Annotated in this window: 42 protein-coding genes (1 of these 42 running past the window's edge); 30 read left to right on the top strand and 12 right to left on the bottom strand. The window is 46.5% G+C overall.

The window, feature by feature from the left end; translation table 11 throughout:
- The 3 genes in view from bglX (NBH07_RS08605) to NBH07_RS08595 are tightly spaced (at most 18 nt apart) and all read left to right on the top strand, a layout consistent with a single transcriptional unit that may run on beyond the window.
- Nucleotides 1-1,649, top strand: the 3' portion of a protein-coding gene (gene bglX / locus NBH07_RS08605) for a beta-glucosidase BglX (protein WP_156682751.1). The gene continues 601 nt to the left of window position 1, outside the view; only the last 1,649 of its 2,250 coding nucleotides appear in the window; the start codon falls outside the window, past its left edge; it ends in the stop codon at nt 1,647-1,649.
- 14 nt (nt 1,650-1,663) lie between these two features.
- On the top strand, nt 1,664-3,940 hold the full coding sequence (gene bglX / locus NBH07_RS08600) for a beta-glucosidase BglX (RefSeq protein ID WP_121956118.1): 2,277 nt from the start codon (nt 1,664-1,666) through the stop codon (nt 3,938-3,940).
- 18 nt (nt 3,941-3,958) lie between these two features.
- A complete protein-coding gene (locus NBH07_RS08595; protein WP_156682750.1) occupies nt 3,959-5,755 on the top strand; it encodes a family 43 glycosylhydrolase in 1,797 nt (598 codons plus the stop codon).
- Between the two features lie 75 nt (nt 5,756-5,830).
- Here NBH07_RS08595 and NBH07_RS08590 read toward each other — a convergent pair whose 3' ends face one another.
- Nucleotides 5,831-6,106 (bottom strand): DUF2442 domain-containing protein, encoded by a 276-nt coding sequence (locus NBH07_RS08590; protein WP_005860279.1) that lies wholly within the window; start codon nt 6,104-6,106, stop codon nt 5,831-5,833.
- A 179-nt stretch (nt 6,107-6,285) separates the two neighbouring features.
- Between NBH07_RS08590 and NBH07_RS08585 the strand changes: the two genes are divergently transcribed.
- From NBH07_RS08585 to NBH07_RS08575, 3 genes are all read left to right on the top strand, one after another.
- Complete coding sequence (locus tag NBH07_RS08585) at nt 6,286-7,083, top strand: carboxylesterase family protein (protein ID WP_009016761.1); 798 nt, start codon at nt 6,286-6,288, stop codon at nt 7,081-7,083.
- Between the two features lie 293 nt (nt 7,084-7,376).
- Nucleotides 7,377-7,832 (top strand): hypothetical protein, encoded by a 456-nt coding sequence (locus tag NBH07_RS08580; RefSeq protein ID WP_008773145.1) that lies wholly within the window; start codon nt 7,377-7,379, stop codon nt 7,830-7,832.
- Nucleotides 7,833-8,529: 697 nt separating this feature from the next.
- The gene (locus NBH07_RS08575) at nt 8,530-9,432 is read left to right on the top strand and encodes a YitT family protein (protein ID WP_005860273.1); all 903 of its coding nucleotides are present in this window, start codon (nt 8,530-8,532) and stop codon (nt 9,430-9,432) included.
- A gap of 39 nt (nt 9,433-9,471) precedes the next feature.
- On the opposite strand, the gene NBH07_RS08570 is transcribed toward NBH07_RS08575, so the two are convergent.
- From NBH07_RS08570 to NBH07_RS08560, 3 genes are all read right to left on the bottom strand, one after another.
- Nucleotides 9,472-12,294 (bottom strand): M16 family metallopeptidase, encoded by a 2,823-nt coding sequence (locus NBH07_RS08570; protein ID WP_044545417.1) that lies wholly within the window; start codon nt 12,292-12,294, stop codon nt 9,472-9,474.
- 132 nt (nt 12,295-12,426) lie between these two features.
- Nucleotides 12,427-12,651, bottom strand: coding sequence for a (4Fe-4S)-binding protein (locus NBH07_RS08565; protein WP_008773142.1), 225 nt, complete (start codon nt 12,649-12,651; stop codon nt 12,427-12,429).
- A gap of 18 nt (nt 12,652-12,669) precedes the next feature.
- Complete coding sequence (locus tag NBH07_RS08560; protein ID WP_121956108.1) at nt 12,670-12,969, bottom strand: GNAT family N-acetyltransferase; 300 nt, start codon at nt 12,967-12,969, stop codon at nt 12,670-12,672.
- A 195-nt stretch (nt 12,970-13,164) separates the two neighbouring features.
- Between NBH07_RS08560 and NBH07_RS08555 the strand changes: the two genes are divergently transcribed.
- The 8 genes from NBH07_RS08555 (at nt 13,165) to NBH07_RS08520 (ending at nt 22,288) form a co-directional block, all read left to right on the top strand.
- Nucleotides 13,165-16,422 carry a DUF2723 domain-containing protein gene (locus NBH07_RS08555; protein WP_156682749.1) on the top strand — a complete coding sequence of 1,086 codons (3,258 nt, stop codon included), beginning with the start codon at nt 13,165-13,167 and terminating at the stop codon, nt 16,420-16,422.
- 6 nt (nt 16,423-16,428) lie between these two features.
- Nucleotides 16,429-17,040: a polysaccharide deacetylase family protein gene (locus NBH07_RS08550; RefSeq protein WP_005860262.1), complete on the top strand. Its 612-nt coding sequence runs from the start codon at nt 16,429-16,431 to the stop codon at nt 17,038-17,040.
- Complete coding sequence (gene queG / locus NBH07_RS08545; protein ID WP_005860261.1) at nt 17,040-17,957, top strand: tRNA epoxyqueuosine(34) reductase QueG; 918 nt, start codon at nt 17,040-17,042, stop codon at nt 17,955-17,957. Before NBH07_RS08550 ends, queG begins: the two co-directional genes overlap by 1 nt.
- 6 nt (nt 17,958-17,963) lie before the next feature.
- Nucleotides 17,964-19,253 (top strand): S28 family serine protease, encoded by a 1,290-nt coding sequence (locus tag NBH07_RS08540; RefSeq protein ID WP_009016756.1) that lies wholly within the window; start codon nt 17,964-17,966, stop codon nt 19,251-19,253.
- A gap of 158 nt (nt 19,254-19,411) precedes the next feature.
- Nucleotides 19,412-20,296, top strand: coding sequence for a metal ABC transporter solute-binding protein, Zn/Mn family (locus NBH07_RS08535; protein ID WP_039848527.1), 885 nt, complete (start codon nt 19,412-19,414; stop codon nt 20,294-20,296).
- Nucleotides 20,280-21,041 carry a metal ABC transporter ATP-binding protein gene (locus tag NBH07_RS08530; protein ID WP_005860255.1) on the top strand — a complete coding sequence of 254 codons (762 nt, stop codon included), beginning with the start codon at nt 20,280-20,282 and terminating at the stop codon, nt 21,039-21,041. The genes NBH07_RS08535 and NBH07_RS08530 overlap by 17 nt, the downstream gene beginning before the upstream one ends.
- A gap of 27 nt (nt 21,042-21,068) precedes the next feature.
- A complete protein-coding gene (locus tag NBH07_RS08525; RefSeq protein ID WP_005860253.1) occupies nt 21,069-21,275 on the top strand; it encodes a hypothetical protein in 207 nt (68 codons plus the stop codon).
- A gap of 5 nt (nt 21,276-21,280) precedes the next feature.
- On the top strand, nt 21,281-22,288 hold the full coding sequence (locus NBH07_RS08520) for an NAD-dependent epimerase/dehydratase family protein (protein ID WP_008778983.1): 1,008 nt from the start codon (nt 21,281-21,283) through the stop codon (nt 22,286-22,288).
- A gap of 3 nt (nt 22,289-22,291) precedes the next feature.
- Here the strand turns inward: NBH07_RS08520 and NBH07_RS08515 are convergent, their stop codons facing one another.
- From NBH07_RS08515 to NBH07_RS08495, 5 genes are all read right to left on the bottom strand, one after another.
- Nucleotides 22,292-23,092, bottom strand: coding sequence for a head GIN domain-containing protein (locus NBH07_RS08515; RefSeq protein ID WP_009016754.1), 801 nt, complete (start codon nt 23,090-23,092; stop codon nt 22,292-22,294).
- Between the two features lie 20 nt (nt 23,093-23,112).
- A complete protein-coding gene (locus tag NBH07_RS08510) occupies nt 23,113-23,889 on the bottom strand; it encodes a head GIN domain-containing protein (protein WP_009016753.1) in 777 nt (258 codons plus the stop codon).
- The gene (locus NBH07_RS08505) at nt 23,886-24,674 is read right to left on the bottom strand and encodes a head GIN domain-containing protein (RefSeq protein ID WP_009016752.1); all 789 of its coding nucleotides are present in this window, start codon (nt 24,672-24,674) and stop codon (nt 23,886-23,888) included. The genes NBH07_RS08510 and NBH07_RS08505 overlap by 4 nt, the downstream gene beginning before the upstream one ends.
- A gap of 151 nt (nt 24,675-24,825) precedes the next feature.
- Nucleotides 24,826-25,650: a head GIN domain-containing protein gene (locus tag NBH07_RS08500; RefSeq protein ID WP_005863610.1), complete on the bottom strand. Its 825-nt coding sequence runs from the start codon at nt 25,648-25,650 to the stop codon at nt 24,826-24,828.
- 20 nt (nt 25,651-25,670) lie between these two features.
- Nucleotides 25,671-26,480 carry a head GIN domain-containing protein gene (locus tag NBH07_RS08495; RefSeq protein WP_009016751.1) on the bottom strand — a complete coding sequence of 270 codons (810 nt, stop codon included), beginning with the start codon at nt 26,478-26,480 and terminating at the stop codon, nt 25,671-25,673.
- Between the two features lie 112 nt (nt 26,481-26,592).
- Between NBH07_RS08495 and NBH07_RS08490 the strand changes: the two genes are divergently transcribed.
- The 10 genes from NBH07_RS08490 to NBH07_RS08445 all read left to right on the top strand — a co-directional run bounded on the left by NBH07_RS08490 (nt 26,593) and on the right by NBH07_RS08445 (nt 38,616).
- Nucleotides 26,593-27,072: a pyridoxamine 5'-phosphate oxidase family protein gene (locus tag NBH07_RS08490; protein ID WP_009016750.1), complete on the top strand. Its 480-nt coding sequence runs from the start codon at nt 26,593-26,595 to the stop codon at nt 27,070-27,072.
- A 13-nt stretch (nt 27,073-27,085) separates the two neighbouring features.
- Nucleotides 27,086-28,294 carry a C45 family peptidase gene (locus NBH07_RS08485; protein ID WP_039848526.1) on the top strand — a complete coding sequence of 403 codons (1,209 nt, stop codon included), beginning with the start codon at nt 27,086-27,088 and terminating at the stop codon, nt 28,292-28,294.
- A 354-nt stretch (nt 28,295-28,648) separates the two neighbouring features.
- Complete coding sequence (locus NBH07_RS08480; RefSeq protein ID WP_005860235.1) at nt 28,649-29,785, top strand: 6-bladed beta-propeller; 1,137 nt, start codon at nt 28,649-28,651, stop codon at nt 29,783-29,785.
- Nucleotides 29,782-30,777 (top strand): hypothetical protein, encoded by a 996-nt coding sequence (locus NBH07_RS08475; protein ID WP_005860233.1) that lies wholly within the window; start codon nt 29,782-29,784, stop codon nt 30,775-30,777. Before NBH07_RS08480 ends, NBH07_RS08475 begins: the two co-directional genes overlap by 4 nt.
- Before the next feature lie 176 nt (nt 30,778-30,953).
- Complete coding sequence (locus tag NBH07_RS08470) at nt 30,954-31,853, top strand: serine O-acetyltransferase (RefSeq protein ID WP_005860231.1); 900 nt, start codon at nt 30,954-30,956, stop codon at nt 31,851-31,853.
- A gap of 130 nt (nt 31,854-31,983) precedes the next feature.
- Nucleotides 31,984-33,534, top strand: a complete 1,551-nt coding sequence (locus tag NBH07_RS08465; RefSeq protein ID WP_005863595.1) for a THUMP domain-containing class I SAM-dependent RNA methyltransferase — start codon at nt 31,984-31,986, stop codon at nt 33,532-33,534.
- Nucleotides 33,515-35,716, top strand: coding sequence for a S9 family peptidase (locus tag NBH07_RS08460; RefSeq protein ID WP_009016747.1), 2,202 nt, complete (start codon nt 33,515-33,517; stop codon nt 35,714-35,716). The genes NBH07_RS08465 and NBH07_RS08460 overlap by 20 nt, the downstream gene beginning before the upstream one ends.
- A 35-nt stretch (nt 35,717-35,751) precedes the next feature.
- Nucleotides 35,752-37,023, top strand: coding sequence for a phosphoribosylamine--glycine ligase (gene purD / locus NBH07_RS08455; protein WP_005863591.1), 1,272 nt, complete (start codon nt 35,752-35,754; stop codon nt 37,021-37,023).
- Nucleotides 37,024-37,165: 142 nt separating this feature from the next.
- Entirely contained in the window at nt 37,166-38,182 is a 1,017-nt protein-coding gene (locus NBH07_RS08450) for a hypothetical protein (RefSeq protein ID WP_034526389.1), read from the top strand.
- Entirely contained in the window at nt 38,167-38,616 is a 450-nt protein-coding gene (locus NBH07_RS08445) for a YqaA family protein (protein WP_005863579.1), read from the top strand. The genes NBH07_RS08450 and NBH07_RS08445 overlap by 16 nt, the downstream gene beginning before the upstream one ends.
- 96 nt (nt 38,617-38,712) lie before the next feature.
- On the opposite strand, the gene NBH07_RS08440 is transcribed toward NBH07_RS08445, so the two are convergent.
- Genes NBH07_RS08440 through ribF form a run of 3 tightly spaced genes read right to left on the bottom strand, consistent with a single transcriptional unit; the run spans nt 38,713 to nt 41,968 of the window.
- Nucleotides 38,713-39,987: a lipopolysaccharide biosynthesis protein gene (locus tag NBH07_RS08440; RefSeq protein ID WP_005863577.1), complete on the bottom strand. Its 1,275-nt coding sequence runs from the start codon at nt 39,985-39,987 to the stop codon at nt 38,713-38,715.
- Between the two features lie 3 nt (nt 39,988-39,990).
- Nucleotides 39,991-41,046 (bottom strand): M20 family metallo-hydrolase, encoded by a 1,056-nt coding sequence (locus NBH07_RS08435; protein ID WP_005860216.1) that lies wholly within the window; start codon nt 41,044-41,046, stop codon nt 39,991-39,993.
- Between the two features lies 1 nt (nt 41,047).
- The gene (gene ribF / locus NBH07_RS08430) at nt 41,048-41,968 is read right to left on the bottom strand and encodes a riboflavin biosynthesis protein RibF (RefSeq protein ID WP_008778992.1); all 921 of its coding nucleotides are present in this window, start codon (nt 41,966-41,968) and stop codon (nt 41,048-41,050) included.
- 203 nt (nt 41,969-42,171) lie between these two features.
- On the opposite strand from ribF, the gene NBH07_RS08425 reads away from it, so the two are divergent.
- From NBH07_RS08425 to NBH07_RS08400, 6 genes are all read left to right on the top strand, one after another.
- Nucleotides 42,172-46,266, top strand: a complete 4,095-nt coding sequence (locus tag NBH07_RS08425) for a hybrid sensor histidine kinase/response regulator transcription factor (protein WP_009016746.1) — start codon at nt 42,172-42,174, stop codon at nt 46,264-46,266.
- Nucleotides 46,267-46,496: 230 nt separating this feature from the next.
- Nucleotides 46,497-49,355: a TIM-barrel domain-containing protein gene (locus NBH07_RS08420; RefSeq protein WP_009016745.1), complete on the top strand. Its 2,859-nt coding sequence runs from the start codon at nt 46,497-46,499 to the stop codon at nt 49,353-49,355.
- Between the two features lie 27 nt (nt 49,356-49,382).
- Complete coding sequence (locus tag NBH07_RS08415) at nt 49,383-51,911, top strand: glycoside hydrolase family 2 TIM barrel-domain containing protein (protein WP_009275419.1); 2,529 nt, start codon at nt 49,383-49,385, stop codon at nt 51,909-51,911.
- A gap of 22 nt (nt 51,912-51,933) precedes the next feature.
- Nucleotides 51,934-54,132: a glycoside hydrolase family 3 C-terminal domain-containing protein gene (locus tag NBH07_RS08410; RefSeq protein WP_009016743.1), complete on the top strand. Its 2,199-nt coding sequence runs from the start codon at nt 51,934-51,936 to the stop codon at nt 54,130-54,132.
- Between the two features lie 212 nt (nt 54,133-54,344).
- Nucleotides 54,345-55,295: a Dyp-type peroxidase gene (locus tag NBH07_RS08405; protein WP_009016742.1), complete on the top strand. Its 951-nt coding sequence runs from the start codon at nt 54,345-54,347 to the stop codon at nt 55,293-55,295.
- Between the two features lie 1,054 nt (nt 55,296-56,349).
- The gene (locus NBH07_RS08400; protein WP_009016741.1) at nt 56,350-57,255 is read left to right on the top strand and encodes a transcriptional regulator; all 906 of its coding nucleotides are present in this window, start codon (nt 56,350-56,352) and stop codon (nt 57,253-57,255) included.
- The last annotated feature ends 416 nt before the right edge of the window (nt 57,256-57,671 follow it).

Here is a 57,671-nt window from a genome sequence, read left to right as displayed (position 1 = left end):
TAAAGCACTTTGCCTTGTATGGCGCTTCCGAGGCCGGTCGTGATTATAATACGGTGGATATGAGCCGTATCAAGATGTTTAATGAGTATTTCCCGCCTTATAAAGCGGCTGTAGAGGCTGGTTGTGCCACGGCCATGTCTTCCTTTAATTTGGTGGAGGCGATTCCGGCTACGGGTAACCGCTGGTTATTGACCGATTTACTTCGTGATCAATGGGGATTCAATGGGTTTGTCGTTTCCGATTATAATTCGATCGGCGAGATGACCAATCATGGTTTGGGTGATACGCAGACCGTATCGGCCTTGGCTTTGCATGCCGGCTTGGATATGGATATGATGACAAATGGTTATATCACGACCTTGAAGAAGTCGTTGGAAGAGGGCCGTGTGTCTCAAGCGGATATCGATCAGGCTTGCCGCCGTGTATTGGAGGCGAAATATAAATTAGGCTTGTTCGAGGACCCTTATCGCTACTTGGATGCGGATCGTGCGAAAAAGAATACGTTCACGGATGAGCATATGAATACGGCTCGCCATATCGCCGGCAAATCCATTGTCTTGTTGAAGAATGACAAGGGTTTGTTGCCTTTGCGAAAGACAGGGACGATCGCCGTGGTAGGCCCGTTGGCGGATAAGAAGGTTGAGTTGTTCGGGACATGGTGTGGTATCGATACGGCGAAGTCAGCTTCCGTAGTGCAGGCCGTGAAGGAAATGGTTGGCAATAAGGCCCGTGTGATCTTCGCCAAGGGATGTAATTTGACGAACGAGCCGATGTTGGCGAAAGCCAGTGGCTTGAAGGTTGATCCGGTGGAGAATACCCGTTTGGTGAAGGAAGCGGTTGAGCAAGTGAAAGATGCGGATCGTATCATCGCCGTAATGGGTGAGCCGAATAACTGGTCCGGAGAGGCTTGCAGCCGTGCGGATATTAGTTTGCCGGAGAGCCAGAAAGAGCTGTTGAGAGCTTTGTTGGAGACCGGTAAACCGGTGGTGTTGGTCTTGGCGAACGGCCGTCCGTTGACCTTGGAGTGGGAGGATAGCCAATTCTCCGCGATCGTTGAGGCTTGGCATGGAGGTTCCGCCGCAGCTCGCGGATTGGTGGACGTATTGTTCGGCGACGTGAATCCTTCCGGTAAATTGACGACTACATTTCCTCGTAGCGTAGGCCAGATTCCTTTGTATTACAATGCTAAGAAAACAGGCCGCCCAATGAATCCGGATGATCATTTCACTTCTAAATATCTGGATATCACGAACGATCCTTTGTATCCGTTTGGCTATGGCTTGAGTTATACGACTTTCTCTTACGGTGATCTTCAGCTGGATAAGACGAGTGTGCAAGGAGAGAACGGTGTATTGACCGCCAGCGTACAGGTGACGAATACAGGCAAGCTAGAGGGCGAGGAAGTCGTACAGTTATATATCGGCGATCCGGCTGCCAGCATCTCCCGTCCGATGAAAGAGTTGAAGAACTTCCAGAAGATATCCTTGAAACCGGGTGAGAGCCGAAAAGTCTCTTTTACGATTACGCCGGAAGACTTGAAATTTTATAACAGCGCATTGGAATACATCTGGGAACCGGGCTTATTCAATATCTACGTAGGTACGAACTCCCGAGACGTGAAATCAGCGCAGGTGACTTGGAACAAATAATACATATACGAATAATGAAAAGGTTAACGACTTTTATCGCTGGTGCGGCCGTTGCCGCTACCTTGGGTGGATGCCAGCAGCCCGCTGTAAGCGGCTGGAAAAGCTTCAGCGGCGACAAAAATATTGAACGCCGTGTAGATTCTGTGCTCTCTTTGATGACCTTGGAGGAAAAGGTGGGGCAGATGGCCCAATACTCCTGTAACTGGGATGTGACCGGCCCGGTTATGACGGGGGATTATGAGACTTTGCTGAAACAAGGTCTTGTAGGAAGCTTGTTTAATGTATATACGGTAGATGGCGTACGTAAAATGCAAGAGATGGCTCTGTCCGAGAGCCGTTTGAAGATACCCGTATTGTTTGGTTATGATGTCGTGCACGGCTATCGTACGATTTTCCCGATGCCGTTGGCGGAATCCTGCTCTTGGGATTTGGAGCGGATGCGTAAAAGTGCGGCGATCGCGGCGGATGAGGCGAGCGCTTCCGGTATCGCTTGGACGTTCGCCCCGATGGTGGATATCTCCCGGGATGCCCGTTGGGGACGTGTAATGGAAGGTGCCGGTGAGGACCCGTATTTGGGAAGTCTGATTGCGAAGGCCCGTGTCGAGGGTTTCCAAGGAGGAAACGATTGGCGTTCGTTGGCCGACGTAAATACGGTCTTGGCTTGTTGTAAGCACTTTGCCGCTTATGGGGCCGCTGAGGCCGGACGTGATTATAATACGTCCGAGTTGTCGCAAAATACATTGATGAATTATTATATGCCGTCTTATTTAGCGGCTAAGGAAGCGGGAGTCGCTACGTTCATGGCCTCCTTCAATGAGATCAACGGAGTGCCCAGCACGGGTAATAAATGGTTGATGACCGATCTGTTACGTAAGGACTGGGGCTTCAATGGTTTCGTGGTTACCGATTATACCGGTATCAATGAGATGGTAGCCCATAGTATCGTGCGAAATGATAAGGAGGCGGGAGAACTGGCCGCGAACGCCGGTATCGATATGGATATGACAGGTGGCATCTACAGCCAATATCTTGTACAATCCGTGAAAGAGGGCAAGGTCTCGGAAGAGAATATCGACCGTGCCGTGGCGAGCATCTTGGAGATGAAGTTCCTCTTGGGCTTGTTCGATGATCCATATCGTTACTTGGACAATGAGCGTGAGAAGAATACGATCATGAAGCCGGAGTTCTTGCAAGAGGCTCGTGAGACTTCCGCTCGCTCGATCGTCCTTTTGAAGAATGATAATAACTTCTTCCCGATCTCGAAGGATAAGAATATTACGGTAGCCTTGATTGGCCCGATGGTAAAAGATAAGATCAACCAGAATGGCGAGTGGGCTGGCCGGGGTGAGCGTGAGGAGAGTATCTCTTTGTTCGAGGGTCTGACCGAGAAATATGCCGGTACGAACGTGAAGTTCATTTATGCCGAGGGATGTGATCTCTTGACTGATGATTCATCTAAATTCGCTGAGGCGATCGCTACGGCTCGCCGTGCGGATATCGTATTGGCGGCTATGGGCGAGGATTTCAACTGGAGTGGCGAGGCGGCTTGCCGTACGGACTTGAAATTGCCGGGCGCTCAACAAGCCTTGTTGAAAGAATTGAAAAAGACGGGTAAACCTCTTGGTTTGATCTTGGTGAACGGACGTCCTTTGGATCTTTCTTGGGAGGATCAGCATGTCGACGGTATCTTGGAGGCTTGGTATCTGGGTACGATGGCAGGTCATGGTATGGCCGATGTGATCAGTGGCGATTATAATCCGTCCGCTCGCCTGACGATGTCTTTCCCTCGTACGGTAGGTCAATTGCCTCTGTATTACAACCAGAAACCGACAGGCCGCCCGGTTCCTCCGGAAGCTCCGGATACGGATTATAAATCCAGATATATGGATGTGCCTAACACACCGTTGTACCCGTTCGGTTATGGCTTGAGCTATACGACTTTCGCCGTGAACTCTATGAAGCTGGATCAGAACTCTTTCACGAAAGGGGGCAAGATCACGGTAACGGCTGAGGTAGAGAATACGGGTAAGGTGGATGGCGAGACGGTCGTCCAGATGTATATCCGCGACTTGGCGGGTAGCGTGACCCGTCCGGTTAAAGAGCTAAAAGGTTTCGAGAAGGTGGCTTTGAAAGCGGGCGAGAAGAAGCAAGTCTCTTTCACGATTGACGAAGCTTTGCTGGCTTTCTATGGTATCGATATGCAGAAGAAAGCCGAGCCGGGTGATTTCACGGTTTGGGTAGGCTTGAATTCTGCCGACGAGACGAATCAGTCTTCTTTCTCTCTGCGGTAAAAATTAATACATATCAACATGAAACTATTATCAAAATATATCTTTTCGGCTTTGTTCTTGGCTGCTTCCGGAGGTTCCGCCACCGCTCAATCCATGCGGGCGAATACGTATTGTAATCCGCTTAATGTGGATTATACGTATATGATTTATAACTCATCGAACAATCTGTCTTACCGTTCGGGTGCGGACCCCGCTGTCGTAGAATTCCGGGGCGAGTATTATATGTTCGTAACCCGTTCGCATGGCTACTGGCATTCGAAAGATTTGTTGAACTGGGATTTTATCACTCCCGGTAAAAACTGGTATCCTCAGGGTTCCAACGCTCCCGCCGCTCATAATTATAAGGATTCCGTGCTTTATGTGATGGGTGATCCGTCCGGCTCCATGAGCGTTCTTTATACCGATGATCCGAAATCCGGTAATTGGAACGCTACTCCTGCTATACTCCACGACCTACAAGACCCGGATTTATTCATCGATGATGACGGACAAGCTTATTTATTTTGGGGCTCTTCCAATGTTTATCCGCTTCGGGGCAAGAAACTGAATAAGGATGACCGTTTCTTGATCGAGGGCGAGACGGTCGAGCTTTTCGGCTTGGATATGCCGAAGCACGGCTGGGAACGTTTTGGCGAGAACCATACCGATACGGTATTGGGGGGCTATATGGAAGGTGCTTGGCTGACCAAGCACGACGACGGTAAATATTATATGCAGTATGCCGCCCCCGGTACGGAATTCAACGTATATGCCGATGGTGTTTATGTGGCGGACTCCCCATTAGGTCCGTATAAGTACCAATCGCATAACCCGGTAAGCTATAAGCCCGGTGGTTTCATGAATGGTGCCGGACACGGAAGTACCTTGGTGGGGCCGGGTGGCAACTATTGGCATTTCGCCTCTATGTCTCTCTCGGCTACGGTGAATTGGGAGCGTCGCCTCTGCATGTATCCTACTTTCTTCGATAAGGAGGGCATTATGTATTGTGATAATAACTTCGGTGATTATCCGCATTACGCTCCCGCCGAGCCGGGAAAGAAAGGAGAGTTTACGGGGTGGATGTTGCTTTCTTATAAAAAGCCGGTGAAAGCTTCCTCGTATGCGGAGGGTTCCGCTCCCGCCGCGCAAGGATTCACGGAATCGAACCGTCCCAAGACTTCCGCCAATTTCCTTCCGGCCAACTTGACGGATGAGGAATGTAAGACATTCTGGATGGCTCGCACGAATGGAGATACCGAATGGGTAGAGATCGATCTGGAGGCTCCCGCTATGGTATATGCCGTGCAAGTGAATTATCACGATCATCAATCGAATATGTATGGACGTATTCCCGGTTTACGCCACCGTTATGCGGTGGAAGGCTCTTTGGACGGGCAGGATTGGGTAACGTTGGTGGATCGCCGGAATAATTATAAGGATGTCCCGAATGACTACGTACAAGTGGATAATCCGGCTCGTGTCCGTTATGTCCGTTATAAGAATATAGAGGTCCCGACGCCTCATCTGGCGATCTCGGACTTGCGTGTGTTCGGTATCGGTGAGGGCAAGAAACCTGCGACGGTGAAGAACTTCAAGGTCGTTCGCCAAGCGGATCGCCGTGACGCTATGATCACTTGGGACGCTGTCAAAAACAGCCAAGGCTACAACATCCGTTGGGGCATCGCTCCCGATAAACTATACAACTCATGGCTCCTATACGGAAAGAATGAATTACTTTTAAAGAGTCTGTCCACCGACCAGCCTTATTATTTCACCATCGAGGCATTCAACGAGAACGGTGTATCAGAAGCGACAAAAATACAGGAAGCCCAATAATCTTCCGGTATCATTTTCAAATGTATTTTGTAGAGATAGGACAATCTGTCTCTACAAAATACATACAATATTCGATTATTTACTTACTAACGGGTATTTATCTGGATTTGCTATGATAGACAAGCTCAAATCTACATCTAAAGCATCCCAACGAATCCGCTCACGTCCTAATAGTTGGACATTAAACACGTCATCTACGGCAGCACGTTTGAACCATGGGAATTTGTCGTAAGGTAAATAATATTCCCGATCCTTTACCCACAATATTAAGCCATTGCGGGAAATATGTGTTACCTCAGCTCTATTATTTGCCGAAGTGGTTGTTCCATTTGTCTTTGATAACTCGCTCATGTTCAATTATTGTTTGAATTAATCAAATCCATTTATTAGTATAGCCTTTGGACTCATATCCTATATCCTTTTATTGCAAAAGTAATTTTAATCTTGATATTATACAACGCCTTAACAGACTATTTAATTATATTTGCGGAAGTTATCGATCTAAGTAGATAGTATTTACATTTGAATATATGATTATGAAAACACTTAGAAGTATTTTTTTTCTGTCTCTTTGCCTTCTTCTCTCCGTTGCTGGATATGCTGGTGATAAGGCTAGTTTTTTGAAAAAGCAGTTTACGGCTCGTGATGGTTATCAATTGAATTATCGGGTTCTGTATCCCCGAGATTATAATCCGGCGCAGAAATACCCGGTAATCCTGTTCCTGCACGGAGCGGGCGAACGAGGGTCGGATAATGAGGCCCAATTAATACATGGTGGCGATATGTTCGCTTCTTTCGAGAATCAAACCAAATATCCGGCTATCATTATAGCGCCTCAATGCCCGGCCGAGAAGACTTGGTCTGAATATAAGGGATTGAACGCCGGAAAAGAAGGAAAGCGTTTCTATCCGTTGAATGCTCCGGCCACACAATCGATGGCCGCCGTCAAGGAATTATTGGATAGTTATATAGCGGAAGGTAAGGTCGATACGAAACGCATTTACGTAACCGGCCTATCAATGGGAGGTATGGGCACGTTCGATATCGTGATGCGTTACCCGAACCTGTTTGCCGCTGCCACCCCGATCTGTGGTGGAGCAAATTTGCAACGTTTGGCAAACTTTAAGGGCAAGACGGCTTTCAGTATTTATCATGGCGGCTCCGATAGCGTAGTCGATGTACAATTCTCCCGTGACGCTAATGAAGCATTGAAGAAAGCAGGAGCTGATGTCCGTTATAAGGAATTTCCCGGTGTAGACCATAACAGTTGGGATAACGCTTTCGCCGAACCGGATTATCTGGCTTGGATGTTCCAGCATAGCTTGTAAAAACAGAGGTATCATCTCCGGATTTTTTACTTACTAGACATTATTTATCCTTTATAGGTTGTATATCCGGAAAAAGAAGTATATTTGCTGTGATCAACATTTTAAAACCAGAAAGCAGAGTAGAATACCTGCTTCTATTCGGTTGCAGGCATTTTTTTGCCTGTAACCGATCCGATATGACGGTTCCGTACCCCCGTGGAGTGCATTAATGTGCCTCCAGCTTTCTGGTAAAGTGTTGATCAACGGGTCAGGCGGGACCGTTCTTTTTTCCGCCTGCTTAATGCTAATATATTATGGAAGTGGAAAACATTTATCCCGTAACTGAACCTGTCGGTTCAGAACAAGACGCTCCGGTTTCGAACATGGAAATGTTGAGTGATGTATTTTTTAAGGAAGAGGCACGACGCTTGAAAGAAGCTTTCTGTTTTGAGAGAGATGCGGATGATTTCGATTATCTGAACCATCAGTTGCAAAGCGTGAAAAATCTATTGGTAGGTCTAAAACTGCCGTGGATACAAATAGCACCAATTTTGTACAGATGTATGGCCGTTTATCTGCAGCGTCCTGATCAACATGTAAGTAATATGAAAGTTCGCTACCTGTCAACGCAATTGATGGATGGGGTTTTGCTTTTATCCCAGAACGGACGGCTCATCAATGACTTGCTCATGTTTTTCGACCGCCAGCTTAAGGATATTCAACGCTTGCGGGAAGAGAAGTGTGAGGAAATGGAGAATGTGAGATTGTAAGTCTATATTTGCAGCTCATACATACTTGGTTGTAGAGACGGGGCACGCCCCGTCTCTACAATTGGATGAAAAGGCTTATGCGTGTTCCGGTTAGAATATCAATGTGACAATTTGTAAACTGAAGTCCTTGAGAATCGATTATTTCGGGCCAAAGTACGTCTCGTCTCCTAAAAACGAAAGAAAAAAACAGCAATCGTCTATCCGCTAGTGACTTGTTGAAAAACGGCCTTTTATTCTAGCGAAATTAATTCATCCTATCTCATATCTTATGCCTTATGGCCCAGTCGTTAGGGGGCAACAATGCCCATTATAAGGTAGTCATATCGCCCATTATGACCATATGTGTAGCCTATCGTGACTATATGTGTGGGTTTACGCCTGTACAGGCGTGGGTGAACGGGACTATATGTGTAATCTAACGAGGGTATTCTTATCGAAAAACGGGTCTTTTTGTGTGGAAAAGGCGTATAAATGCCTGCTTTCTCCTTCATGTTCTCGTTTATAGAGCTTTTCTAAATAAAGGTGATGTTATATAAAAGGGGTTATTACTGATAAATAGTTAACATTCCTTGGCTTTTGCTTACGTCTCTGTAAATAGGGGAAAGTGAACCATTATATTTCCGGCTAAATATAAGGTGAAGCATTTCCTATCAATAACTTTCATTACCTTTGCGCCCGCTAAAAATAAACAAATGAGATGAAATCTACTTTATCAATTTCTTCCTTATCCAGACAAGTCCTGCTTCGGGAGACACGGGACTATTTAATGATCGCTCTTGGGATGATCCTTTACGGTATCGGATGGACCGTTTTCCTTTTGCCGAATGACATTACGACAGGTGGAGTGCCGGGTATCGCTTCCATTGTTTTCTGGGCTACGGGATTTCCCGTTCAGTACACTTACTTCCTCATTAATGCCGTCTTGCTGATGCTTGCCTTGAAAATATTAGGTTTTAAGTTCAGTATCAAGACGATCTTCGCCGTGTTTACGCTTACTTTTTTCTTGTCCCTTATCCAGGAGCTGACAGCCGGGATGCATTTATTACAAGATCAACCGTTTATGGCATGTGTGCTGGGAGCCTCTTTCTGCGGAAGTGGTATCGGTATCGCTTTCTCCTCGAACGGTAGTACGGGTGGAACGGATATTATTGCCGCTATCATCAATAAATACCGGGATATAACGCTGGGACGGGTCATGATGATCTGCGATATGATTATTATCACCTCCAGTTATTTCGTGCTAAAGGATTGGGAGAAAGTGGTATATGGTTTCGTAACGTTATATGTTTGTAGTTTCGTGCTGGATCAGATCGTGAACAGTGCCCGCCAGTCCGTGCAATTCTTTATCATCTCGAAGAAGTATCAAGAGATTGGTAAGGAGATTAATGCGTTGCACCGAGGGGTTACGGTGATCGATGCTACCGGGTTATATACGGGGCAAGAACAGAAGATGATGTTCGTGCTTGCTAAAAAACGGCAATCCACTACGATTTTCCGTATCATTAATGATATTGATCCGACCGCTTTTGTATCCCAAAGCGCCGTAATCGGGGTTTATGGGGAAGGATTCGATCATTTTAAACTAAAGAAATCAAAGTAGAGACGGGGCGTGCCCCGTCTCATCCCCTCAAAATAGTAACTAGGGTTGCATGATAACTTCTACCCGGTTACCCTGTCCCAAAAGCTTTTGGGCGAATGCCTTTATCTTCTCGGGAGTCAGCGCCTTAACAATCGACTCATAATCCGTATCGGTATCAAATCCTTTATAATAATAATCATCCAATACGTTCAACCAATAGCTGTTCTCCTGCAAGACTTCCGCATGACGTTTCAGCAGGTTATCCTGTGTTTTCTTGAAATCTTCTTGACGAGGGCCTACCTCGGAAAGCCGTTTCAACTCATTGCGGACAATCGTGTTCATCTGCTCCCACTTGGCCGGGTCCGTATCGAAGAATATCTGTAATGTCGTTCTTCCTTCCGGGAAAGGTGAGATTCTAGCGGATACACCGACACCATACGTTCCTCCTTCTTTCTCGCGTACCTTCTCGTAATATACCAAGTCCATAACTTGTTTCAATGCGGTAGCGGTGATGATATTCTCCAGATTGTACTCCATCTGCCCGGTATAGAGGTTGGCTACCGTTACTTTCGGGATTTCCATGGAGCGGTTGAATCGATTCATATAGTCTCCCTTACGCGTCGATGGAACCTCCGCCGGATTTCCCTTCTCAATTTTTCCTTGAGATGGCAATGTCGCTAAATACTGCTCTATATACGGACGGATACTATCAATCTGGATATTACCTACAAACGTGAATACGAAACCGGAAGCATCCGAGAAGCGTTCCTTGCGCATCTCCATGATACGAGGATAACTGATATGTTCGAAATCTTGTGGACGAAGACGTGACGCACGAGGATTATCTCCGTAAACCGCTTTAGACAAAGAGTCGCTGAAAGCGACCATCGGATTTAACTCCATATTCTGCAATTGCGCTTTTGTCCGTGTCTCGAAAGATGCGTAGGCCTCCTCGTCCATGCGGGGAGCCGTGAAGCTAAGGTAAATTAACTCGAATAAGGTTCGCAAATCGGAAGGAGCGGCCATTCCGTTCACGTTCTCACTATCTTGACTGAGCGATAGGGCGCAAGATACCTTCTTTCCGGCCAGACGCTTACTTAGATCCGTGGCGGAGAAATTGCCCAATCCACCTATCTCGATCACGTCATTGAAAACTTTTAAGTTATCAATATCCTTCGTGCCAAATAAGGTACTTCCTCCCGGGCTGGTAGCGGTCATGATGATCTCGTCCTTCTTGAATTCGGTAGGCTTTAATACCACCTTGATACCATTGCTTAAGGTAAATACTGTCGCTCCGAAGGGCTGGCCGGTCTTTGTCTCCGTGATCTGGCCCGGGGTCGGCAAGGTCGGGACTAAAGGCTCGTTGGAGACAGTTTCCTTATAAGGCTCTACCGGCATCTGTCGTGCTTTGAGGAATGTACGGAGCAGGTTCTCCTCGGTCGGATATTTTATACCTTCTTTATCCGGTCCGGTTAACCCGATCACGATATTATCCTCTCCGATCATATCTTGGATATATTGGTTGACTTGCTCTACCGGGATATTCTGGGCGATCTGGTTCAATAGCGTGTATTCCATCTCAATGCCCGGGATATAACCGCCGTTGGTGAAATGATTCACATATTCACGAACATAAGCGTCGTTTTTTTGGTTATTCCGCTCGTTGTAAGCGGACTCGTATTGTTTCAACACGTTGATGCGTGCCCGCTCATACTCGGATGGCGTAAAGCCATATTGTTTTACCCGTTGGGTCTCTTTGACAAGCGTGGTCAGTGTGGAATCGATCTCGCCTTCCTTGGCAAGAGCGGCTACGGTCCATGCTCCCTTGCTTTTCGCGATCATGAAATTATCATCGTCGTAGGCTTGGGCATAGATAAACGGAGGATTCGCTTGATGTAAGATATCATCGAAACGCTCGTCCATGATCGACGCGCATATTTGCTGGATATAGTCCTTTACCAATCCGGCAATCGTACGATTCAAGTCGTTAGGTAATTTATCGTGTTTATAGAAGATATAAAGGATCGTATTGGATGCCTCCTTGTCTTTGGCGATCGAGATCAGAGGTAGATCATTGTCGGGAACCGATACTTGTTCCCGTTTTGCCGGGTTGACCGGGGCAGGGACATCGGCGAACATCTTTTTGATCGTTGCCTCCACTTGATCTACATTTACGTCTCCCACGATGATAATCGCTTGCAAGTCCGGACGATACCATTTTTTGTAGTAAGCCCGCAACTCGTCCGGCTTGAAGTTCTCGATCACGTCGATCGAACCGATCGGCATCCGGTTCGCGTAACGGCTTCCCGGGTACATCTTGGGTAGTTGCTGCTCCCATAGACGAGTCTGGGCATCCTGTCGGGTACGCCATTCTTCACGGATGACCCCACGTTCTTTCTGGATAGCCGAGTCGGTCAAGGCTAGGAACCCGGACCAATCGTGAAGGATCAATAAGCAAGAATCAACCACGCCGCTTTTGTTGACAGGGGCGTTGGTAATCATGTAGACGGTCTCATCAAAGGAGGTATAGGCGTTGAAGTTTTCCCCGCTGCGCATACCTACACTCTCGATATATTCGTCCATCCCGTTATTCGGGAAGTTCCTACTGCCGTCGAATGCCATATGTTCCAAGAAGTGAGCCAAACCTCGTTGATTCTCTTCCTCTAATATGGAGCCTACGTTTTGGGCGATGTAAAAGTCTGCCCGGTCTTTGGGCTGATCGTTGTGACGGATGTAGTAGGTCAATCCGTTACTCAATTTCCCGTATCGAACCTTTGGGTCGATCGGAAGCGGTTCGGGTTCCTGCATCTCTTGTGCCATCACTTGTGTGAAAGCGACGAAACAAAGCAGGATTGCCGTTAAGATAGAATGTCTTTTTATCATATTTGTTTCATTGATAGTGAATCTAGATCACAAAACTAGCAAAAAATCATAGAAAGAGGTCCTTATGGCGAAAAAAGGAGTATCCGATACGGAATACTCCTTTCTATCAAGATGAGACAGGCGGGGGGGGCCTCATTTCACCTCTTTATTCATTCGGTATGTCAACGCGCCAGACGGACATTGATTGATTTGGGCAATTAATTCTGCGGTTGTCGCATTCTCTATCTGTATCCAGGGCCTCTCCTTCGGCTTATAGACACAGGGAAGAGTCTTTACACAGATACCGGCATGTTGACATAACTCCGGTTGCCAGATAATGGTGAGTTCACCATTCGTATATTCGATCTTCTTGCCCATATAATTTTGTTATAAATATTAAATATGTATACCACTCATTACGATGCGTTTCCAATCCGGATGCTTCTGGATATATCCAGCTACGAACGGACATAACGGAACGAGACGTAAGTCTTTCTTCTCGATATCCAAGAGCACTTTCTCCACCAATTGGCTACCAATTCCTTTACCTCCAAGCTCCATGGGAACCTCAGTGTGGGTGAGATAAATTACCCCATCCTTATTTTTTATATACTCTATTCTGGGAACGTATCGCTCTATATGAAATTCATATTGGTGGCGTTCTTCATTATCAATTAGTTCATAATTTTCTTTCATCTCCCTATAATTTTAATACTCAACTATTCTATTAACACTTGAGTGATAAGGTTTGTTTAATATAATTCTAATCTATTCTATATAATTTATAGGGGAATGGAACGTTAGGTATTAAACGTAAATGATTACCTTTGCGGCCGACTGCCCGTGTGGGTATGCAAGTAGAAACAATTAATTATCACACTTATACAAAGTATGGGAAAGTACAAACTAATCAACAACGTGTTGGGGTGGGTCGTTTTTTTGATCGCTTCTACCGTTTATCTGATGACAATGGAACCCACCGCCAGTTTCTGGGATTGTGGTGAGTTTATCTCTTCGGCATACAAATTGGAAGTAGGCCATCCGCCCGGAGCTCCTTTCTTCATGTTAACAGCCAATTTATTTACGCAGTTCGCCTCGGACCCTTCCAAGGTGGCGGTAATGGTCAATACGATGTCCGCCCTCTTTAGCGGCCTGACGATCTTATTCCTTTTCTGGAGTATTACTCATTTGGCTCGTAAGATTATCGTGGAAGACGATAAAACGATGTCTCTGGGACAGATGATTACGATCATGGGTTGCGGTTTGGTAGGTTCTTTGGCTTATACGTTTAGCGATACATTCTGGTTTAGCGCCGTGGAGGGCGAGGTATATGCTTATTCTTCCTTGTTTACCGCCTTGGTATTCTGGTTGATCTTGAAATGGGAAGAAGCCGCCGATCGTCCGCATGCCGATCGTTGGATCGTGCTGATCGCTTATTTGATGGGTCTGAGTATCGGTGTCCATTTGCTGAACTTATTGTGTATCCCGGCTATCGTGTTGGTATATTATTATAAGAAATTCCCGAATCCTACGATGAAGGGTACGCTGATCGCTTTATTGGTGTCGTTCGCTATCGTGGGCTTGATGATGTATGGTGTCGTACAAGGCTTGGTTGAGGTTTGCGGTTATTTCGAGCTGTTGTTTGTCAATACGTTCGGTATGCCGTATAACTCGGGTGTATATGCGTTCGTGATTATCTTGGCGGCTTCCTTGATCTGGGCGATCTGGGAGACGATGCAAGACGAGATCCATCCGGTGCGGATGAAGATATCCTTTATCCTCTCGATCGTATTGTTGGGTATTCCGTTTATCGGTAGCGGTTACGTGATCGCCGTGATCCTTACGGCGGCCTTGACGGCTTATTTGTTCATGAGCAAGAAGGTAAATATCAAGATGCTGAATACGATCTTGGTCTGCTTGATGGTAATCGTAGTGGGTTATTCATCCTATGCCTTGACATTGATCCGTGCGACAGCCGATACGCCTATGAACCAAAACGCTCCGCAAGATATCTTTACCTTGCGTACTTATTTGGCTCGCGAGCAATACGGTAAGACTCCGTTGATCTACGGCCAGACCTATGTCTCTGAGGTGAAGCGTGAGAACCAAGGCGGTACTTGCGTACCTGTATCGAAAGAGGGTGAGCCGACTTGGAGCCGTGTCATTAAGAAAGATAAAAACGAGAAGGATCATTATTATATCTCTCGTTACGATACGGAATACGAATACGTGGATGAGTTGAGTATGCTTTTCCCCCGTATGTATAGTAGCGACGGACGTCATGTGGCTGCTTATAAGGAGTGGGCACAAGTGAAAGGTACACCGGTGAAGTTCAACCGTTGCGGTGAGATGGTGACGGTGATGAAACCTACATTTGCCGAGAATTTGCGTTATTTCTTCGCTTATCAGCTGAATTTCATGTACTGGCGTTATTTCATGTGGAACTTCTCCGGACGGCAGAACGATATACAAGGTAACGGTGAGGTCTCGAATGGTAACTGGATAACCGGTATTCCGTTTATTGATGAGGCTTTAGTGGGCCCGCAAGAGGATATGCCGTTCGATATTATCAACAATAAGGGGCATAACGTATATTATATGTTACCGCTTCTATTGGGTATCTTGGGGCTTCTATTCCAAGCTTATGCCGGAAAGAAGGGCATTCAGGGATTCTGGATCACGTTCTTCTTGTTCTTTATGACGGGTATCGCGATCGTGCTTTACTTGAACCAGACGCCGTATCAACCTCGTGAGCGAGACTATGCGTATGCCGGATCATTCTATGCGTTCTGTATATGGATCGGTTTCGGTGTGGCGGCCTTGGCGAAAGGATTGCAGAAGTATGGCAAGTTATCTCCGGTGATAGCGGGTTCTGTCGCTACGGTACTGTGCTTGTTGGTTCCTATCCAGATGGGTGCGCAGAACTGGGACGACCATGATCGCTCGAACCGTTATGTTTGCCGTGATTTTGGTGCGAACTATTTGGAATCTTGCGAGCCGAACGCTGTCATATTTACGAATGGTGATAATGACACGTTCCCGTTGTGGTACGCACAGGAGGTGGAAGGTATCCGTACGGATGTACGTGTATGTAATACGAGCTATTTGCAAACCGACTGGTATATCAACCAAATGAAGAAGCAAGCATACGAATCCGATCCGCTTCCAATCTCTTGGCAACCGGAGGATTATGTGCAAGGTACTCGTGATGCCGCTTATGTATTCCCGATGACGGATAAGTCGATCGATCTGAAGACCGCTCTTGATTTCGTTCGTAGCAACGATCCGAAGTTTAAGAAGATCCCGGGTATCAATCAAGAATTAGATTATATTCCTGCGCAGACATTGACGATGGGGGTAGATTCCGCCGCGGTTATGGCTGCCGGCGTGATCGATACCGCTAACTTGCCGTATTTGCAGAAAGAGATGAAGATTGACTTGAAAGGCAAGGATGTCTTGGGTAAGCAAGAGTTGATTATCTTGGATATGTTGCAGACGAATGACTGGAACCGTCCGATCTATTACGCGATTACCGTAAGCCCGGATCAGTTCGTGAAATTGGATCCGTACTTCCAGCAGACCGGTATGGCTTATCAGATCGTTCCGATGGAGACGCAGGGAACTGTTCGTTCGATCAATACGGAGAAGATGTATGACAACGTGATGAATAAGTTCAAATGGGGTGGTGTCAATACGCCGGGTGTGTACTTGGATGAGAATGTAATGCGGATGTGCAAGAGCTATCGTATCGCATTGTTCAGCAAGCTGGCTGCCGCTTTGGTTGCGGAAGGTAAGAAAGAGAAGGCACTGAACGTATTGGATAAGGCGATGGAAGTATTGCCTCCCGAGAATGTTCCGTTGGATTATAGCGCTCTTTCTTTAGGTGAGCTGTATTACGAGTTGGGCCAGAAGGAGAAGGCGGAGATGGTTTATAAAGGTATAGCGGACAATGCGTTGCGCAGTATAAACTGGTATTTCCGTTTGCGTCCGGGGCAATTATCATCTGTCGAGAGTGATTTAGGTCATAACTTGGCGGTTCTCCAAGAGGTATTGCGTGTGAGCAAACAATACAATCCGGAGTTCGCTAAGCCTTATCAAGAGGAATTTGATAATTACCGTATGGCGTACGGATCAGTGGCAAAAGACTAACAAAGTATGTTTATAGAACAACCGCCTTGGTTTTACAGGGCACTGTTCCCGGGGGTAACTTGGCGAATACCGGCAGAGAAGAAGTGTGTGTATCTCACCTTCGACGACGGCCCGATTCCCGAGGTTACCCCTTGGGTTTTAGATATATTGGATACGTATGGGATCAAGGCTACCTTTTTTATGGTAGGGGATAATGTACGTAAGCATCCCGAGGTCTTCCAGATGGTGATAGATCGTGGGCACCGTGTCGGTAACCATACGTTCAATCATATCCAAGGCATCAAGTTCTGGACGAAGAATTATTTGGCGAATGTGGAGAAGGCGGCCGAATATATTCCCAGCAATTTATTTCGGCCTCCTCATGGGCATATGCGTTTTCCGCAGGTAGTATGGCTTCGCCGCCATTATCATATCGTGATGTGGGATGTGGTCACCCGCGATTATAGCCCGCATATGACTCCGAATGGTGTCTTCAACGTGGTAAAGAACTATACCCGTAATGGTTCCGTTATCGTCTTCCACGATTCCTTGAAAGCCGAGCGTAATATGCGTGAGGCAATGCCCCGGGCTGTCGAATGGCTCTTAAAGGAAGGCTACGAGTTTAAAGTTTTTGAATAATGGGTATCTCCCAGTTTATAAAAGATAAAGCTATGGAATTAGGCTTCTCCGCTTGCGGTATCGCTGAAGTAGCGAAGGCCGGGAGCGAGGAGGCTTATTTTGACCAATGGATCGCGGAAGGCTACCATGCTGGAATGAAATACATGGAGAATCATCGGGAAATCCGTCTCAATCCGGATGGCTTGGTGGAAGGTGCCAAATCAGTTATCTCAGTAGCCTTGAATTATTATCCGAAAGTTCTCCGGAATCCGGCGGAACCTTATATCTCGTATTATGCGTACGGAGAAGATTATCACGGGGTCGTAAAGGATAAACTTCGCCAATTATGGAAAGCGATAACCGAGCATCATCCCTCCAACAATGAGGCCCGTGTATTCACGGACTCCGCCCCTCTGTTAGAGCGTTATTGGGCTTGGAAAGCCGGTTTGGGATGGATCGGAAAGAATACGAATCTAATCATCCCGGGCAAAGGCTCTTTCTTTTTCCTTGGGGAGATCGTGACAACTTTGGTAGTCGATACCTATGATTCCCCCAAAAAGAATCACTGCGGTTCCTGCATCCGCTGTTTGGACGCTTGTCCTACCGGAGCCTTGGAAGGGCCGAAACGTTTGAATGCCCGTAAATGTATCTCTTATCTTACGATTGAGCATCGTGGAGAAATCCCTGTTGAGCAAGCCGTCCTTTTAGGTAACCGTATCTATGGATGCGACACCTGCCAAGCCGTTTGTCCTTGGAACCGCTTCGCTATGCCTACGGCAGTAGCAGCCTTTCATCCCACCCCTTCTTTGCTCTCCCTTAAAAAAGACGACCTCAAGGCATTGAGCCGTGAGGATTATAATCGTATCTTTGCGCATTCGGCGGTGAAACGCGCCAAATATGAGGGATTATTACGAACAATACAATATCTAAAAGACTAAATTACCATGAGAAGAACATTTAACTTCTTGCTTCTTTTCTTCCTGTCGGTGATGACGGTAATGGCCGCTCCCGGAGATTTACAAGAGAAGCTTGCCGCTCTAAAAGGAATTAGTGGCATTGAAAAACTTCAATCCGATTATTATCCGGAGAAATATGTAGTACGTATTACTCAGCAGGTCGATCCGAAAGACCCCGCCGCCGGAACATTTACGCAACGGGTTATCGTAGGCCATGTAGGTTATGATCGTCCTACCATTATCGTGACCGAAGGATATGGAGCGGCTTATGCGCTCAATCCGAAATATCAAGAAGAACTATCTAAACTATTGAATGCGAACTTAGTATTCGTGGAGTACCGTTATTTCTTGGAGTCGACGCCGGAACCTAAAAACTGGGATTATCTGACCGCCGAGAACTCTGCGTACGATTTACATAACGTCCGCAATACATTCAAGCAGATCTATCCGGGAAAATGGATCAGTACCGGTATCAGTAAGGGGGGGCAGACTACAATGCTTTACCGTGCCTTTTTCCCGGACGACGTGGATTTCTCCGTTCCTTATGTCGGTCCGTTATGTAAAGGTGTAGAGGATGGCCGCCACGAACCTTTCTTACGTAAGGTAGGTACGAAAGCGGAACGCGAGAGGATACAGGATTTTCAATTGGAAGTCTTGAAGCGTAAGTCCGATATGCTTCCTTTATTGGAGAGCTATTGTAAGAATAAAAACCTGACATTCCGTATCCCGATGCCCGAGGTATTGGATTATTGCGTACTGGAATATTCATTCGCTCTTTGGCAGTGGGGAACTTCGGTAAGTACGATCCCTTCCAAGTCTGCCGACGATCAGGCGCTCTTCGATCATTTGATGGAAATCAGCGGTCCTGATTATTTCGCCGAGAACCAGCCGAATATCTCTTTCTTCGTACAAGCTGCCCGTGAGCTCGGTTATTATGGCTATGACGTAAAACCTTTCAAGAAATACCTTACGATCGATAGCGCCCATGGATACCTAAACCGTATCATGCTTCCCGAGGAACTGGTCGGTAAAGTAGACTTCCGTCCGGCTCTGTACCACAAGATCTATAACTTCTTGAAAGACAACGATCCGAAAATGATCTTCATCTATGGCGAGATCGACCCGTGGAGCGCGGCCATGGTTCCCGCTTTCAAAGGCAAGAAGAACGAGCAAATCTATATCCAGCCCCGAGGCAGCCATCGTGCCCGTATCGGCAATATGCCGGAGGATATGAAGGAGCGGATCCTTACACAGATGAATAAATGGCTGGCCGAGTAAAAATAGAGTAGCCTATTTTTTCCCTATAAAATCCCCGTATTATTACTTATCGGTTGTAATACGGGGATTTTGTCAGACTGCTTCCTGATAACTTTGAATCGTCTCCTTGCTGCCTTATTACCCGATATTCGTTACCTTTGCGAAAATATATATGTGGTATGAAAGAATTTAAGGTATTGATATCAGCTCTTTTCGTCTTGATACTTATGGCCTGCGGCGATAAGCGGGCAGATGAGAGGATCGTTTCCGTGACGATTGAGCCGCAACGGTATTTTGCGGAGAAGATAGCCGGAGATAAATTTAAGATTAATTGTGTGGTTCCGGCAGGGCAAAGTCCGGAGACGTATGATCCTACACCGCAGCAAATGGTGCAGGTGGGTAAAAGCCAAGGCTATTTAAGGATCGGATCGATCGGGTTCGAACAGGCTTGGATGGATAATATCCGGAATAATAATCCGGGACTCAAGGTTTTTGACCTGTCCGAAGGAATTGATTTACTTAAAAGCCCCGAGGAAGAAGAGGAACATGATCACCACCACCATCATCATCCCGGAGGCGTCGATCCGCATACGTGGAGCTCTATCTCTGGAGCGAAGGTGATCGCCAAGAACACTTTGGATGCCTTTGTGTCTTTGGACCCGGAGAATAAGGAATATTACCAAGCGAATTATGAACAACTGACGAAAGAAATCGGAGAGACGGAAAAGACCGTTTCCGGTTTGTTACATTCTCTTGACAATAAGACATTTATTATTTACCATCCGGCCCTGACCTATTTGGCTAACGAATATGACTTGACCCAGCTTTGCATCGAGATGGACGGAAAAGAACCGTCTCCCGCACAATTAAAGGAACTGGTCGAGACCGCACGGGAACATAATGCGAAAGTCGTGTTTATCCAGCGGGAGTTTGACCAGAAGAACGCCGAGTTGATCGCTAAAGAAACAGGTTGCCGTCTGATCCCGATCAATCCGCTGGATTACGATTGGAGTAAGGAAATGATTCATATCGCAAAATCGTTAGCCGATGGACAAGCTGATTGAGTTGAGAGAGGTTACCGCCGGATACGGTAATAAGATCGCCTTACGTAACGTAACGCTGGATGTGTGGAAAAATGATTTCTTGGGAATTATCGGACCGAATGGCGGCGGGAAAACGACGCTTTTAAAGGTGATACTAGGTCTATTGCCTCCTATTTCCGGAACGATTCGTTTTTACGATGAAAATGTAGAGGTTCCTTCCTTGAAGATCGGTTATCTACCCCAAATGAGCCAGATCGATAAGAAGTTTCCGATCTCGGTACGGGAAGTGATCTCTTCCGGTTTATCCGCGGAGAAACCTTTGTTCCGTCCATTCAATAGATCCCAGAGAGAGCGTGTAGACGAGGTGATCGTACAGATGGGATTGGAGGAGTTGGCGGGCAGGGCCATCGGTGAGCTTTCCGGCGGCCAGTTGCAGCGGGTCTTATTGGGGCGTTCTATTGTCTCCCGTCCGCAGGTATTGATCTTGGATGAGCCTAATTCGTATGTGGATAAACGATTCGAGTCTCGTTTTTATCAGCTCTTGGAAGATATCAATAAAGAGAGCGCTATCATCTTGGTTTCCCATGATATCGGTACGGTTTTGACGATGGTGAAAAATATCGCTTGCGTAAACGAGACTTTGCATTATCACCCGGGAGCGAATGTCTCTGAGGAATGGTTGGGCGAGAAATACGCTTGTCCGATCGAGTTGGTGGGGCATGGTGACTTGCCGCACCGAGTCTTGAAGAAACACCAACACGAATAATTCTTTTTCACGAATAACTCTATTTTTATGATACCACAAATCATTTGCTGGATAAGCTTGCCGGAGATCGGTTATATCGTAGGTATTGCCGTAATCCTGTTCGGATGTAAGGCCGTATCGCAAAACCCTTTCATCAGTAAGAAACAAAAGATTCTTTGGATGCTGACGATCCTGTTCTTGAATTGGATCGGGTTGTTGTGGTATTATTATACATTTTATATGAAAGAAAAATGAAGTATATGAAGATATTGATAACCGGAGCGAGTGGTTTTATCGGCGGTTTCTTGGTAGAGGAGGCGCTTCGCCGTGGCTATGAGACGTGGGCGGGTATCCGTGCGGGTAGCAGTAAAGCGCATCTGCAAGATAAGCGGATTCATTTCATCGACTTGAAATATGGCGATCAGGAAGCGCTTACGGCTCAACTCTCAGACTTTGCCCGTGAGCATGGGGCATGGGATTATGTGATCCATAACGCCGGGTTGACGAAGACATTGGATAAGCGAAACTTTTTCCGTGTGAACGCCGAGAATACGCATCGATTTATCGAGGCTTTAGCCGCCGCCGGCTGCAAACCGAAGAAATTCCTCTTGATGAGCAGCCTAAGCAGCTATGGGCGAGGCGACGAGAAGACTTTCCGCCCGATACGCTTGGACGATCCGCAGCGGCCGGACACGGCTTATGGCCAAAGTAAGCTAGAGGCGGAGAACTACATCCGTAAACAAACCTATTTTCCTTACGTGATCTTGCGGCCTACAGGAGTATACGGGCCGGGTGAGAAGGATTATTTCATGGAAATACAAAGCGTAAAGTCGGGACTCGATTTCGCCGTAGGCGCTATTCCCCAGCGAATCACGTTTATCTATGTAAAAGATTTAGCGACCGTGGCCTTCCTTTCCCTTGAGAAAGAGGAGATAGAGAACCGGCATTATTTTGTAGCCGACGGAGATGTCTACACGGATGAGTCTTTTGCCCGTATGATACAAGATATCTTAGGAAAGAAGCGGGTATTGCATGCCCGTATACCGCTGGGATTGGTGCGTATCGCTTGCCACTGTTCAGAATGGATCGGTAAGTTGTTGAAGAAAAGTATGACGCTAAATAGTGATAAATACATCATCTTGAAGCAGCGTAACTGGATTTGCGATGTCACGCCTCTTCAAGATGATTTAGGTTTTATCCCGGCCTATCCTTTACGTAAAGGCTTGGAAGAAAGTATCGAATGGTATAAAAAGGAGGGGTGGTTGTAAGAATCACTCCACCTTCTCGATCTTACCGGAGCCCATTACCTTTTTTTGGATATCTTGGGGATCTCCTTTGTATTTTACGGAACCGCTACCGGCTATCTCTGCCTTGATTTTGTTTACGACAAAGGCTTCTATGTCTCCACTACCGGCAATCTTGCACTCAAGCTCATCCATGGTACAATCGAAAGCACGTACTGTACCGCTACCGGCGATCGAGAATTCAGCTATGCCTACGGTTCCCCCTAGAACGATCGTGTTAGACCCGGCCATATCCCCGTTTAATTCCTCACAATACACTTTATGGCCAACGAAATCTCCGCTACCGGCGATCTCTATCTTTAGGTTTGTAAAAGAGGCCGTGTCGTGGAATTGGATAATCCCGCTACCGGCTAATCCTGCCTCGAACTCCTCGGCTTGTAGAGGGGAATTTATATTTACATGGGTACTGCCTGCCGCCGCTAGTTTCTTTAGATTGCGGGAGTTGGCCGTAACCATGAACTCGGTCGGACGGAAATTCGTATGTTTCCTGAATTCTTTTTTCGGACGGATCTTAAGCTTATGGTTCTCTACATTAAACTCATATTTCTCGAAGATATTCCGGTCTGTCTTTATTTCCAAACCTTCAGGAGCGTCGGATTGCGTGTAATTCACGACCATGCCTCCTCCCTCTAACTCAAGACAGTCATACTCGGAAACCGGGATGTTTTCCGTGGTGATATTGCCGTCTCCTTTTATGGTTTGTGTAGGGATACAGCTGCTTACTAGAAATAAGCCACATATAAGGAATAAAAGTGATATCTTTTTCATCTAATTGATTTTTGGGATGATTAATCTGCTTGTTTGATTTTTCCGACACCGGAGGCGGATTTCTGCGTATGCTCCGGATTGCCTTTATATTTAACGCTTCCCACACCAGAAGTGCTAGCGTCTAATTTCTGGGTAGCGTTCACTTCCATTCCTCCTACACCTGAAACTTCGCATTCCAGATCCTCAACGGGGCAATCGAACGCATATACGTGCCCTACACCCGATACGGAGTATTTGCCTTTCTTGATGTTTCCATTCAAGTAAATATTGCCGACTCCGGATATAGCTACCTTGAAAGTATCACAAGATAAATCAGCTAATTTCACGTCGCCTACGCCACTGATATAAAAAGACGTATTTGTCAGTTGTAGCGGTTGATCGGCGATAAAGTCGATGCTGCCACTGATCCCCGCTTCCTTCAGGTTCTTGGAACTTGTGTTCAATACCAGATGGGTCGGACAGATCTTCTTGCCGGATTTAGCCTTGATGATTAATTTGTGATCCTTATTCTCTATATCCAATAAGTCAAACAAATTCTCGTCCATGCTGATCTCCAACGAGGAGGCGCCATCTGTTTGGGTGTAATTACATATCGCACGGTTCTTCTTGTTGAACGGATTGATGCTTTTCGCCGATTCGATATTGGACCCTAGATGTATTTCCTCGAAATCATCTACTTGAATGGTGCGGGTAACAATATTCTTGTTCCCATTGATACCTTTTCGAGCATTCTTACTGATACAACCTGTCGTAGAAAAGATCACCAGCAGACATAGGTATATAATTCTTGTTTTCATTCTTTTACTTCTTCTACGGTACCTTTACCGATTATTCTCTGTTGAACTGCTGTCGGGCCTTTATAACGGATATTTCCTTTACCGACTACGTTGGCCTTTAAATTATCGGTAGCATGTACTTCCGCTAAGCCATTGCCTGTTACTTTGCAACTTAGCTGAGGAACCGCTAACCCAAAAGCGTGTATATCACCACTGCTGACGATACTGTAGTCTCCTTCTTTCGCATTACCTTTCTTGATCGTTATAGAGCCAGAGCCATCGATATCACATTCGATCTTGTCGGCTTCCAGATGATTGACAACCATATTTGCGTTACCGGATACATTCAAATCCAGTTTACCGACCGTAACTGTCTCTTTCAGTTGCACCAAGCTATTGGCGTTCGCCTTAATAACGGTCTCGTCTCCGGTAAGCGGACTGTTTACCATGAAGTTGGCATTTCCGGAAACTTTTGCGGCGGCAAGCCATTTAGAATTCGTCTTTACGATAAACTTCGTGAAATGATCTACCTTCGCTCCTTTGAAAGCGATGGTTAAGACACGATCCTTCACCTCGATATTGACATAGGGATGAAGATTCTGGTCTACGGTAACCTCCACGGTGGAAGGATCATCGGATTGCTCGTAATTGAAATCAATTACGCCATCCACCTTAATCTCGTTATAATCGGCGACAGAAATCTTTTTCGAGGTCAATTTACCATCGCCTTTTACATGATCTGCGGCCCAACCGGTAGTGACCCATCCTAGGAAAAATACCATTAATAAGATAGCCTTTGTTTTCATAAGTATCGTTTTTTATGATTCTACTTTTTAATTTAGACTCTATAAATAAAGAGTTGGTTACAAAAATAGCAAGAAAAAGCTACCGGATATCACATCTAGTAGCTTTTTTAAATTTGATAATGTGTGTATTAAAAAAAATGTGTGTGTTCGATCAATTTGCGCCTTGAATGGATCCAGAGCCGGACTTTGATTTATTCACGTTCGCCGGGCCTTTATAGCGGATGTCTCCACTGCCCGAAACCGATAGGTTCATGTTATCTTTGGCATAAACACGGGCATCTCCGCTACCGCTTACCGAGCAACTCAAATCATTGACAGATAAGTCGTATGCTTTTATATCTCCACTGCCCGATACGGAATAGCGGGCCTCGTCCGCCTTACCTTTCAAGGTGATGTCTCCGGAGCCTGAAACCTTGCTGGTAAGATTCTTGCAGTCCAAATCTTCAAAAACCAGATCGCCGGAGCCGGATACCGAGAACTCACCTAATCGTAATTTCACGTTATGTGGGAACTTTACGTCGCTGGAGCCGGAAATCTTGATTTCCAGTTGATCCTCGGAAAAAGCGTTCTGCGCCTCAAAATCCATCGGGCCGGAAGTCTTTAAGTATTTCAGAGTCTTCGAGCTTCCTTCGATTACATACTGGGTCGGTTTGATACGGGTCCCGTCTTGTATGCGGATAGCTAACCGTCCGTTATTGGATTTGATCGAGAGGAGTGGGAATAGATTCTCGTCGATCGTAATTTTCAAGGAAGCGCTTCGTCCATGCGTATATTTGAATACCGGGAATTTCTTGTTGCTTCTATTTCCCCAAAAATTATTGCCGGAATATTCGATATTTCCACCCAGTTCGATCTCGCTATAGTTATCTACCGATATCTCTTTCGTAATAATATTCCCATTACCTTCTACTTTACTAGCCTCTGCCATGAAGGCACAAAAGATGAGGGCTATTACCGCTACTAATTTTGTTTTCATCGTTCGTATGTATTAAATGTTTATTTGACTTTGTTGATCGAGCCGGAACCCATGATAGACTTACTGATCTCCGGATCTCCTTTGTAATGAATCTCACCACTACCTACGATATTGGCATCCAAGATTTGCGTGGCATATACGCTGATCTCGCCGCTGCTGGCGATATTACACTCTGCTTTACGTGCTTGGCAGTCAAAGGCTTTAATCTCACCACTTCCCGCTACATTGAATGAGGCACGATCTACGGTTCCTATTACCTCGATTTCCCCGCTGCTGGCGAGGCTGCAAGATAGGTTGTCCAGCTGTATATCCTTGGCGATGATATTTCCGCTACCGGCCATGTTACATTCAAGCTTGTAACCTTTTACGGGGCCTCTCAACTCAACGTTTCCACTACCGGCCATATTGATCTCCATCCGGTTTACTTTCGTCGGTTTGCTGATAATGAAACTGCCGGAACCTACCGTATTCAACTCTTTTAGTTCCTTGGAGTTGGATTTTATCTTGTAGACGGTCGGCCTCAAGTCGTAGGAGTTATTATTAAAACCTTTCTTGATAGATTTCGGATAGATCTTTAACGTACCGCCTTCTACTTCGGTCACGAGGTAATCAAATAAGTTCTCATCGATCGTTACGGATAGATAAGGCGCTTTATCCGACTGTTCATACTCGAAATCAGCGGAGCCAACGAACGTGATCTCGTCGTAATCGCTAATCTTTATCTCCCGGGTTTCCGGGTTCCCATTTCCATCGATACGTTTGTCGGCTGCGAATCCGCAAACCGCGATCATCTGTATGCAGAATATAAAAAGTGATACTCTCGTCTTCATCGTCTTTAATTTTTTAGGTTCTTTTCTTAATAGACGAGTGCGGGTTATAAAGGGTTGCAGAAACAGATGATTTTTTTAATTTTGCATCAAGTTAGATTTAAACATAAGGAATATGAAGACACTTATACACACGGACAAGGAACAGATCGAATCGATTATCCGCCAGAGCGATGTTTGCTTCGTTGGCATGGCGGATACAGATGGAACGCCTTATGTATTGCCGATGAATTTCGGTTATAAGGATGGCGTGATTTATTTACACTCGGCGCAGGATGGACGAAGCATCTCTATATTGGAACGTAATCTGAAAGTCTGTATTACGTTTAGTATTGACCATGCCTTGGTTTTCCAGCATCCGGAGGTAGCTTGTAGCTACCGTATGCGTTCGAAGAGCGTGATCGCTTGGGGAAAGGTCGCTTACGAAGAGGATTTCGACAAGAAGGTGGAAGCCTTGGATATTATCATGAAGCAATATTCCGATAAGACTTTCCGTTATAGCGATCCGGCGGTCCGTAACGTGAAGATTTGGACGGTAGATATAGACGAGGTCAGCTGTAAGGAATTTGGCGCTCCTCATAAGAAATCTTATTAAATCAATAAATGATATGAAAAAACTACTTCTTTTATTTGTTCTATGTCTTTGTTTTCCGGTGGTTGACAAGGCTTGTACCTCCATTATAATCACTGGAAAGGCTACTCCCGATGGCCGTCCGTTGATGTGGAAACACCGGGATACCGGCGCTCCGTATAACCATATCGGTTATTTTGACGAAGGTGGTTATCGTTTTCTGGGGCTGGTAAATAGCGATGATCCGGAGGGAGCCGTGTGGACCGGAAGCAATGAGACGGGCTTCTCTATCATGAATACGGCTTCTTATAACTTGAAAGACGATGATATAAAGGAGATGGATCAAGAGGGAAACTTGATGCGAAAAGCCTTGAGAGTCTGTAAGACGGTGCAGGATTTCGAGCATTTCTTGGATACCTTGCCTCGCCCGATGCGTGTGGAGGCTAATTTCGGAGTGATCGATGCTTATGGTGGTGCGGCTTATTATGAGGCGAATAATGAGCGATATTATAAGAAAGACGCGAATGATCCGAATCTGGCGCCGGAAGGTTACTTGATTTATACGAATTTCTCTTTCGAGGGGCGTACGGATGAAGGCAAAGGATATGTACGTTATGAGAATGCGAAAAAGATCTTTAAGGAAATGCGGAACGAAGGATTTACTCCTCAGCGTATCTTTCAGCAGGCTTCCCGCTCTTTTTATAATAGCTTGCTGGATATCGATTTGATGGACAAGGGACAAAGTCCGAACAATCGTACAGGCTGGTTTGTGGAGCAGGATTTCATCCCCCGTCTAGAAAGTACGGCTTCTATCGTAATCCAAGGCGTAAAATCCGGTATGAATCCGGAATTGACAACGATGTGGACTGCCTTGGGATATCCTCCTACCTCTGTCGCTATTCCTCTTTGGGTGAAAATGGGAAAGGAGCAAAGTGCTTTAGTTACTTACGACGCATCCTATAAAACAGCCCTATTAGATTGGTATTCCGTTCAATTACAGAAGAATGTCTACTCCATACATCGTGGCAACGGCCAAAAGTATTTGCATTGGCAACTGTTATGGAATGATGACCAATCTGGTTATATCCAACAGCTTCGTGCGGTAGAGAACCGGATTTTCGATTTATTCGACGCTCATAAGGCGGAGTGGGAACAAAATGGATTGGATACAAAGGAAATACAACGGCTGTATAAGGAAGTCGATAAGCTCGTAAATAAAGCCTTCTTGGGGCTTCAAAAATCATAACCATAAGGTGTTTTGTTGATAGTGAAAAATACAGTAAGTATTTAAAATATACGTATTGATAATATCTTTATAATCAGACTGATAAAAAGTTGATAATGTTTCCGGAAAAACACGTACGAGAATTTGTGAAAACACGTACGTGTTTTGGGAAACAGATAATGAGGTTTTAAATGCATTTGGAAAAATGTACAATAACTATGTGGAAAATAAGCACTGTATCCCTAAGAGATATACTTCATAGGCCAAGGAAGTAGTACTTCTCGTGAATTCCGATTGTGCGCTTAGGAAAACTTGTGCAGTTGGCGTATTTCAAAAAGTTACGTATATTAGTGGTCTGAATCTAATATGAAAAACATGAGAAAACTATATTATTTAGTGATGATAAGTCTGGCTTCCATTTTGATCGCATGCGAGAATCGATCGGAAGAGTGGGACGTGGTGGATTTCGGAAACGATTGTACGGTTGGCTTGCAGGAACATTTGGAATGCAGATTCATTCCTTTGGAGACGAAGGATAGCGTGCTGTTAAAAGATCTCTACCGGGTTTGCTGGGTGGACGATCGTATTTTTGTATTCGATAGAAGTGATGAGATAAATGCGCTTTTTGTATTCAGTGATCAAGGAAATTTTATTACTCGTGTAGGCTTGCGGGGACAAGGGCCGGAAGAGTATCTTTATCTAACTCACTTTTTCGTGGATGAGAAAGAGCGAATCTTGACATTGGTGGATTTTGGTGGGACGGCCTTATTGCGTTATGATCTGGATACCTATCAATATATATCCACGCAAGATGTAGCTGATTATTTTGTGGACTGCGCCCCTTTGGATAAGGAGAATTGGATTTGGTATTATCCTTTGGGATTTGCGACACCGCAAAGGGAAAACTTCTATCTGAAAGCCACGGACAGGAAAGGAGAGCAAGACGCATTGTTGGGACCGGCTTATTTCACGTCCGGCCATACGATCAATGGGAGCAAGACGTTGCATGCCTTTGCTGGGGATTGGTATGCGCATTTCCCCTTTACCCCCGAAGTGTGGAAAGTGAAGGACGGGATGTTGGAGCCTGCTTATAAAGTTCGCTTCGGAGATAAAAGTATGCCTCCTATCGAGTATGTCAAGGAGAAAGGGAGAGGCGGGAGAGATTTCTCTGGCGATCTGTTTCGCTCCGGCTATGTAAATTCTTTTGGGCTGCTGGAGACCGAACAGATCCTGCATGCGACCTATATGTGCGATAAGGTAACTTACTTCGGATTTTATGACAAGGATAGGAAAGAGGCATTCTCGTATGCGTTCCCCAACTTCATAAGGGCTACGGGGTTGACAGGCTTTTACGGTATTTGCGGAGTGTATAAAGATTATTTTATCGGGAAGATCAGTTCGACGGTGCTGTTGCGTAATCAGATACATTATGAGGATTTGAGACGGATAGCGGAGAATCGTACACAGGACGATAATCCGATCTTATGTTTATTTAAAATAGAAAGGTCATGAGAGTATTGTATGGGATTATTGTATTCTTCGCTTTGTTTCTTCTCGCTTGTTCCGATGCGGAAAGAGAAGAAAAACGGCTGGAGGGAAATTTGTTAATGAAAGGGGATTCTGGTGTATGCTATGATGGGATTGGTCTTACCGAGTCTTATTTGGTGTTGTTGGCTCGTGGGTGTGATACGATCATTCAAGTATTCGACAAAGATGATTTGTCGCACCTGCATGCGTTTGCGTTGAAAGGATATGGTGCCACTTATTTCTCTAATCCGGAGTTTATGAAGTCAAATACAAAAGAACCCGCCGGAAAGGATGAGTTCTGGATCGTGGATAACCAACTTACATTTAATAAGATGCAGGTGCTGGCGGATTCTTTGCGTTTTGATCGGAAATATATACTAATACCCGAACTTGTTCCCTCTACGCATTATAATGTCACCACGAAAGAAGTTTATGCGGTTCCGATCGTAGAGAAAAATGTTTATGGTCCTTTCTGCTATGCGAATCGGGAAGAGGGAATTTATTGGGTGGAGCCACCAAAAGTAGCAAGAACGTATCGTTCTTGTAAGCACGTCGCTTATTTGCCTAATCTTTGTGTGAATGAGCGGCAAAACAGTGTGGTTGCTGCCTTGCGTTTCTTCAACCAAATTGATTTTTACGATTTGAAGGGAACTTATCAAAGGAGCTTTACGTATGGGAAGGAGCCTATCGTGCCTTTACTGAAGAAGAATGATACCCAAGTGGATGTTCTTGGAACGACAAAATGCTTTATCGATATATTCGGTACGGATCAGTATGTATATTGCTTGTACGATGGTTCTGCGGATTTTTCGAATTTATCCACATTGCTGGTTCTTTCTTGGGACGGCCAATTAAAGAAACGATTGAATTTTGATCGTTCAATAAAGAGGATTGCCGTAGACCCTTCCGATCGTTTTCTGGTCGCCTTGGCTCTTGATGAAAGTGGAGCATTGGATGTGGTAAAGTATTCGATATGAAGATTATTTATTTGTAACTCTATCAGGCGGATGGGCGTAAGTTGATAAAGGTTGGCGTGGAATTTAGCGCTATAGAACGTAATATTAGTCGTTGGCTGTATTTTTGATGCCTCTTCGTGAAGGTGTTCTCAAATAAAATACTATTTTTGCGCATTATAAAGAATATTCCGCAAATAATGGATATACAGAGGCATAGTAGCGTATTGGGCGATACGGTGGAGAAGCTATCGGATGAGGCATCGTATAAACAATTGTTCCATGCGTACAGGGATGAGGAGGCGCTGCCCTCGGGCGAGGTGCTGAAAGAGATCATCGATCTATGCCGTGCGATCCTGTTCCCCGGTTATTATGGGAATGCCCGTATCAGTAAACAGACGATCCGTTTTCATACGGGCGTAAATGTTGAGACTCTTCATTCTTTATTATCCAAGCAGGTTTATGCGGGACTTTGTTTCGCGGATACATCTTGCGTGACTTGCCCGGAAGAAAAGATCTCCGCTGAGGCAGAGGCTATTTCGGAGGCTTTCATCTCTACGCTTCCGGAGATTCGCGGTCTGCTGGCTACGGATGTGGAGGCGACTTTCAATGGCGATCCCGCCGCTCAAAATCTAGGAGAGGTCATATTTTGTTATCCCGGTTTCCGGGCGATCGGTAATTACCGGATCGCCCATCAATTGTATAAGCTCGGGGTTCCTTATATTCCTCGTATGATTACGGAGATGGCACATTCCGAGACCGGTATCGATATCCATCCGGGCGCGAAGATCGGTCATCATTTCTCGATAGACCACGGGACGGGTACGGTGATCGGCGAGACGAGCGTGATCGGCAATTACGTCCGAATCTTTCAGGGCGTCAGCTTGGCGGGAGAGAAACTTCCCCCCGATGAGAACGGTAACGCTATCCGTGGCGTAGCCCGTCATCCTATCTTGGAAGATCATGTGACAGTATATTCTAATTCCACCTTAATTGGTAAAATCCGGATTGGCAGAGGGGCTACGATATGTGGTAACGTCTGGATAGCGGAGGATGTACCGGCAGGGAGTACGGTTACACAATTGAAAATTGAGAATTGAAAATTATCAAGAGGGTAGCCGGAAGGAGATCGAAGCATGTCAGAGAGCGAAATGAGAATAATTAATAATAAACAACGTAATACGCAATTGGGAATAATTTTCAATTCTCAATTCTCAATTTTCAATTAAAATGAGCGAGACATTTGAAATGGTGGCCAAAACCCTATACGGGTTGGAAGAGATCTTGGCCGAGGAGTTATTAGCTTTAGGTGCCAACGACTTGCAGATCGGTCGTCGTATGGTTTCCTTTACGGGTGATAAGGAATTGCTTTATAAAGCGAATTTCCACTGCCGTACTGCCCTGCGCATTCTGAAACCGATTTATCATTTCAAGGCCAAAGATGCTGATACCGTTTATAAAGAGGTGAAAAAGGTAGAGTGGGAGAAGTATTTGTCGCTGGACAAGACGTTCGCGATCGACTCGGTGATCTATTCCGAGGATTTCAATCACTCGAAGTTTGTCGCTTACCGTACGAAAGACGCTATCGTGGATTATTTCATCGAGAAGTTCAAGAAGCGTCCGTCCGTTCGTGTCAATAACCCGGACTTATATATCAATATCCATATTTCGCATAACGATTGTACCTTATCTATCGATAGCTCCGGCGAGTCTTTGCACAAGCGTGGTTATCGGGTGGATCAAACGGAAGCTCCGTTAAATGAGGTGTTGGCTGCCGGCATGATCCTAAAAACCGGTTGGAAAGGAGAATCTAATTTCGTAGATCCGATGTGTGGTTCCGGTACATTGTTGATCGAGGCTGCCATGATCGCCTTGAATATCGCTCCGGGTATCCATCGGAAAGAGTTCGCTTTCCAGAAATGGGTGGACTATGATGAGGAATTGTTCGATCGTATTTATAATGATGAGAGCGGGGAGCGTGAGTTCGCTTTCCATTGCTATGGCTCCGATATTTCCCAAGCCGCTATCGATATCGCCTTGGAGAATATCCGTAGCGCTGGCTTGATGAAATATATCGATCTGAAGGTGAAACCGTTCCAACAATATACAGAGGCTCCGAAGCCGGGTATATTGGTGACGAACCCACCTTATGGAGAGCGTATATCATCTCGTGATCTATTGGGATTGTATAATATGATCGGCGAGCGTTTGAAACACGTGTTCATGGGATATAAGGCTTGGATTTTGAGCTATAAAGATGAATGTTTCGATAAGATCGGCTTGCGCCCGAGCGAGAAGATCAAATTGATGAACGGTTCCTTGGAGTGCGAATACCGTTGCTATGAGTTATTTGAGGGAACTAATAAGGACTTCAAAAAGGCATTGAATGAGGATGGAGAGGAGCGTCCGCACAGATCGGAAGGCTCTTTCGAGCGTAGAGGCAATGATCGTCCAAACTTCCGTACGGGTCGTGTGGATCGTCCGGAGCGTCGTTTCGCCGCTGCCCATAGCGAGGATGATGAGGAGCGTTTCGCTTCCATTCCGGGGAAACGTATCTTTGGAGAGGATCGGGGAGAGGACCGTCCGGTCCGCAAGAAATTCGTGGATGCCCCGGTTCGTAAGCCGATCAAGCCAAAAGGAGAACGTCCTGTGAAAATGCGTTATCGGGATGAGGATGACCGTAAGAAAGGGTTTGGCGATCATAAGCGGGATGGAAAGCGCCCATTTAGCAAACCTATAAAGCCTATAAAACGGAGAGGGTATGATGATTATGAGGATTAAATCATCTTTATTCATAAGCCTATGTCTGATTTTATTAACGATGTCGATTACCGCCCAAGATAAGCAACTCTCCTTGCACGACTTGATTCCTGGAGGGAAGACGTATAGCCGCTTCGTACCTCGTGACTTGAAACAGTTACGATGGTGCGGGGACGAGTACTTATATGTTAAGGGAGATAGCGTGTTAGGAGCTAAGCCGGGGAAAAAAGAAGAGGTCCTTTTTTCGTTGGAAAGACTGAATGGGGCCTTGACGGCGGCAAATCTGCAGACGGTTGGTTCCTTGCCTAGCTTTTTGGTACCCTATGAAAGTGGTTCGGTCTTGGCTTTTACTAGCAAACAGCACCGGATTCATTATGACTATAAGAAGAATAAGGTAGTCGCTGATTATGCTTTGAAGAATAACTGGGCGAATTATGACTTTTGCCCGGCTACGAATAACTTAGCTTTTACGGAGGGAAACAATGTGCATATTTTATCCCCGGATGGACGAAATACGATTGTTACACGTGAAACACAGGATGGAATCGTATGCGGACAGGCTGTCCATCAACGGGAGTTCGGGATTACGAAAGGTATGTTTTGGTCTCCTAAAGGCTCGGCTCTAGCGTTTTATCGTATGGATGAGCGTATGGTGACCGCTTACCCGCTGGTGAATATCGATACTCGTTGCGCTACGCCGGTTCCTCATAAATATCCGATGGCTGGAATGAAGAGCCATGAGGTTACGGTGGGTGTCTATCAGGTAGCTACCGGGCAGACGGTTTGGTTGGAGACAGGCTTGCCGAAAGAGAAATATTTAACAAATATCGCTTGGAGTCCGGATGAGAAGAGTATTTATATCGCTGAGTTGAATCGTGAGCAGAACGAGATGCATTTGGTGCGGTACTCTGCCTTGACGGGAAAGAAAGAGGCTGATCTGTTTACCGAGACGGATCGTTGTTATGTGGAGCCGCAGCATCCCGTGCTTTTCTTGCCGAACGATCCGGATAAGTTTATCTGGCAGAGTGAGGCGGATGGCTATAACCATCTATATCTGTATGATACGACTGGAAAGGAATTAAGGAAGCTAACCGGTGGGGAATGGGTGGTTACCAAGGTGCTAGGCTTTAGCAAAGACGGAAATAAGGTGATTTTCGAGGGAACGGCACCTCATCCCGTATCTCCGAATATGCAAGGAACGGGGATGCAACGTTATATTTGGGAGACGGATTTGAGAACGGGTGATATCATGAATTGCTTGAGTTGGAAAGTGGGCGTGCACCGTTGGTTGCTGAGTCCCTCCGGCGAATATGCGATTGATTATGTAAGTTCTCCTTCTACCCCGAGGGATATCGATTTAATCCGTGTAAAGGACGCTAAAGTGATTTCTACCTTACTTTCCGCTCCGGATCCCTTTAAATTGTATCGGATGCCGCAGATCAAGGTTGGACATATCCTTGCCGCCGATGGTAAGACTCGCTTGAATTACCGGTTGACTTTACCGCCGGATTTGGATGAGACGAAGAAGTATCCTACGATTGTCTATGTATATGGAGGCCCTAAAGTACAGCTTGTTACGGGCGACTGGCAAAACGGGGCTCGTGGTTGGGACCTCTATATGGCACAGAGAGGTTATGTGATGTTTACCGTGGATAGCCGCGGCTCGGCAAATCGTGGACATGCTTTTGAGAGCGTGATTCATCGTAATTTGGGTATCAATGAGATGGCGGACCAAGTGAAGGGTGTCGAGTTCCTGAAATCTTTGTCTTATGTGGATGCCGACCGTATCGGGGTACATGGCTGGAGTTATGGCGGTTTTATGACAACGAACTTGATGCTGACTTATCCGGAGATCTTTAAGGTGGGCGTGGCCGGAGGGCCGGTTATCGACTGGAGCAATTACGAGATTATGTATGGCGAGCGTTATATGGATCGCCCGCAGGATAATCCGGAAGGTTATAAGAACGCGAACCTGAAACTGAAGGCCGGTAATCTGAAAGGCCATCTGTTGATGATACATGGGGATATCGATCCGGTGGTAGTGTGGCAACACAGCCTTGGTTTCTTAAAGGCTTGCGTAGAGGCTGATACGTATCCGGATTACTTTGTGTATCCTCGCCATGAGCATAATGTGACCGGTAAGGACCGTCCGCATTTGCATGAGAAGATTACGAGGTATTTCGATGACTACCTTGGGTATTGAAAATGGAGAATTGAGAATTGAAAATTAGAAGAGATATGAATATATTGTTATTAGGCTCTGGTGGGCGTGAGCATGCGATCGCTTGGAAGATCGCTCAAAGCCCGAAAGTTGATAAGTTATTTATCGCTCCCGGTAATGCGGGAACAGCGTTGGTAGGAACCAACGTGGATATTAAAGCGGATGATTTTGCCGCTATCAAGGATTTTGCGTTGGCGAACCAAGTGAATATGGTCGTGGTAGGTCCCGAGGATCCATTGGTGAAGGGTGTTTATGATTATTTCAAGAAGGATGAGGCATTAAGCTCCATCCCCGTGATCGGCCCGAGTGGGGAAGGTGCCCAATTGGAAGGTAGCAAGGATTTCGCCAAGGCGTTTATGATGCGTCATCATATCCCGACCGCTCGTTATAAGAGTATTTCCACTGAAAACTTAGAGGAAGGCTATGCGTTCTTGGAATCTCTTTCCGCTCCTTATGTATTGAAAGCGGATGGATTGGCTGCCGGTAAAGGGGTACTGATTATCGATAACTTGGAGGAAGCCAAGAAAGAGTTGGGAGATATGCTGGGCGGAATGTTTGGCGACGCGAGCAAGACGGTCGTGATCGAGGAGTTCTTGGATGGTATCGAATGCTCCGTATTCGTCTTGACGGATGGCAACGATTACAAGGTGCTTCCGGTAGCGAAAGATTATAAGCGTATCGGCGAGGGCAATACGGGTTTAAACACAGGTGGAATGGGAGCTGTTTCCCCGGTTCCTTTCGCTGATGAGGTCTTTATGGCGAAGGTGGACGAGCGTATTATCCGTCCTACCGTAGAGGGATTGAAAGCGGAGCATATCGATTATAAAGGTTTCATCTTCTTGGGTCTGATCAATGTGAAGAATGAGCCGATGGTGATAGAATACAATTGTCGTATGGGCGATCCGGAGACAGAGGTAGTCATGCTTCGTATCCAAAGCGATTTGGTTGATTTGCTGGAAGGGGTAGCGGAAGGCGATTTAGCGGCTCGTACATTGGTACAGGACCCTCGTGCGGCGGTTACGGTTATGTTGGTAAGCGGCGGTTACCCGGAGGCTTACGAGAAGAATAAGGTAATCACGGGATTGGATGGCGTATCCTCGAACAATATAGTGTTCCATGCCGGAACGAAGCTGGTAGACGGCCAGATCCTGACGAATGGCGGCCGTGTGATCGCGGTCAGTTCGTATGGGGCTACTAAGGAAGAGGCTTTGGCCCAATCTTTCGCCGGAGCTAAGCAGATCGATTTCGATAAGAAGTATTTCCGTCGGGATATCGGGTTTGATTTATAATTGCGTTTATCGAGAACGCCGGTCGGCATTTGCAGTGAACGTCAGTCGGCGTTTACGGTGAGTACCGGTCGGCGTTCACTACGAACGTCGCTCCGGTGCTTGCACTAACGCAGGTACCGTATTTTCACACTAAGATAAGATTATGGCAAGAGGAACAACTTCATATTACGGACGTAGATATACTATAGCGACACCTATGACCCATTTGTACATGCTTTGCGCTTGTATTTTTTGTTGGATCGTGGGGTATGTGGATTCGGTAGGCTATCCCGTGTATGGAGAGGTGACGGCTCCTCCTTTATGGAATGCCCTCTGTCTGGTTCTTCCGGGTAAGTTGTTTACCTATTTGATCGGTTTTTTGCTGATGGCCGGTGGTGCGTTTCTGGTGCATCGGGTAAACTATGCGTTGATGTTGATTCGTGAGAAGACATTGCTTCCCTTTCTCTTCTATGCCTTGTTGACAAGTACAAACCCGGATTTCTTTCCCTTGAAATCAACATCTGTCGGGGTGTTTTGTTTGATATTGGCCCTTTATCAGTTATTTACCTCTTATCATGACCCGGACGCTACGGATAAGGCTTATAACGCATCCTTGATTATCAGTATCGGAAGTCTGTTGTGGATACACATCCTTTGGTTCTTGCCGCTGTTTTGGTTGGGAATGTATAATTTCAGGACATTGAATATCCGGACATTTGTCGCTTCCTTGTTCGGAATCTTGACGGTTTATTGGTTTGTTTTCGGATGGTGTGTCTGGGAACGGGATTTCACGGCATTTACCATACCTTTCACCTCCTTATTCAAGATCCGTTTCCTTGCGGTACTAGGGACGGGAATTATAGATTGGATACAGATCGTTTTAGTGGCGGGATTAACGATCATTGCCTCATTAAATATCGTTACACATGAGTATGAGGATAATTTGCGTACTCGTCAGTTTCTTTCTTTTCTGATTGTCATGGCCATTTGGTCGTTTGGATTGTTCTTTATCTATGAGCAATCGTCCGAGGAATTTCTGGAAATGGCCTGTGTACCGGCGTCTATCCTGATCGCCCATTTCTTTACGGTGAACCGGGGGAAATATATCTTTTGGCTGTTCCATCTCTCGGTAGCTATGTTTATCGCATTATTAATGATACGTATATGGAATTTCTTATAGCCTACGGGTATATCGGGGTGTTTATCGCCTCTTTCTTAGCGGCCACGATCTTACCGTTTAGCAGCGAGGTCGTATTGACGGGTGTATTATTGGCGGGTTCGGCATATTGGCCTTGCATGATCGCTGCTACGCTTGGTAATTTCTTAGGTGGAATGAGTTGCTATTGGTTGGGGATGTTGGGAAAGGTGGAGTGGATCGAGAAATACCTGAAACTCGATCCGGTGAAACTACAGAAGGTGCAGGATTGGATCAAGGGAAAAGGCTCTTGGATGGGCTTCTTTGTTTTCCTTCCCGGTATCGGTGATTTTATCGCTGTCGCTCTAGGTTTCTTGCGGGCTAATATATGGGTCGTGGCGATCTCCATGTTCTTAGGAAAAGCGATCCGTTATTGGGTTTGGATGGAGTTTGTTTATAAGGTACAGTCCATGTTTTGATAACCCGAGACCTGTACCTTGCACGAAATCATTTCAAGCGTAATTGTCCCCTTTTCTGTGAACTTGATAGCGTTATCGATAAAATTCGTGATAGAATTACAAGGATTTTTGTATATGAATTCTGCAAGCTTGGAAGTCTTTTTTGTTCGGAAGGAACTCATTCCAGCGTGTAAGTGTTTGCCGGGAGAAGACCGTCAATGAGAAAACCAGCATAGAGGTAAAGGCGATACTGGTCGTGATAGCGGAACCTACGACCCCGTAAGACGGGATGAGTAAGAAGCCGGAGATTAATAAGGCAATAAGCCCTACGCACGAGCTTGCCGTACTGTACCGGATCTTTCCGCTGCCGATGAAATAATGGCTGATGATGCTGTTGCAGCCTAACGCTACGATTCCGATCGATAATCCGCCTATCACTTTACGTATGCCTTTGAACTCGGCGCTGAAAAGATAATCCGTATATATCCATTCCGGTACCAATAAGATACATCCCATCACGAGGGCTAAAGCGCAAAAGGTCAATTTGAAAAGCTGTAAGGTAATACGTTTTTGTTCCGTTGCCTCTGAGGTCTTGGCCACGCTACTGTATTCGATGAAACTTACGCTGCGACTAATATTCCATACGCTCTCGGAGATCTTGGTCCCAGCGTCTAGCAAGCCTACGCTTCCCAACCCGGCGAAACGTTGTATCAAGAAATAATTGAGTCGGGTAGTACAGGTTTCCGCCAACCCGTCCGCGCCGGCCCACAGGCCGTAGGCAAACATTTCTTTTAATAGACCGTAGAGCGATTTGCCGGAAGACCGGGATGTCTCCTTTAAGAAATAAGGAACAAGCATCGATAGGCTGGCAATAAAGGCTATGCCGTTCGTGACATATAATCCCCAGACATACGACCGTACGTCCGGGCGCTTCAATATATAATAGAAATAGAGTAAGACGAAAAATAGCAGTCCTCCTTGCAATATAAACGTGAGATTAAACCCTTTGATATTGTCTTTACCCAACAAGAAGCGGGCATTGGCGTTTACCGTAGAGCTCAAGATCGCCAACAAGAAGATATCCAGCCGATAGCCGGTGGGTAAAAGCCCAGTAAGATACATGAAGCCGCAAGCTAGGGAAGAGCCGATAGGTGTCCACAGATATGCGGGAAGGAAAATTGTCCGCATGGAGTAACGGTTCATGAAATAGACAATCGTATTCCCGCATAAAATCCCATTGACGATTACCGCTATATTTACCGAGGCCACGATCAACCCGATCATCCCCACGCCCTCGATTCCCAGCACCTTCGCGTTGATGAAGATCAGCGCTAGGTTAAGGAAAGCTATCAGATAACGCGAGCCTATTGTCCCCAGTATCTTTTTTAACATAAGCTATAGTTGTAATCCATTCAGTAACCTTACATAGGTATCGATCGCTTCCCGGATCTCCGGTCCCTTGATGTATTCGTCCGCGGAATGGGAACGTGCCGAGTTTCCCGGCCCTATCTTTACGGAGGGGAAACGCATCAAGGCTTGGTCGCTAAGCGTAGGAGAGCCGAAAGGCTCTTTTCCCATCAAGATCGCCCGTCGCACAAAAGGATGATCCAGATCCGTGCGGGTGGAGCTAAGGCGGAAGCTGCGGGCCTTGATCTCGCAATGAACCTTTTCCTTGATTAGCTCGAATAACTGTTCGTTCGTATAAAATTCGTTGGTGCGGATATCTACCGTGAATTCGCATTTATCGGGAACGACATTGTGTTGCGTACCGGCATGGATGATGGTGACAGTCATTTTCACCGGTCCGAGGAAGTCGCTTTTCTCCGGGAATTGATAGGTGCTGAACCATTCTATATCCTTCATGGCTAGAGTGATGGCATTGATACCCTCATTGCGTGCGGCATGTCCGGCCTTTCCGATAGCGGTACAATCCAGTACCATTAGCCCTTTCTCGGCTACGGCGGGTTGCATACCCGTGGGTTCACCTACGACAGCGAAGGAGATAGGAGGAAGCTCGGCCAATGCGCTTTCAATGCCATTCTTCCCGGATACCTCTTCCTCACAAGACGCAAGGAAGATTAGATTATAAGGTTGTTCTTTCTCGCTTAAGATACAGAAGGCTTCATAGAGGGAGACTACGCTCGCCCCGGCATCGTTACTGCCCAGTCCATATAATTGATCATCCTCGGTCTCTTCGGGAGTGAACGGGTCTTTGGTCCAACCGGAAGCGGGCTTGACGGTGTCTATATGGGAGTTGAGTAAAAGGGTCGGTTTACCGAAATCGAAATCCGGGGCGATGATCCACAGGTTGTTGCCTTTGCGGAACACCTTTTGTCCGGCCTTTTGCCATTCTGCTTGCAGGAAATCCGCTACGGCGGTCTCGTCCCGGCTGAAAGACGGACGGGAGATCATGCCTTTTAATAAATCAATCGCTTCGTAATATCTTTCCATATTATAATAAATTATTTACGGTGCATCTGTCTTTCTCCAGTTGGGCTTTCAATTCTTCTAAGGAATCGAATTTGATGTCTCCGCGTACGTATTGAACGAATGAGACACGAATGCTATCGTTGTAGATATCTCCGGAGAAATCCAGAATGTTGACCTCCATGGATATGTCCTTCCCATTATTGAGTGTCGGACGGTCACCGATATAAAGCATTCCCTTATATCGTTCGCCTTCCACCTCCACCCATACGGCATATACGCCAATACCCGGAATGACTTTAAAAGGCTCATCTACCCGTATATTCGCCGTGGGAAATCCTAGCGTGCGTCCCACTTTATAGCCGCTGACGATATGGCCCAGCAATTGATAGGGATAGGTCAGTAAATAAGCGGCTTCCGCTACATTTCCGGCTTGAAGTAATTTCCGGATCTCGGAAGAGCTGACGGCCGTATTCCCTTCGTCATAGGGAGATGCCTTTAGCACCTCGATACCACATTCGGTGCCATAAACGACATATTGCTCGAAGCCATCCGTCCGATCGTGCCCGAAACGATGGTCATATCCGATCAATAAGGTCTTTACATGCAGGCTCTTCGCTAAAATAGAGGTAATGAATTCCTTGGCCGAGAACCGGGATAGCTCGATCGTAAAATCCAATACGATGCAATAATCTACTCCGGTAGTCTCTAATTGCTGTAACTTTTCCTCGAAAGAATTTAATAGCTTCGGTTGGTAATCCGCGTGCAATACGGCCCGGGGATGTTCCGGGAAGGTGATTACGGCCGATGGCAGGTTACGTGCTTTGGCAATCTCTTTCATCTCGTCGATTAAAAAACGGTGTCCTAGATGCACACCATCGAAAAATCCGATCGTAGCTACCAGTTCCTTTCCTTTCAGTCTGTCAAAATCTCTTACAACAATCATTGCGCCTTATTCGTTTCAATTCCAATCGAAAGACAAATGTACGGGATAATTTTTAATAATCATGTTCTTATATATGGATACTTTACGTGTATGTTTACTGCAACCCGCATTGCAGCAGAATTAGATACCGGTTGGTTTGGTTCGTTCTCGGGAAATATCTATATTTGCTAAGTATGAAAACGAAAACTCTACTCTGTATCATAATGATCCTGTCTTGGGGAATATTGGGGTCCGGACTTGCGGCGGAAGATATTCTTTTCAACCGTCTGGGAGTACAGGACGGTCTGTCTTCCAATGAGATCACTTGTATCCTGAAAGACCGGAAGGGGTTTATGTGGTTGGGTACCACTTCTGGGGTGAACCGTTTTGATGGGTATGAGTTTAAGCATTATAAATACAAGGAAAGCGGGTTGCCTTTTAGGGAGGAGCATGTCTCCGAGCTTCAAGAAACCGCCGATGGGCGTATTTGGATTACCTATAATACGAACCAACTTTGCGTATATGAGCCCGGTAATGACCGTTTTATTCCGGAGAAGGAAATATTAGATAGCTTACGTCTAGAGAATCCTCCCGCTAAGATATTTGTCGACAATGATAAACAACTCTATTTCGCTACCTATACGAATGAATTTTGCCGTTATGATCAAGCGAGGGGAAAAATTTATTCGTATCCGCTAAATAAAGAGGATGGCCGGGTTTGTGATATGAGTGACGTGGGCGATCGTCTATATGTAGTCCATACCTCGGGAGTGGTAGAGGGGATCGATAAGGCATCCGGAGAACCTGTCTATCGGGATGAGTATCTGACTCAATATGCGAATGCCCAGTTATTCTATGTGTTCGCCGATAGTGACGGGGATCTGTGGTTTTTCTTAAATCCCGGATATAGTAGAGGTCTCTTTCGCCTAAATCCCAAAAGCAAGGAGTGGAAACATTATACGACCGAAACCCCGGTCGCTTTATCCTCTATAATGGTGCGTGACGTGGCGGAGGATATGAACGGTAATATCTGGATCGCTACCGATCATGGCGGTATCAATATCTTGGATAAACGTCTGGACCGGATGCGTTATATACGAAATAACCCGTTTAACCAAACGAGTTTGAGCCAGAATAGCGTGATCTGCTTGTATCGGGATGATACGGGGATTATGTGGGCCGGCACTTATAAAAACGGCATCAACTATTATCATGAGAGCATTTTTAAATTCCAGACTATCCGGTACCCTTTGGAGTTGATGCGGGATATCTTTAACAATGACTTTAATTGTATCGTAGAAGATAAAGAAGGGGATCTGTGGATCGGTACTAGCGGAAACGGCCTATTACGTTACGATCGGGAAACCGGGGAGTATGTCCGCTACCGGGCGGGGCGGGAAAGCGAGAACGCTATCTCCGGCGATGTCGTGATTAGTATGGCGAAAGATTTGGATGGCAAGTTATGGCTGGGTACTTATATGGAGGGGTTGACCGGTTTTGACGGGAAACGTTTCAAGCATTATCGGGATATCCCGGGCAGTAAGGACGGCTTATCCAATAATAGCGTGTATAGTTTGTATGTCGATGCCAAGAATCGTTTGTGGATCGGTACGTTGGAAGGCGGCCTGGATTGCTTGGATCAATCTACCGGGAAATGGACGTATTATCGCATGGGGGATAAGGAGAATGCGATTAACTCGGATATCGTATATAGCCTTTCCGGGGATGAGAAGGGGAATATTGTCGTTGGAACTTCTTTAGGAGTGAACTGGATCAACCCGGAGACGGGGGCTGTTACTTCTTTTAACGGCACGAAGGATGGACGTTCCGTGTTTGAGGATCAAATCATCAATGTCGTATTTTGTGATAGCCGCCAATGGGTATGGATCGGGAGTAATCATGGGCTACATATATATGATAGGTTGAATGATAAGATGTATCGGTTGAACCATTCTTCCGGATTACCGGATAACAGCATCATGTCTATCTTGGAGGATAAATATCATACGGTTTGGGTGGGAACGAAGAACGGCTTATTGAATATCGTTCCGAATCGGGATACGGATAATAATTATACGTTCGATTGGAATAGCTATGATGAGAATGAGGGCGTTCAAGGACGTGTGTTTAACGTGAATAGCGCTTGCGGACTGGAAACGGGTGAGTTGGCGTTTGGCGGGACAAACGGTCTTACCTTCGTTGATCCTGCCCGGATACGTTATAATAGCTATGCTCCACCGGCGGTGATAACCGGACTTATGGTGAATAATGTCCCGATAACGGCGAGAGAGGCGTATGACGGGCATGTGATTTTGGATAAAGATATCACCTGTACCAAGCAATTGAAACTGAATTATACGGAACGTAATTTCTCCTTTACCATCTCTTCTTGTTGCTATTTCCTTCCTTTGAAGAATAAATATGCTTTTAAGATGGAGGGCTTCGACTCGGAATGGACTACCGTAAGCGCCTTGGAACGTCGTATTACCTATACGAACTTGAACCCGGGAACTTACACTTTCAAGGTAAAGGCGATGAATAACGACCGGATTTGGAGCAAGGAGATCACGAGCTTGCAGATCACGAGCTTGCAGATCACGATCTTGCCTCCGTTCTGGGCTACCGGATGGGCAATAGCGTTGTATATCATAGCTGGTATATTATTGGCGTATGGCGTGATACGTTTTATTTTCCGTATCCAGCAAAAGAAGTTGGAGGAGGAGCAAGAACGGGCTACTGTGCGTCAGCAGCATGAGGTGGACGAGATGAAGCTTCGTTTCTTTACGAACGTAAGCCATGAGTTCCGTACGCCGCTAACATTGATCATGACTCCTTTGGAGAAGTTGATGAAAACGGAGAAAGACATGGAATCCCAGCAAATATTGAAGTTGATCTACCGGAACGCCGACCGGTTGCTTAAATTGGTGAACCAGTTATTGGATTTCCGCAAGATCGATATGCAAGGGGATAGCTTGGTCTTGTCTACCGGCGATATTGTCCCGTTCGTGCGTGACGTGGCTTATTCCTTCAAGGAGCTTTCGGAGCAAAAGCGGATTCATTTCTCTTTCTCCTCGGTCTTCACGTCTCTCCCGATGAAGTTTGACACGGATAAGGTCTTCAAGATCGTCTCTAATCTACTGAGTAACGCTTTTAAGTTTACGCCGGAGGGAGGTACTATCTCGGTGACGCTTAGCTTGCGGTTGGAGAAGGAGGGAGAGAACAAACTGGTTATCGAGGTGTCGGATAGCGGTATCGGTATTCCTGCGGATAAACAAGGAGCTATCTTCGATCGCTTTTATCAGGTGTCTTCCCCGGATAAGGGAAATCCCGTGGTAGGTACGGGTATCGGCTTGCACCTATGCCGGGAATTCGTGCGGATGCATCATGGGACGATAACCGTGAAAAGCGAGCCGGGAGCGGGTAGTACGTTTACGGTTACGCTGCCGGTGATCCCCTTGGACAACCAAGATATTATCTCGGCTCCGGAAGGAATTGCCGAAGGGGATATCTTGCCTCCGGTTGAGGAGCTTCCGGAGATCGCTGATAAGGATGCGTCTCCGGCGGAAAGACCTACGTTGCTGGTCGTAGACGATAACACGGATTTCCGGGAATTTATGAAGTTAAGCTTGAGTGGCGTTTATTCGGTACTCACGGCGGCGGATGGAGAAGATGCGTGGAAACTCATTCCGGAGGAGCTGCCGGATATGGTGATCAGCGACGTGATGATGCCTATCACCGACGGTATCACTTTATGCCGCCGGATCAAGGGAGACATCCGGACTTCCCACATCCCGGTGATCCTACTGACGGCAAAGTCCGCTAAAGATAGCCAACTGGTCGGTCTGGAAGCTGGTGCGGATGATTATATCAGCAAGCCATTCAATATGGAGATGCTTCTCTTGAAGGTGCGGCATTTGATCGAGATGAAGAAGAAGATGCAAAAGGCCTTTATGCAGTCCTCTACCATGGGCATCGCCTTGACGGAGGTACAAGCTAGCTCCATGGATGAGGAGTTGATGCGTAAGGCCATCGCCTATATCGAAGAGCAGATCGCCAATCCGGAGTTGTCTGTAGAACGGTTGAGCCGGGAGATGGGCATGAGTCGTGTGAACTTCTACAAGAAATGCCTTTCCATCACGGGTAAGACTCCGGTGGAGTTGATCCGTACGGTGCGCTTGAAGCGTGCGGCGCAGTTATTGGAGAAGAGCCAGATGCGGGTCAACGAGGTCGCGCTGGAGTGCGGTTTCAATGATGTGAAGCTATTCCGGAAGTATTTTAAGGATGAGTTCGGAAGGCTTCCCTCTGACTATCATAAATAAACTTTTTCTAAATAAATGCCACGTAATTAGGGGATATAACAAAATATCCCCTTAAAATAAACATTCTTCCCCTACCTTTTTACGGTTCTCCCCGTAACCCAAAACATTTATGGCTTCCTGTCCGCCGCGAACCCTTTAATTTTGCCAACGAATGAAGAACCATTTTTCTTGTATGGAAAAACCTGTTCGGACTCATTGCTGATCGGAAATAATTAAAGAATCTATAGAATATGAAACAACACATCGCGGTATTCACGTTAGGGCTTTCCCTGCTGACTTCCTGCATGACTGATTCCGCTTACCGGAAGGTCGAGAATGGCTTGGTCGCCGATATCCGTTCCGGACAGGCGAAGGCTGTTAAATTGGAAGTAATCTCTGATGATATTATCCGGGTAATCGCCTCTCCGGATGGTAAGTTTTCCAACCAAGTGAACTTGATCAAGGACACGAAATCGTTACCCGCCCCATCGTTTCAGATAACGACCTCGGGGGATACGATCATCGTAAGTACGCAAACCACACAGGCCCGTCTTTCACGGGAGACCGGAGAGGTTCGCTTTACCGACGCCAACGGACACACGATCCTTCGTGAGAAGACAAACGGAGGCAAGGAATTTACGCCGATCGAGGTGGAAGGAACCAAAGGCTATACCTTACGTCAGGTATTTGAGAGCGAGGACGAGGAAGGGCTTTACGGCCTAGGACAGCATCAGAGCGATGAGTTCAACTACAAAGGCAAGAACGAAGAGCTTTTCCAATATAACACGAAGGTGAGCGTGCCGTTTATCGTTTCCTCAAAAGGGTATGGTGTACTTTGGCATAACTATTCCTTGAGCCGTTTCGGCGACAAGCGTCCATACGCCGATTTGGGCGATGTCTTTGGGCTATACGGAAAAGACGGGAGGGCAGGGGCGTTGACCGCTACCTACTATACGGATAAGGCGAAGATTTCCGTTTTAATCCAGCGGGATGAAGATAAGGTAGATTATGAGAATCTGAAAACCATCAAGAACCTGCCGGCAGACTTCCCGAAGCCGAGCGCTTCCGCTACTTGGGAGGGCGAGATCGAGGCGAAAGAGACGGGTACTTATCATTTCAAACTACATTACGCCGGTTATACCAAGGTATTTGTGAATAACGAGGAGATCATCCCGGAACGTTGGCGTGCGGCATGGAACCCGAATGATTACAAGGCTACGGCCGATCTGGAAAAGGGCAAACGTTATCCGATCCGTATCGAATGGTTGCCGGATGGCGATGTCTCTTATATCGGCTTGAAGGTATTATCTCCGCTACCGGAGGAGGAGCGGGAGCGGTTGGCTTTCTGGTCGGAAATGGGGGATGATATCGATTACTACTTCATCAACGGAGAGTCTTCCATGGATAAGGTGATCAGCGGTTACCGCACGGTTACGGGCAAGAGCCAGATCATGCCGAAATGGGCGATGGGATTCTGGTTGAGCCGTGAGCGTTATAAGACGCAAGAGGAGCTATTGACCGCCTTGAACGAATACCGCCGGCGGCAGGTTCCCTTGGATGTGATCGTACAGGACTGGAGCTACTGGCCGGTAGACGCATGGGGTAGCCACGAGTTTGATAAGGAACGCTTCCCGGACCCGAAAGGCATGATTCAGGAAATCCACGATAAGGATGCCCGTATCATGATCTCCGTATGGCCGAAGTTCTATTATACGACAGAGCATTATAAAGAGTTGGATGCGCTGGGTGCTATGTATCAGCAGGCGATTAAGGATAGTATCCGCGACTGGATTTATCCGGGTTATATCGGTTCTTTCTATGACGCGTACAACCCGGAAGCCCGCAAGCTTTTCTGGGAACAGATGAACGAGCATCTGTATTCCTTGGGCATCGACGCTTGGTGGATGGACGCTTCCGAGCCGAACGTACAGGATAATACGGATATCGAGTATCGCAAGGCGCTTTGCGGACCGACTTATCTGGGCCCGTCCACGAAATACTTCAACGCGTATGCCTTGGAGAACGCCGAGGCGATCTACGACGGACAACGTAGCGTAAACCCGGATGACCGTGTATTCTTGTTGACCCGTTCCGGTTTCGCCGGCCAGCAACGTTACTCTACCGCTACATGGAGTGGCGATATCGGTACTCGCTGGGAGGATATGAAAGCGCAGATCAGCGCCGGCTTGAACTTCGCCATGTCCGGTATCCCTTACTGGACGATGGATATCGGTGGCTTCAGCGTGGAGAACCGTTATATGGCCGCAAAGGAAGGTAGCGAGGATTTGAGGGAATGGAGGGAGTTGAACAACCGTTGGTATCAGTTCGGGGCTTTCTGTCCGTTGTTCCGTAGCCACGGGCAATATCCTTGCCGCGAGATCTATAATATCGCTCCGGAAGGATCGCCTACGTACCAATCGATGAAGTATTATACCGAGTTGCGCTATCAATTGATGCCGTATATCTATAGCTTGGCCTCCAAGACGCATTTTGAGGATTATACGATCATGCGTGCCTTGGTGATGGATTATTCGGACGATGAGAAGACTTACGATATAGACGACCAGTTTATGTTTGGCCCGGCCTTCATGGCATGCCCGGTGTATGAGTATAAGGCTCGCGACCGTGAGGTGTACTTCCCGGCCGGCATTTGGTACGATTTTTACAACGGCAAGCCTGTGCAAGGCGGAACGACAATGGACGTGGATGCTCCTTACGAGCGTATGCCTTTGTTCGTGAGAGCCGGTTCTATCGTACCGACCGGAAAGGTAATCCAGTCTACGAAAGAGGAGCAGAAAGACTTAACCGTCTCTGTTTACGCCGGTGCCGACGGCTCCTTCACCTTATATGAGGATAATGGCGTGACCTACGATTACGAGAAAGGAAATTACGCTACCATCCCGTTTGTTTATGATGATGCGAGGCGAACGCTCACGATCGGCGCGCGGGAGGGCGATTATCCGGGCATGATCCGCGAGCGTCAGATCACGGTACGTCTCATCACGCCGGAGAACCCCGCTGGCAAGGACGTGACAATATCTTACCAAGGTAAACCTCTAGTTGTAGAGACAGGGCACGCCCCGTCTCTACAACTGGGTAATATCAATTAAACTATATAATCACTAATGATATCACTGATGAATCGGCCATTCGCGTGGCTTCTGGGCCTATTGCTCACCGCCTGTTCCCCCACCGGGGAGCAGGTGCGTGAACGTAGCTCATGGAATGACGATTGGAAATTTGCCTTGTCGGATAGCGTTCAGGATTATTCATCCCCGGACAGCGATGATTCCACTTGGCGTATCTTATCTTTACCGCATGATTGGAGTATCGAGGGGGATTTCTCCCTCGATAACCCGTCTACCCCGGGCGGCGGCGCGCTACCGGGCGGGATTGGCTGGTATCGAAAGACATTTACCCTTCCGGAGACGGATCGGGGTAAGGTTGTTTATGTTGATTTCGACGGGGTTTACCGGAATAGCGAGGTTTGGATCAATGGTCATTCGCTGGGATTCCGCCCGAATGGTTATGTATCGTTTCGTTATGACTTGACGCCTTATTTGAGGTATGGAAGCCAACCGAACGTAATTGTAGTGAAGGCGGATAATAGCGAGCAGCCGAACTCCCGCTGGTATTCCGGCTCCGGTATCTACCGTAACGTATGGCTGGTGAAGGTGAATCCGGTACATGTGGACAACTGGGGCACTTTCGTGCATGATATGAAGATCTCACCGGAGGAGGCTACCTTCTCCTTGGAGGCGAGAATAAGGAATAGCTCGGAGGCGGATAGGGAGGCCGAAGTCTCTACCTCTATTTACGATGACCGTAACAGAGTTGTTACGGCACCCGTAACAACTCTGTTACGGGTACCGTATACGCCCTGTTACGACACCCGTATGCGGGAGGCATCTGTCGATCATCAGTTCTCGATCTCAAATCCCAAGCTTTGGAGCCCCGATTCTCCCTCGCTCTACACGGCCGTCACGGAAGTGAAAGTGGCTGGTAAGGTGGTAGATCGTTACGAGACGGTATTCGGATTGCGTACGTTCCGTTGGGATTCCGCTACCGGCTTTTATTTGAATGATAAGCCTTTGAAGATAAAAGGGGTTTGCCTGCATCATGATTTAGGCTGTCTGGGTGCCGCCGTGAATACACGGGCTATCGAGCGCCAGCTACAGATCATGAAGGAGATGGGTGTGAACGCGATCCGTACCAGCCATAACGCCCCGGCACCCGAGTTGCTGGATCTTTGCGATCGTATGGGCCTTCTGGTACAGGATGAGTCTTTCGATATGTGGGAACGCCGTAAGTCCCCATACGATTACGCCCGGTATTTCGCGGAGTGGCATGAGCGGGATTTGACGGACGAGATCTTGCGTGACCGGAATCACGCCTCTGTTTTCATGTGGAGTATAGGCAATGAGGTACTTGAGCAATGGAGTCATGCCGACGCTACCGAGCTGGATCTGCAAGCGGCGAACCTGATCTTGAATGCGGGCCATGCCATTGATCCCGCTTTGCTGAAGGATACGACCCTTAGTCGTCAATCCTTGATCACCCGTCATCTGGCGGCTATCGTGAAACGGCTGGATACTTCCCGGGTCGTTACCGCCGGCTGTAACGAGGTAAACCCTGCGAATCATCTGTTCCGCTCGGATGCCTTGGACGTGCTGGGCTTCAACTACCATGAGCAATATCTTGAACCGTTTCTCCGGAATTTCCCCGGAAGGAAACTGATCGTGAGCGAATCTACCTCGGCCTTGATGACCCGTGGCTATTATGAGATGCCGTCCGATCATATTTATATCCGTCCGGAATCGTGGGACAAGCCTTTCGAGGCTCCCGAGCATGTTTGCTCCTCTTATGATAATTGCCATGTACCTTGGGGCTCTACGCACGAGAAGACTTGGCATCTGGTGAAGACGCTTCCGCATGTATCCGGCCTGTTCGTCTGGACGGGTTTCGATTACTTGGGAGAGCCTACCCCCTATTGGTGGCCCAGCCGGAGCAGCTTCTTCGGTATCGTGGATCTGGCGGGTTTCCCGAAGGATGTATATTATATGTATAAAAGCGAGTGGACGGATGAACCCGTATTGCACATTTTCCCGCATTGGAACTGGAAGGAAGGCGAACGGGTGGATATCTGGGCCTATTATAACAATGCCGATGAGGTGGAACTATACCTAAACGGAAAGAGCCTAGGCGTACGACAAAAAACGGACAGTACCTATCATGTCTCTTGGCGTGTGCCTTTTACGCCCGGAACCTTGAGAGCCGTCTCCCGCTTAGGGGGTAAGGAGGTCTTGGTGAAAGAGATCCATACGGCAGGAGAGCCGGCCCGTTTGGTCTTGACCCCGGATCGTAGCGTCATCCAAGCGGATGGCTCGGACCTATCGTTTGTAACCGTAGATGTATGCGATATCGATGGTAACCGGGTTCCCGACGCTACCCCGTTGATCCGTTTCTCCGTGGAGGGCCCGGGTGAGATCGCCGGAACGGATAACGGAGATCCGAACGATCCGAACAGCCTCCGTAAACCGAAACGGCAAGCCTACTACGGAAAAGCCTTGGTCGTGATCCGGAACAAGGGCGGACAAGGCGACATCCACTTAAAAGCCATAGCCGAGGGCTTACCCGAGGCGACGGTAACGATTCAAGCGCAATAATAAACCTATAAATAAAGAGGAAATGAAAAAGATAATAGGCGTGATCGCTTGCGGGCTATTCTTGAACGCGGCTGCCGCGAGCTCGCAGGTCACGGATAAAGAGAAGGTACAAATGGAGAAACGTATCGAGAAACTGATTAAGAAGATGACCTTGGAGGAAAAGGTCGGGTTGTTGCATGGTAACTCAAAATTCTATGTTGCCGGAGTAGAGCGTCTGGGGATTCCCGAGTGGAGCTTGAGCGACGGGCCTCACGGGGTACGTGCGGAGATCAATCGCCACGATTGGGCGTATGCGGGTTGGACAAATGATTCCGCCTCTTATTTCCCGACCGGCACGGCTTTCGCCGCCGCTTGGAACCCGGAGTTGGCTTATCGCCGGGGCGAGGTGCTGGGCGAGGAGGCTCGCTGGCGTAAGAAGGATGTGTTGCTGGGCCCGGGCGTGAATATCATTCGCTCCCCGCTTTGTGGCCGTAACTTCGAGTATATGAGCGAGGACCCTTATATGAACTCCGTATTGGCGGTCGCTTATATCAAAGGCTTGCAGAGCCGTGACGTGGCTTGTAGCGTAAAGCATTTCGCCGTGAATAACCAAGAGACAAACCGTACGACGGTCGATGTGGAATGTAGCGAGCGTGCCTTGCGTGAGATTTATTTACCCGCTTTCAAGGCGGCCGTACAGGAGGGAGGCGCCTTGACGGTAATGGCCGCTTATAATAAATTCCGTGGGGAGTTCTGCGCGGAGAATAACTACTTGGTTCGCAAGATCCTTCGGAATGAATGGGGATTCGATGGCGTATATGTAACTGATTGGGGAGCCGCTCATAGCACGGTTCCTTCTATGGAGGCCGGCTTGGATCTGGAGATGGGCACGCTGATTGATAAATATGAGGATTGGTATTATGCCAACCCCTTGATCGAGGCTGTTAAGTCCGGTAAGGTTCCTATGAGCTTGGTGGACGAGAAGGTGGGCGATGTCTTACGTGTGATGATCAAGACGAATGTCTTGGACCCGAAAAAGCGTTTCGGCCCGGGCTCCATGAATACGAAAGAGCATCAGCAAGCCACTTACGACGCGGCTGCCGAAGCCATTGTCTTATTGAAGAACCAGAATAATCTTCTCCCGTTGGATTTCTCCTCGATCAAGAGTCTGGCGGTAATTGGCGATAACGCTACCCGCAAACATTCCAATGGTGGCTTGAGTTCCGAGATCAAGGCGGTTTACGAGGTAACTCCATTAGGGGCGCTTCGTGCGAAATGGGGCGATAAGGTGGATATCCGTTTTGCCCAAGGCTATGAGAAGTTATCTACTTTCGTGGAGGGAAGCAATAATGGGCAAAGCTCTGGTACTTTCTCTTCCAAGACACAGGAAAGCGACGCGTTATTGAAAGAGGCGGTAGAGGTTGCCCGCACGAGTGACGTGGCCCTTTTGGTTTGTGGTTTGAACCATGATTATGATACCGAGTCGTTCGACCGTCTGAATATGGATATCCCATACGGGCAGGTTGAGTTGATTCAAGAGGTGGTAAAGGCGAATCCTCGTACGATCGTGGTCATGATCGCCGGATCGCCGTTGAATATGGCCGCCGTGGATATTTGTTCCCCGGCTATCGTTTGGGCTTGGTTCAACGGTATGGAAGGAGGAAATGCCTTGGTAGACGTATTATCCGGCAAGGTGAATCCGAGCGGAAAGATGCCGTTCACCACTCCCGTGAGCTTGGATCAATCTCCGGCGCATGCGTTGGGCAACTTCCCCGGCAGGGATCTGAAAGTGAATTATGAGGAAGATATCTTGGTAGGTTACCGCTGGTTCGATACGAAGGGGCTTCCGGTCGTTTATCCGTTCGGTTACGGCTTATCCTATACGACATTCAACTATTCCAATCTGAATACGGATAAAAAGACGTATGATCAAGCGGACACGATCCAAGCGACTTTCACCCTAACCAATACTGGAGACCGTGAAGGAGCTGAGGTGGCCCAATTGTATGTAAGCGATCCGGTTTGCTCCGTGATGCGTCCGGTCAAGGAGTTAAAAGGCTTCAAGAAGGTATTCCTTAAACCCGGTGAGAGTCGGCGAATCACGTTGGACATCCCCGTATCCTCTTTAGCTTTCTATAGTGAGGCACAAAGCCAATTCGTCGTAGAACCCGGCGAGTTCATCCTCCAACTAGGAGCCTCCACCTCAGATATCAAGCAGAAGATCAGCATCGACGTGAAATAACTACCCAGTTGTAGAGACGGGGCGTGCCCCGTCTTCCACAGACTGATAGTATTCTTTAGTTACTATTTTGAAGGGATGAGACGGGGCACGCCCCGTCTCTACAAATAGATATTGAAAAATAACCGCTAGGACATTTTTCGTTACATTTCCTTGAACAAGAGCGCATCTATAGAGTTATATCCATATAATAACAATATAATTAAAGATGTGCTATGAACTCTCTACAAAATCCATTGAACGCTAACTATCCGCAAGATGTTACCCAAAAACCGGGTGAGAATGCGGTTTTCATTGTCTATGCTCTAAAAGATCTCCCCGACACGATTGATAAGGTAAAGGACGTGTGCGCTAATTTCTCCGCTTTGATACGTAGTATGCGCAATCGCTATCCTGATATGCAATTCAGTTGTACGATAGGATTCGGGGCGGATGCTTGGATACGTTTCTTTCCGGAGCAAGGAAACCCCAAGGAATTGCAACCGTTTGAAGAGATCAAAGGAGTTAAGCTTACGGCTGTTTCTACCCCCGGGGATTTACTATTCCACATCCGCTGTAAGCAGATGGGACTGTGCTTTGAGTTCGCCTCCATTATAGACCAGAAACTGCGAGGTGTCGTGGAATCGATCGATGAGACCCACGGTTTTCGGTATAGAGACGGTAAGGCGATTATCGGTTTCGTGGACGGTACGGAGAACCCTGCCGTGGATGAAGACCCCTATCGTTTCGCGGTAATAGGCGATGAGGACCCCGAGTTTATGGGCGGAAGTTATGTGTTTGTGCAAAAATACATTCATGATATGGTGGCATGGAATGCGCTTCCAGTGGAAGAGCAAGAGAAAGTCATCGGTCGCCGTAAATTCAACGATGTCGAGCTATCAGATGAGGAAAAACCGAAGAACGCCCATAACGCCGTGACGAACATCGGAGACGATCTGAAAATAGTCCGTGCTAACATGCCATTCGCCCATACCTCCAAAGGTGAATACGGTACCTATTTTATCGCCTATGCCAGCACGTTCAGCACCACCCGACGAATGCTGGAGAATATGTTCGTCGGTGATCCCGTAGGCAATACGGATCGTCTGCTGGACTTCAGCACGCCGATAACGGGAACTCTTTTCTTCGTTCCGTCGTATGAGTTGCTTGATAAGTTAGGGGAATAATTATTTATCCATCCTTAACTGTCTAGTTAACAGACTTCCGCAGTGCCAATCATTTCCCATATCGTGGCACGGCAGTGCCATTGGCGTGGCATAGCTGTGCCTTCCTTATGGCAATGGTGTGCCACTAGGATGGCACAGTCGTGCCATTATGATGTGCTTATCTTTTAATGAAAGGCTTGTTGACTGATAAGGTTGGAGTTACGGATAACAGAAGTAAACCGCCTATTATCAATACTTCAAATATCCATAGCGGTTATATAGTGTTGGGAGTGTAGACGCATGTTGTATGTCGTTTGCGGATTTCACCCCGGATTTATGAAGTTAACTTACTTTGCCGTTGAAGCTAACTTACTTTGAAATGTTAGTTAACTGGTAACTTTCTACCTAAAAAAGCCATTTGGCAATGTACCTAATCTTTTTTGCGCTATAAAAGTATTTTGTAAGGTCATTCCGTAGACTTTAGGGTAGTAGTCTTCGTACTGTTTGATGGATCGCCATCTTGATTTTTTCCTTAATAATCAATTATAATTAAAGAATATATCATATATTTGCCTAGCTAGTAATTAAGACAGAAAAGCAAAAGGTAAAAGCGTAGGTTTTTATCTACTTATTCTTTCTTTGTTGGTAGTAAAACAATGATAAAATAGAAAACGTATGGATTATCATAGACTAAAATATTTTTAATACGTATATTTGCGACAATAAAAGGCTTTTAAGTTAGAAGCCTTGTGTTGCGTGCGATATTTGTGCGAGTTGACAAAAATCGGCCAAATTTTTCGAGACACTCAATGCACAGAGAAAGCCCCGCAACCCTTTATTAGATATACGTGTTATCTATGCTACTGTATAGTATAGATAGATTATTGTATACAGATAAGGGGGGGCGTGCGGCTGACTTTATTGAGTGTTGAGGCTTGGCCGAGCCTTTGTCAACAATATTTTCAGCCAATCGCCCTTTCTTTATTTTATAATGAAAGGCCAGCTCTTCAATATAACGCCAAATAACGCCCTTTTTAAAGATAAATAGTATAAGTTTTACTTTAATCAAATAGTTATGCCTGAGTTTATTACTATTGAAGAAGCCGCTCGTATCACCGGCTTTCCATCTCAAGAAATCCAGCAATGGGCGATATCTAAAAAAATAACATCTTACGTCGTGAAGCAAGGTGTTCGCCTAGTCGATCTGACCAATTTACGTGAATTTATTTCCCATATCGAGCGTATGGGAATACAAAAGCTATACCTGCAACTTATCCTCCAAGACAAGGAAGAAGAGATAAACGAGATCATCTCCCAATTCGATGATTACCTTTTCTGCCTGCGATCCCTTAAAAACATCTCTCCCCTACTTAAACTCATTATCGCCGAACTATCAACATTCATACACGACAAGAAAGACCGACTTATCTTTACGGAAATAACTTCCGGAGCCAAGATAGAAGACGTAGCTAAACGTTGTGGTATATCCTACGACGGAATCTGTCGCCGATATAAGGTCATATCGCTCCGCTTGCAAGAAAACATGGGCTTCCTGACCGAATACAAGAAAACAATCACGAACCAAGACCTTGAGATAGAACGTCTGTGGATAGAGAACAGGAACATGGAATACGAATTGAGAAGATTATATAAAAAGGCGCTCCAAAACGGTCTATGTATCGAATCTCCCCGATCACTTACCCCCGTTCCCTTAAATGCCGCGAAACGGATATGCCAACCCATTACCCGTCTCACCTTAGCGCCCTATATCCGTAAATGCCTTACAACCTTGAAAATAGAAACCATAGAAGATATTCTACGTTACGCCCTCAAAAACGGACTCGACTCTTTATTAGACCTTCCCGGCTTTGGCGCTCTTGGTTTGGCCCAACTGAAATTCCAACTCGAAAAGCATAAGATAATCGATAAAACCGGACATTCCGACCTTTATCAATATATCATTTGCGAAGCGGATAATTAGTGAGGACATTCTTTGTCCTCAAGTAGAATTTAACTAGATTTCAAGGATACTCATACTGTATTTACATTTTTTTGTATATTTGCGATATGTAATGATGCTTGTTTATATTTGAATCTTCACTTGTAACCTTGTTCTAGGTTCTGATGAAACTACGTCTTTTATCTAATGTAAGTCCCTAAATAACAATCATCTATATCTATTTTTATTTAGATCTATACTGCTATTGGTTATTCTACCATTTAGTTACTCACTGATTTTCTATCTCTTATCACCTTTATCCTCTATTCAAATCAACGTAGTTTCATCAGAACTAAAGTATATGAACTGCGAATAAGCAGAATGGAGATAAGTTGGTATGGCGGGGATATATAATATATATGTGATATGAAAATGGATGGAAATTTGCTTATAGATCT

This window comes from Parabacteroides sp. B2-S-102 (assembly GCF_023656665.1).
Taxonomy (GTDB): domain Bacteria; phylum Bacteroidota; class Bacteroidia; order Bacteroidales; family Tannerellaceae; genus Parabacteroides; species Parabacteroides distasonis.
The sequence above is the reverse complement of the archived record's forward strand: the minus strand, read 5'-3'. Positions and strand labels throughout refer to the sequence as shown.

What these genes read in the sequence shown, in the direction of transcription:
- NBH07_RS08495 (WP_009016751.1), bottom strand. Translation starts at nt 26,480, where the DNA reads ATGAAGACGAGAGTATCACTTTTTATATTCTGCATACAGATGATCGCG.
- NBH07_RS08420 (WP_009016745.1), top strand. Translation starts at nt 46,497, where the DNA reads ATGAAACAACACATCGCGGTATTCACGTTAGGGCTTTCCCTGCTGACT.
- NBH07_RS08550 (WP_005860262.1), top strand. Translation starts at nt 16,429, where the DNA reads ATGTTTATAGAACAACCGCCTTGGTTTTACAGGGCACTGTTCCCGGGG.
- NBH07_RS08570 (WP_044545417.1), bottom strand. Translation starts at nt 12,294, where the DNA reads ATGATAAAAAGACATTCTATCTTAACGGCAATCCTGCTTTGTTTCGTC.
- NBH07_RS08505 (WP_009016752.1), bottom strand. Translation starts at nt 24,674, where the DNA reads ATGAAAACAAAGGCTATCTTATTAATGGTATTTTTCCTAGGATGGGTC.
- NBH07_RS08585 (WP_009016761.1), top strand. Translation starts at nt 6,286, where the DNA reads ATGATTATGAAAACACTTAGAAGTATTTTTTTTCTGTCTCTTTGCCTT.
- NBH07_RS08555 (WP_156682749.1), top strand. Translation starts at nt 13,165, where the DNA reads ATGGGAAAGTACAAACTAATCAACAACGTGTTGGGGTGGGTCGTTTTT.
- NBH07_RS08510 (WP_009016753.1), bottom strand. Translation starts at nt 23,889, where the DNA reads ATGAAAACAAGAATTATATACCTATGTCTGCTGGTGATCTTTTCTACG.
- NBH07_RS08425 (WP_009016746.1), top strand. Translation starts at nt 42,172, where the DNA reads ATGATCCTGTCTTGGGGAATATTGGGGTCCGGACTTGCGGCGGAAGAT.
- NBH07_RS08410 (WP_009016743.1), top strand. Translation starts at nt 51,934, where the DNA reads ATGAAAAAGATAATAGGCGTGATCGCTTGCGGGCTATTCTTGAACGCG.
- NBH07_RS08450 (WP_034526389.1), top strand. Translation starts at nt 37,166, where the DNA reads ATGGCAAGAGGAACAACTTCATATTACGGACGTAGATATACTATAGCG.
- NBH07_RS08480 (WP_005860235.1), top strand. Translation starts at nt 28,649, where the DNA reads ATGAGAAAACTATATTATTTAGTGATGATAAGTCTGGCTTCCATTTTG.
- NBH07_RS08515 (WP_009016754.1), bottom strand. Translation starts at nt 23,092, where the DNA reads ATGAAAAAGATATCACTTTTATTCCTTATATGTGGCTTATTTCTAGTA.
- NBH07_RS08520 (WP_008778983.1), top strand. Translation starts at nt 21,281, where the DNA reads ATGAAGATATTGATAACCGGAGCGAGTGGTTTTATCGGCGGTTTCTTG.
- NBH07_RS08565 (WP_008773142.1), bottom strand. Translation starts at nt 12,651, where the DNA reads ATGGGCAAGAAGATCGAATATACGAATGGTGAACTCACCATTATCTGG.
- NBH07_RS08475 (WP_005860233.1), top strand. Translation starts at nt 29,782, where the DNA reads ATGAGAGTATTGTATGGGATTATTGTATTCTTCGCTTTGTTTCTTCTC.
- purD (WP_005863591.1), top strand. Translation starts at nt 35,752, where the DNA reads ATGAATATATTGTTATTAGGCTCTGGTGGGCGTGAGCATGCGATCGCT.
- NBH07_RS08435 (WP_005860216.1), bottom strand. Translation starts at nt 41,046, where the DNA reads ATGGAAAGATATTACGAAGCGATTGATTTATTAAAAGGCATGATCTCC.
- NBH07_RS08595 (WP_156682750.1), top strand. Translation starts at nt 3,959, where the DNA reads ATGAAACTATTATCAAAATATATCTTTTCGGCTTTGTTCTTGGCTGCT.
- NBH07_RS08540 (WP_009016756.1), top strand. Translation starts at nt 17,964, where the DNA reads ATGAGAAGAACATTTAACTTCTTGCTTCTTTTCTTCCTGTCGGTGATG.
- NBH07_RS08465 (WP_005863595.1), top strand. Translation starts at nt 31,984, where the DNA reads ATGAGCGAGACATTTGAAATGGTGGCCAAAACCCTATACGGGTTGGAA.
- NBH07_RS08590 (WP_005860279.1), bottom strand. Translation starts at nt 6,106, where the DNA reads ATGAGCGAGTTATCAAAGACAAATGGAACAACCACTTCGGCAAATAAT.
- NBH07_RS08530 (WP_005860255.1), top strand. Translation starts at nt 20,280, where the DNA reads ATGGACAAGCTGATTGAGTTGAGAGAGGTTACCGCCGGATACGGTAAT.
- NBH07_RS08470 (WP_005860231.1), top strand. Translation starts at nt 30,954, where the DNA reads ATGGATATACAGAGGCATAGTAGCGTATTGGGCGATACGGTGGAGAAG.
- NBH07_RS08525 (WP_005860253.1), top strand. Translation starts at nt 21,069, where the DNA reads ATGATACCACAAATCATTTGCTGGATAAGCTTGCCGGAGATCGGTTAT.
- bglX (WP_121956118.1), top strand. Translation starts at nt 1,664, where the DNA reads ATGAAAAGGTTAACGACTTTTATCGCTGGTGCGGCCGTTGCCGCTACC.
- NBH07_RS08440 (WP_005863577.1), bottom strand. Translation starts at nt 39,987, where the DNA reads ATGTTAAAAAAGATACTGGGGACAATAGGCTCGCGTTATCTGATAGCT.
- NBH07_RS08400 (WP_009016741.1), top strand. Translation starts at nt 56,350, where the DNA reads ATGCCTGAGTTTATTACTATTGAAGAAGCCGCTCGTATCACCGGCTTT.
- NBH07_RS08575 (WP_005860273.1), top strand. Translation starts at nt 8,530, where the DNA reads ATGAAATCTACTTTATCAATTTCTTCCTTATCCAGACAAGTCCTGCTT.
- NBH07_RS08560 (WP_121956108.1), bottom strand. Translation starts at nt 12,969, where the DNA reads ATGAAAGAAAATTATGAACTAATTGATAATGAAGAACGCCACCAATAT.
- queG (WP_005860261.1), top strand. Translation starts at nt 17,040, where the DNA reads ATGGGTATCTCCCAGTTTATAAAAGATAAAGCTATGGAATTAGGCTTC.
- NBH07_RS08490 (WP_009016750.1), top strand. Translation starts at nt 26,593, where the DNA reads ATGAAGACACTTATACACACGGACAAGGAACAGATCGAATCGATTATC.
- NBH07_RS08485 (WP_039848526.1), top strand. Translation starts at nt 27,086, where the DNA reads ATGAAAAAACTACTTCTTTTATTTGTTCTATGTCTTTGTTTTCCGGTG.
- NBH07_RS08500 (WP_005863610.1), bottom strand. Translation starts at nt 25,650, where the DNA reads ATGAAAACAAAATTAGTAGCGGTAATAGCCCTCATCTTTTGTGCCTTC.
- NBH07_RS08405 (WP_009016742.1), top strand. Translation starts at nt 54,345, where the DNA reads ATGAACTCTCTACAAAATCCATTGAACGCTAACTATCCGCAAGATGTT.
- NBH07_RS08415 (WP_009275419.1), top strand. Translation starts at nt 49,383, where the DNA reads ATGAATCGGCCATTCGCGTGGCTTCTGGGCCTATTGCTCACCGCCTGT.
- ribF (WP_008778992.1), bottom strand. Translation starts at nt 41,968, where the DNA reads ATGATTGTTGTAAGAGATTTTGACAGACTGAAAGGAAAGGAACTGGTA.
- NBH07_RS08460 (WP_009016747.1), top strand. Translation starts at nt 33,515, where the DNA reads ATGATGATTATGAGGATTAAATCATCTTTATTCATAAGCCTATGTCTG.
- NBH07_RS08535 (WP_039848527.1), top strand. Translation starts at nt 19,412, where the DNA reads ATGAAAGAATTTAAGGTATTGATATCAGCTCTTTTCGTCTTGATACTT.
- NBH07_RS08445 (WP_005863579.1), top strand. Translation starts at nt 38,167, where the DNA reads ATGGAATTTCTTATAGCCTACGGGTATATCGGGGTGTTTATCGCCTCT.
- NBH07_RS08580 (WP_008773145.1), top strand. Translation starts at nt 7,377, where the DNA reads ATGGAAGTGGAAAACATTTATCCCGTAACTGAACCTGTCGGTTCAGAA.